The sequence below is a fragment of the Puia dinghuensis genome, assembly GCF_014642875.1.
GTDB classification, from domain to species: Bacteria; Bacteroidota; Bacteroidia; order Chitinophagales; family Chitinophagaceae; genus Puia; species Puia dinghuensis.
In genome coordinates, this window is the sequence record NZ_BMJC01000007.1 from 57,672 (window position 1) to 115,342 (window position 57,671).

General features: G+C 53.0%; 44 protein-coding genes (2 of these 44 cut by a window edge). 21 read left to right on the top strand and 23 right to left on the bottom strand.

What is annotated here, in order from left to right; all coding sequences use genetic code 11:
• Both IEY39_RS27385 and IEY39_RS27390 read right to left on the bottom strand, forming a co-directional pair.
• Positions 1-63 carry the start of a hypothetical protein gene (locus IEY39_RS27385; RefSeq protein WP_188937679.1) on the bottom strand. It extends 714 nt beyond the left edge of the window, so the window shows 63 of its 777 coding nt (coding positions 1-63); the start codon lies at positions 61-63; its stop codon lies beyond the left edge, outside the window.
• Complete coding sequence (locus IEY39_RS27390) at positions 50-1,057, bottom strand: polymorphic toxin type 23 domain-containing protein (RefSeq protein ID WP_188937680.1); 1,008 nt, start codon at positions 1,055-1,057, stop codon at positions 50-52. The genes IEY39_RS27385 and IEY39_RS27390 overlap by 14 nt, the downstream gene beginning before the upstream one ends.
• Positions 1,058-1,207: 150 nt before the next feature.
• On the opposite strand from IEY39_RS27390, the gene IEY39_RS27395 reads away from it, so the two are divergent.
• Positions 1,208-2,182 (top strand): TRADD-N-associated membrane domain-containing protein, encoded by a 975-nt coding sequence (locus tag IEY39_RS27395; RefSeq protein WP_188937682.1) that lies wholly within the window; start codon positions 1,208-1,210, stop codon positions 2,180-2,182.
• 119 nt (positions 2,183-2,301) lie between these two features.
• On the opposite strand, the gene IEY39_RS27400 is transcribed toward IEY39_RS27395, so the two are convergent.
• Positions 2,302-5,286 carry a sensor histidine kinase gene (locus IEY39_RS27400; RefSeq protein ID WP_188937683.1) on the bottom strand — a complete coding sequence of 995 codons (2,985 nt, stop codon included), beginning with the start codon at positions 5,284-5,286 and terminating at the stop codon, positions 2,302-2,304.
• Between the two features lie 40 nt (positions 5,287-5,326).
• Between IEY39_RS27400 and IEY39_RS27405 the strand changes: the two genes are divergently transcribed.
• Positions 5,327-6,796, top strand: coding sequence for a clostripain-related cysteine peptidase (locus IEY39_RS27405; RefSeq protein WP_188937685.1), 1,470 nt, complete (start codon positions 5,327-5,329; stop codon positions 6,794-6,796).
• A 53-nt stretch (positions 6,797-6,849) separates the two neighbouring features.
• On the opposite strand, the gene IEY39_RS27410 is transcribed toward IEY39_RS27405, so the two are convergent.
• The 5 genes from IEY39_RS27410 to IEY39_RS27430 all read right to left on the bottom strand — a co-directional run bounded on the left by IEY39_RS27410 (position 6,850) and on the right by IEY39_RS27430 (position 13,045).
• Complete coding sequence (locus IEY39_RS27410; RefSeq protein ID WP_188937687.1) at positions 6,850-7,224, bottom strand: hypothetical protein; 375 nt, start codon at positions 7,222-7,224, stop codon at positions 6,850-6,852.
• Between the two features lie 28 nt (positions 7,225-7,252).
• Positions 7,253-7,897, bottom strand: a complete 645-nt coding sequence (locus IEY39_RS27415) for a response regulator transcription factor (RefSeq protein ID WP_188937688.1) — start codon at positions 7,895-7,897, stop codon at positions 7,253-7,255.
• 160 nt (positions 7,898-8,057) lie between these two features.
• Positions 8,058-9,632, bottom strand: coding sequence for a S53 family peptidase (locus tag IEY39_RS27420; protein WP_188937691.1), 1,575 nt, complete (start codon positions 9,630-9,632; stop codon positions 8,058-8,060).
• 160 nt (positions 9,633-9,792) lie between these two features.
• Positions 9,793-10,632 carry an SMODS-associated NUDIX domain-containing protein gene (locus tag IEY39_RS27425; protein WP_188937692.1) on the bottom strand — a complete coding sequence of 280 codons (840 nt, stop codon included), beginning with the start codon at positions 10,630-10,632 and terminating at the stop codon, positions 9,793-9,795.
• Between the two features lie 4 nt (positions 10,633-10,636).
• A complete protein-coding gene (locus IEY39_RS27430; protein WP_188937694.1) occupies positions 10,637-13,045 on the bottom strand; it encodes a hypothetical protein in 2,409 nt (802 codons plus the stop codon).
• Positions 13,046-13,269: 224 nt separating this feature from the next.
• Between IEY39_RS27430 and IEY39_RS27435 the strand changes: the two genes are divergently transcribed.
• Positions 13,270-14,559, top strand: coding sequence for a caspase family protein (locus IEY39_RS27435; protein ID WP_188937696.1), 1,290 nt, complete (start codon positions 13,270-13,272; stop codon positions 14,557-14,559).
• Positions 14,560-14,569: 10 nt separating this feature from the next.
• Here IEY39_RS27435 and IEY39_RS27440 read toward each other — a convergent pair whose 3' ends face one another.
• Positions 14,570-15,946, bottom strand: coding sequence for a hypothetical protein (locus tag IEY39_RS27440; protein WP_188937697.1), 1,377 nt, complete (start codon positions 15,944-15,946; stop codon positions 14,570-14,572).
• A 71-nt stretch (positions 15,947-16,017) separates the two neighbouring features.
• On the opposite strand from IEY39_RS27440, the gene IEY39_RS27445 reads away from it, so the two are divergent.
• Positions 16,018-16,968, top strand: coding sequence for a P-loop NTPase family protein (locus IEY39_RS27445; protein WP_188937699.1), 951 nt, complete (start codon positions 16,018-16,020; stop codon positions 16,966-16,968).
• The gene (locus IEY39_RS27450) at positions 16,965-17,321 is read left to right on the top strand and encodes a hypothetical protein (protein ID WP_188937701.1); all 357 of its coding nucleotides are present in this window, start codon (positions 16,965-16,967) and stop codon (positions 17,319-17,321) included. Before IEY39_RS27445 ends, IEY39_RS27450 begins: the two co-directional genes overlap by 4 nt.
• Before the next feature lie 89 nt (positions 17,322-17,410).
• Here IEY39_RS27450 and IEY39_RS27455 read toward each other — a convergent pair whose 3' ends face one another.
• From IEY39_RS27455 to IEY39_RS27470, 4 genes are all read right to left on the bottom strand, one after another.
• A complete protein-coding gene (locus IEY39_RS27455; protein ID WP_188937703.1) occupies positions 17,411-17,797 on the bottom strand; it encodes a response regulator in 387 nt (128 codons plus the stop codon).
• Positions 17,794-20,004 (bottom strand): sensor histidine kinase, encoded by a 2,211-nt coding sequence (locus tag IEY39_RS27460; protein WP_188937704.1) that lies wholly within the window; start codon positions 20,002-20,004, stop codon positions 17,794-17,796. The genes IEY39_RS27455 and IEY39_RS27460 overlap by 4 nt, the downstream gene beginning before the upstream one ends.
• 11 nt (positions 20,005-20,015) lie before the next feature.
• Positions 20,016-21,239: a hypothetical protein gene (locus tag IEY39_RS27465; RefSeq protein WP_188937706.1), complete on the bottom strand. Its 1,224-nt coding sequence runs from the start codon at positions 21,237-21,239 to the stop codon at positions 20,016-20,018.
• Between the two features lie 133 nt (positions 21,240-21,372).
• The gene (locus tag IEY39_RS27470) at positions 21,373-22,497 is read right to left on the bottom strand and encodes a hypothetical protein (RefSeq protein ID WP_188937708.1); all 1,125 of its coding nucleotides are present in this window, start codon (positions 22,495-22,497) and stop codon (positions 21,373-21,375) included.
• A 41-nt stretch (positions 22,498-22,538) separates the two neighbouring features.
• On the opposite strand from IEY39_RS27470, the gene IEY39_RS27475 reads away from it, so the two are divergent.
• On the top strand, positions 22,539-23,207 hold the full coding sequence (locus IEY39_RS27475; protein WP_188937709.1) for a response regulator transcription factor: 669 nt from the start codon (positions 22,539-22,541) through the stop codon (positions 23,205-23,207).
• 260 nt (positions 23,208-23,467) lie between these two features.
• Here IEY39_RS27475 and IEY39_RS27480 read toward each other — a convergent pair whose 3' ends face one another.
• Complete coding sequence (locus IEY39_RS27480) at positions 23,468-27,163, bottom strand: hypothetical protein (RefSeq protein ID WP_188937711.1); 3,696 nt, start codon at positions 27,161-27,163, stop codon at positions 23,468-23,470.
• Between the two features lie 160 nt (positions 27,164-27,323).
• Here IEY39_RS27480 and IEY39_RS27485 point away from each other — a divergent pair, with 160 nt between their 5' ends.
• The 3 genes from IEY39_RS27485 to IEY39_RS27495 are packed head-to-tail and all read left to right on the top strand — an operon-like array spanning position 27,324 to position 30,964.
• Positions 27,324-28,052, top strand: a complete 729-nt coding sequence (locus IEY39_RS27485) for a hypothetical protein (protein WP_188937713.1) — start codon at positions 27,324-27,326, stop codon at positions 28,050-28,052.
• Entirely contained in the window at positions 28,049-28,549 is a 501-nt protein-coding gene (locus IEY39_RS27490) for a papain-like cysteine protease family protein (protein WP_188937714.1), read from the top strand. Before IEY39_RS27485 ends, IEY39_RS27490 begins: the two co-directional genes overlap by 4 nt.
• Before the next feature lie 33 nt (positions 28,550-28,582).
• Positions 28,583-30,964 carry a hypothetical protein gene (locus IEY39_RS27495; protein WP_188937716.1) on the top strand — a complete coding sequence of 794 codons (2,382 nt, stop codon included), beginning with the start codon at positions 28,583-28,585 and terminating at the stop codon, positions 30,962-30,964.
• Between the two features lie 40 nt (positions 30,965-31,004).
• Here IEY39_RS27495 and IEY39_RS27500 read toward each other — a convergent pair whose 3' ends face one another.
• The 4 genes from IEY39_RS27500 to IEY39_RS27515 form a co-directional block, all read right to left on the bottom strand.
• A complete protein-coding gene (locus tag IEY39_RS27500) occupies positions 31,005-31,793 on the bottom strand; it encodes a sensor histidine kinase (RefSeq protein ID WP_188937717.1) in 789 nt (262 codons plus the stop codon).
• On the bottom strand, positions 31,769-32,425 hold the full coding sequence (locus IEY39_RS27505; protein ID WP_188937719.1) for a hypothetical protein: 657 nt from the start codon (positions 32,423-32,425) through the stop codon (positions 31,769-31,771). Before IEY39_RS27505 ends, IEY39_RS27500 begins: the two co-directional genes overlap by 25 nt.
• 75 nt (positions 32,426-32,500) lie before the next feature.
• Positions 32,501-33,037, bottom strand: coding sequence for a hypothetical protein (locus tag IEY39_RS27510; RefSeq protein ID WP_188937721.1), 537 nt, complete (start codon positions 33,035-33,037; stop codon positions 32,501-32,503).
• A 148-nt stretch (positions 33,038-33,185) separates the two neighbouring features.
• Positions 33,186-34,025, bottom strand: a complete 840-nt coding sequence (locus tag IEY39_RS27515) for a copper resistance protein NlpE N-terminal domain-containing protein (RefSeq protein ID WP_188937725.1) — start codon at positions 34,023-34,025, stop codon at positions 33,186-33,188.
• A 77-nt stretch (positions 34,026-34,102) separates the two neighbouring features.
• Between IEY39_RS27515 and IEY39_RS27520 the strand changes: the two genes are divergently transcribed.
• Positions 34,103-35,272 (top strand): DUF3179 domain-containing (seleno)protein, encoded by a 1,170-nt coding sequence (locus IEY39_RS27520; protein ID WP_188937726.1) that lies wholly within the window; start codon positions 34,103-34,105, stop codon positions 35,270-35,272.
• An 8-nt stretch (positions 35,273-35,280) separates the two neighbouring features.
• Here IEY39_RS27520 and IEY39_RS27525 read toward each other — a convergent pair whose 3' ends face one another.
• Together IEY39_RS27525 and IEY39_RS27530 are read right to left on the bottom strand one after the other, a co-directional pair.
• Positions 35,281-35,763 (bottom strand): nucleotidyltransferase, encoded by a 483-nt coding sequence (locus IEY39_RS27525; RefSeq protein WP_188937727.1) that lies wholly within the window; start codon positions 35,761-35,763, stop codon positions 35,281-35,283.
• 6 nt (positions 35,764-35,769) lie between these two features.
• On the bottom strand, positions 35,770-35,943 hold the full coding sequence (locus IEY39_RS27530; protein WP_188937728.1) for a hypothetical protein: 174 nt from the start codon (positions 35,941-35,943) through the stop codon (positions 35,770-35,772).
• 223 nt (positions 35,944-36,166) lie between these two features.
• Here IEY39_RS27530 and IEY39_RS27535 point away from each other — a divergent pair, with 223 nt between their 5' ends.
• From IEY39_RS27535 to IEY39_RS27545, 3 genes are read left to right on the top strand one after another with little or no spacing between them, the layout of a single operon-like run.
• A complete protein-coding gene (locus IEY39_RS27535; protein WP_188937730.1) occupies positions 36,167-39,268 on the top strand; it encodes a sensor histidine kinase in 3,102 nt (1,033 codons plus the stop codon).
• A gap of 12 nt (positions 39,269-39,280) precedes the next feature.
• Entirely contained in the window at positions 39,281-40,678 is a 1,398-nt protein-coding gene (locus tag IEY39_RS27540) for a hypothetical protein (protein ID WP_188937731.1), read from the top strand.
• A 4-nt stretch (positions 40,679-40,682) separates the two neighbouring features.
• Complete coding sequence (locus IEY39_RS27545; protein WP_188937733.1) at positions 40,683-41,861, top strand: ComEC/Rec2 family competence protein; 1,179 nt, start codon at positions 40,683-40,685, stop codon at positions 41,859-41,861.
• Here the strand turns inward: IEY39_RS27545 and IEY39_RS27550 are convergent.
• Together IEY39_RS27550 and IEY39_RS27555 are read right to left on the bottom strand one after the other, a co-directional pair.
• A complete protein-coding gene (locus IEY39_RS27550; protein WP_188937735.1) occupies positions 41,848-43,170 on the bottom strand; it encodes a FecR family protein in 1,323 nt (440 codons plus the stop codon). The two genes, IEY39_RS27545 and IEY39_RS27550, sit on opposite strands and share 14 nt — an antisense overlap.
• A gap of 53 nt (positions 43,171-43,223) precedes the next feature.
• Complete coding sequence (locus IEY39_RS27555; protein WP_188937737.1) at positions 43,224-43,817, bottom strand: RNA polymerase sigma factor; 594 nt, start codon at positions 43,815-43,817, stop codon at positions 43,224-43,226.
• 395 nt (positions 43,818-44,212) lie between these two features.
• On the opposite strand from IEY39_RS27555, the gene IEY39_RS27560 reads away from it, so the two are divergent.
• From IEY39_RS27560 to IEY39_RS27575, 4 genes are all read left to right on the top strand, one after another.
• Positions 44,213-44,800, top strand: a complete 588-nt coding sequence (locus tag IEY39_RS27560) for an RNA polymerase sigma factor (protein WP_188937738.1) — start codon at positions 44,213-44,215, stop codon at positions 44,798-44,800.
• Positions 44,801-44,875: 75 nt separating this feature from the next.
• On the top strand, positions 44,876-46,105 hold the full coding sequence (locus IEY39_RS27565) for a FecR family protein (protein ID WP_188937740.1): 1,230 nt from the start codon (positions 44,876-44,878) through the stop codon (positions 46,103-46,105).
• 171 nt (positions 46,106-46,276) lie between these two features.
• On the top strand, positions 46,277-49,531 hold the full coding sequence (locus IEY39_RS27570; protein ID WP_188937750.1) for a SusC/RagA family TonB-linked outer membrane protein: 3,255 nt from the start codon (positions 46,277-46,279) through the stop codon (positions 49,529-49,531).
• Positions 49,532-49,540: 9 nt separating this feature from the next.
• A complete protein-coding gene (locus IEY39_RS27575) occupies positions 49,541-50,935 on the top strand; it encodes a RagB/SusD family nutrient uptake outer membrane protein (protein ID WP_188937752.1) in 1,395 nt (464 codons plus the stop codon).
• On the opposite strand, the gene IEY39_RS27580 is transcribed toward IEY39_RS27575, so the two are convergent.
• A complete protein-coding gene (locus IEY39_RS27580) occupies positions 50,932-51,258 on the bottom strand; it encodes a hypothetical protein (RefSeq protein ID WP_188937754.1) in 327 nt (108 codons plus the stop codon). The two genes, IEY39_RS27575 and IEY39_RS27580, sit on opposite strands and share 4 nt — an antisense overlap.
• A 359-nt stretch (positions 51,259-51,617) precedes the next feature.
• Here IEY39_RS27580 and IEY39_RS27585 point away from each other — a divergent pair, with 359 nt between their 5' ends.
• The 4 genes from IEY39_RS27585 to IEY39_RS27600 all read left to right on the top strand — a co-directional run.
• A complete protein-coding gene (locus IEY39_RS27585; protein ID WP_188937755.1) occupies positions 51,618-52,196 on the top strand; it encodes an RNA polymerase sigma factor in 579 nt (192 codons plus the stop codon).
• An 84-nt stretch (positions 52,197-52,280) separates the two neighbouring features.
• Positions 52,281-53,612 carry a FecR family protein gene (locus IEY39_RS27590; RefSeq protein WP_188937757.1) on the top strand — a complete coding sequence of 444 codons (1,332 nt, stop codon included), beginning with the start codon at positions 52,281-52,283 and terminating at the stop codon, positions 53,610-53,612.
• Between the two features lie 124 nt (positions 53,613-53,736).
• Complete coding sequence (locus tag IEY39_RS27595) at positions 53,737-56,988, top strand: SusC/RagA family TonB-linked outer membrane protein (protein WP_188937760.1); 3,252 nt, start codon at positions 53,737-53,739, stop codon at positions 56,986-56,988.
• Between the two features lie 15 nt (positions 56,989-57,003).
• On the top strand, positions 57,004-57,671 hold the beginning of the coding sequence (locus IEY39_RS27600) for a RagB/SusD family nutrient uptake outer membrane protein (protein ID WP_188937762.1). Its footprint extends 697 nt past the window's final position; 668 of the gene's 1,365 nt are visible here — the first part of the coding sequence; the start codon lies at positions 57,004-57,006; its stop codon lies beyond the right edge, outside the window.

Here is a 57,671-nt window from a genome sequence, read left to right on the forward strand (position 1 = left end):
GCATCCTGCCGGCAACAGCCCCCCGAAAAGCAGCAGTGCGAAAAAATGTTTATTCCCTGACATCGATAGGATTGAATTGGTTATAGGTGCCGCCGATATAAAAGCGGTTGGGATCGTTATTGGGATGCAAGGGGAAATGCCCGAGGGTATGGATGATATCCTGGAGGCCAAACACCGCTCCACCCGTAGTGCGCAGGGAGCCGATTACGCCGGCATCAACGGCATAGCCCTTGTCCATGTAGATCTTAAGGTTATAGGCCGAAGTATTGTAAGATGGGGGTAGCCGCTTGTTGGCAGAGGAGTCGCGGGTGAGATCATATACCGGGATATTGATGCCCAGGAGACCCGACAGCTCATACAGCAAGGGTGAATAGCCGGTAAACTGATCGAAGCTGAACTCCACCGTATTATAATTACGCTTGTTGTGGAAATACATGCCGAAGCCGCCGGTCCAATACCGGTCGAAGTTGTCCGCCACAGGCAGGACGGTGAAGGGGAATGCACCGTCGTTGTAGTAGTTGATCGTCACAGAGGGGGAGGAAAAAGTGACGGCGCCCACGACCTGGTTCCGCTTGTGGTTGTTGAGCACGAGGCTGGACGTGGCCAGCGCCGCATAACGTTCGCCGCTGACAAAATTATAGTAGGAGGCGTTGCCGATGGTGCGGAAGAATTTGAGATAGGGAAGGCTGCCGCCCCATGTGCTGCCGATGCTGAAGGAATTGATGAGATCGAGCTGGATATCGCCGACCAGCGGGTTGAGATTGGCGCCCAGCGATTTTGTATAGACGGCAAGAGAAGGGCCGTAGTTGAGCACGAAGGAGTGATGATAGAGGCCGGAAAGCGAGGCCCCGGCGAACACCTTATAACCTGCGTAGCGCTGGCCGGGTCCATAAGTGAAGATGAGGTTGCAGCCGATGTTGACGTTCACCCGGTAGGTCCATGAGGGCTCGGCCTGGACGTGATTGGCGGGTTGGCTGCCCTGGGCGCCCTGGGTTTGGGCGTGGGTCCGGGCCAGGACGGGGAGAAGCAATGCTATCGCCAGAAATAACCGCATCATAGGAAGGTAAACAATTGCAGAGGTGAAAAAAAGAGTGAAAACACCCATAATGTTCTGTTAAGGCGAAAAAGGGTGTTTTCACCGGGGGTGTGAAAGAAAAGGTATTGTACATTCGGTGGGTCCATTACCATGCCAACTCAATCACATCGTATGGCCTTGAAGGATACCAATCCCAGCCCGGATCAGACAGATGAGAAAGGGATATTGAACGGGCTTTTGCGCAATAAGAATACGCGATTCGTTTTCCTATGTATCGTTGTGATAGCTCTTGTCTTCATCAGTCTGATGATCCTCATTACCTACTTTTTCTGGTTGATCGCTATACCCGCTCTGTCAAAATGGGGATTCGGACCGTTTAACGATGGTTCATTTTGGTCGGGACTTTGGTCTGTGGTGAAAGGGATTTTGGGTGTTTTGGGAATAATTTTTGCAGCTTCGATACCAATCATGCCCTTTTCAGTGTTGGGAGGACCGGTTTCCGCCATCCTCGAGCGGTTTTCTTCAGATGCGGAAAGCCAGTTTGTAGGTGGTGCGGAGGACAATAGGAGAAAACGGCAAGAGTATGAGGACATTTTAAAGAAGGAAGAAGCAACCGGGCTGATTACGCTGGTCAATTTCAGCAAATATGAGTTGGAACAGTATTACCAGATTGGGTTGGAACAAGGTAAAAGGAGTTATAAGACCAGCCTGGTGGCCATGTGGATCGGATTTTTTATACTTCTGCTTGCTATTGTCTTGTTTACAATTCCCGCTTCGGGTCTATTTTTCAATCAGGGTGTCCCAAAAACTAACGTGCAAATCCTTACGCTGTCCAGCGGAATTGTTTCGGAATTGATCGCGGGTCTCTTTCTTTGGATCTATAGGAGCTCTAAAAATCAACTGACCTACTTTTATAACCGGCAAATATTTATCCATAATTCCCTGCTGGCCTATAAGATTGCCACAACCATGGATGCCTCGGGTAAAATGGACGCCGCCAAACAAGTCATCATTGATAAAATATTGGCATTCGGGACCGTGTCTTCCGGTATTGTCCCGGAAGGAGAACCGGGTGAAAGCCGGCGCCCGAAAAGTGGAGGCAAATCTCCAAAGAGTACCCCTGCCGCCAATACCGCCCACCCATGAAAACGCCAGGCTAATTTTCGGATTATTCATTGCCTCCCCATAAGCTACGGGGTTTTTCCCTAATGGAAAAACCGTATTTTAACGGTAGAATTCTTATGTAGTGAATACTATCTTTGATGCTATCGGTGTATGACAGTAACCGTTGTACCCTCGCCTTGTGCGGAGATAATATTGGCGATATACCCGATCTGTTCGGCCCGGTAACGGATATTTTTCAGCCCATACCCTTCCGAAAGAGCTGAGGTGTTGAACCCCTTCCCGTTGTCGGCTATAGCCAGGCAAGGTTTGTCATGAACAACAGACAGGGAGATGGTGATAGAAGTACAGGCTGCGTGTTTTAGGGCATTGTTGAAGGCTTCCTTGGCGATGAGAAGAAGATTCTTCTTTTCTTTTTTTGACATCCTGCGGGATGACAATTCTTCGTCGAGGAGCCATTCCATCCGGATATTGTTTTCAAGGGCAAGAGGGTGCGTAAATCGCTTGATCCTTTCCTGCAAATGATAAAAAGTATCACCCGAATCATCGAGTACCCATAGCACATCCCGGAGACCGGCAATGGCGGTGGAGACGGATGCTTCTATTTGCTCCAGCTGTTGCTGACCGGGGATACTCCGCTGAGCGATGTGCGTCAGCAGCTTGATAGAATTCAGCGTGGCGCCAAGGTCGTCATGAAGGTCGCCGGCGATTTCGCGTCGGATTTGTTGCTGCCTTTTAAGCTGGTTAAGCCGCATGAGGAAGAAAGAGTAGAGTATACCGGCTAACAGCAGGCCAATGGCCAGTTTGAACCAGATAGTCTGGTACCATTTGGGAAGATATTTGAGTGTAAGCTCAAGGGTGTTGGCCTCGTTGAAAGGGAATCCTTCATTGGCGGCTTGCAGCTGGAGCGTGTAGCTGCCCGGACTCAGCCCCAGGAGTAATACAGACCGGCGATTGCCATTGGAGATCCATGCTTCATTCAGCTCTTTGATACGATAGCGGAATACAAGCCTTTTGGGACGGAGATAGTTAAGTGCGGAATAACCGATAGACACCTGGAGAACCGAATGCGGCACCACCAACTGTTTTAAGCGGATGTTGAACGTGTCGGCCACCGAATTCTCATATTGCATTTCTACAGACGAAAAGTAGAGCATGGGGTCTTCGGCGGCGGCAAGGAGTGCTTTCCGGTTGATCCTGGTATAGCCCCGGATGCCGCCGAAAAGCAAAAAATCTTTATAGCTGGCGCCGCTGGCTTCTTCGAAATTATCGGATTGCAGGCCGTCCTCACCAAAATAGTTGATGATCCTGTTGCTTCCCGGTTGCAGCAGGCTGAGACCGTTGTTGCTGGACGCCATGACCATACTGTCGTTGACGGGAAATATCTTGTAAAGCCCCAGGTTATTGACCCCTTCACCGAGCCCGTAGATCCTGGCAATGTGATAGCTGCTGTCGAGCCGGACGATGCCGGTGCCGTAGGACGTGATATAATAGGAAGAACCTACCTGACAGATGTCCATGTTGATGGAAAGTGGCCGATGATTCACCGGGTTCAAAAGATCGAGGTGACGAATCGAACCGAAGAAGGGATGGCAGATGGAAATGGAATTGTCGCCGACGATCCAGAGCTGCCGGCGGCTATCGAAATAAAGCCGGTTGATAACGTTGCTTTTCAACCGAAACGGGCCGGACTCGGTATTGGCTGTCTGTACGGTATGTTCGACTGTATTCCAGATATAAATGCCACGCTGATTCTGGCTGGCGAGGAATATGACCGAATCGTTGAGCCTGGCGTCGCCGATGAGCAGATCACCGCGAATGGGGGCCAGTTCGGGAAAGACCTTGAGCAGCGAGCGGGAATGTCCACTAAGATCATAGAGCTGCAGGCCGTTGTGAATGCTGGAAGCAATGAAGTAATTGCCGGGCGCCCGGAAGGCCTCATAAAAGAAGTCAGGTGATGAACCGATGCGGGTAATGAAACCGGATGCTTCGTTGACGCGGTAGATGCCGTCGTCGGCGCAGACGACACTTATGGAATCATCGATCTTGCATAGCGTAGTGCCGTGATTTATCTTCACTCCATTGCCGTCCATGGAAGAATAATAGCCGGTGAAGGCCGTGTGGATATTCCTGATGCAGCCGACGCCATATTGCGAGCCGACCCATATGCTTTCACCGGACTGGTAGAGACAATTGGCGAGGGATACCCAATCCTTGTCTTCTACATTCCGGCTGAGGAGGATGCGATGGGAGGTTTGGGTATCCGGGTCCATCAGGACAAATGACTGCCGGCCACAGATGAGCAGCCGGTTGCCGCCGGCGGAGAGGGCGCGGATCTCCCCTGTAATAAGATCGGGCGGCAGGGCACGAACCGTCTTCGTTATGACGGAAAGATCATTGGGGGAGACGATTGCTAATCCCGAAGTAGAGCCGATGAACAGTTGATCCTTTAGTAAGGTATAACCTGTGAACTGAAATCCATCTGAAGAAGGCAGACCCAGCGCCTGTAAGGACAGGAATGCCCTCTCACGGAAGCCAACAGTATCGATGACGCTGATGCCCGCACCCGAAATAAAGAGCCAGAGCTGCCCTTTACTGTCCAGCCAGATCTTGTCGATGGGGCCCTTTCTTCCCGGACGGGTTGAGAGATTCAGCAGCATCTTCGCGTGGGCCGTACGCTTATCAAAATCAAGCAACAGACCCTCGTCAGTACCCACGAATACCCTATTTCCGGTGACCTGCATGCACTTGGACCAAAGGTTTGCCTTGCCGGGGATGCCGGGGCTCAAGGGATATCTGCCAAGGACAGTGCAGGTTTCCAGGCAAATGCGGTTGAGTCCGCCGTACGCCGTCAGGGCCCAAATGCATTGTCCGCTGCTGTCAGGCGAGAGGTCGAAGACGTCGCTGCCTTCGATGATCCGCCTGCTATCCTGGGCGCCCGGGTTGAAATGCAGGAAGCTTGTCCCATCGAACCGGTCGAGCCCTTCCTGTGTGGCGAACCACATAAAACCGTACCTGTCCTGTATGATGCTGCGTACGTTGCTGCTGGACAATCCGCTGGAAGGATCGAGTTTGGTGATATCCAGGAATTTTATTTCCTGGCCGAAAGCCATTGCAGTAGTAAGCAAAGCGATGAGCAATAACCTGCCACCTAAACCATTTAAACATATGCCTTCAAAAATCAATTGGAAAGTCGCGATCGTCGTACAGCAGGATGGGGACCACTGCTTCGAGTATTCTGACCTGGTTTTATCCATTTTGGCCCAGCCGGGGTTTGAGAATATAAAGTACAAAATATTTTATTACGATGAGCCATCCGAAATGGTATCGATAAAAGAATTGTGGTCCGATGGAAAGGCACCCGTTATCCAAACGGTTTCCCCTGCGGAGCGAACGAATATCTATGATGGCAAGGCGCTTACCGAATTTTTCACGGACTCCTTTTCCATCGAGCAGGATGTGGAAAGCCGCTATATGGCCATCCTCTGGTCTCACGGCGCCGGCCTGGGATATGTCGGGAACCTCAAATCGGACGGCACGGGACCGGATTATCTTCAGGGAATTACCCCGACAGGACAAGGGACAGGGTCGCAAAATAATACAGCGGCACAAAACAACATAACCGAGTACAACGATTTGATGAGGCAGATGACCTTCCTCAAGTCTCATCTGTCGATAAAGGGTGAACCGATACGCGTGATGAACGAGGTGTTTCAGGGGGATAAGGTAAAGCTCAAACCCTCGGACACCAGTCTTCTGGATGAAAGACTACAACTGATAACCGCGGTTCAGATGAATACGATCTTCCAAAATGCCTTGCCCAAGGATAAGAAGATCGACGTTTTGATAACGAACACGTGTTACACGCAATTGCTGGAAACCGGCTACGCGCTGAAAGATACCGTGTCCGTCCTTATTTCCCCGCAGACGACGATACCTTTCACGGGGTTTAATTACAACGCGCTTTTCCGGCAGATGGAAAGACAGCCGGACCTGACCGCGGCGGATATCGCTGTCAATGTCAGGAGTAATTTCAACAAAAAATACGACGATCCTCACTTTAAGAAACATTTTCGCATCCTGACTCCGAGTGCCTTTGCGCTAATGGGAGAGGTGTCTTTTTCGGCCAACGATCTGAGTCATTATGGGGAATTCGTGGAAGATTTTTTCTCGGGAATGGCGGAAAGGTTCTGGCAGGCCGCAAAGCCGGGGCATCAGGATGCAAAGCTGCTGAAAGTAATAAATGCTGCCAGGGCAAAATGCCTGGATATCTCCCCTTCCGCTCCCTTTAATTCCTCGAACTATGGGATCATCGATCTGACCCATTTTTTCCGGACTTTTACCGACCTATGCAGGAAGAATGGCATTCCGGGCTGGGATGATCCCCGCGAACAGTTTGAACACCTGATGAAGAAGATACGAATTGTGTGGCACAAAGCATCCGGCCCCGGCCAATACTCGGAACATCGGGCTTCGAGAAGTCCGTACTTTCTTTCGTTTTTTTTCCCTTCCAAAAACGTCAATGCAGATATGGTGGAGCTGCTGATAAAGGTATATCTCCGGTTATTCAATACGCGCAGCCTTCCAAAAGATCTTTCGAAATGGCCGGATTTTATTATTCGCTGGATGAAGCCATAAAAAATAATGGGGCCACTTAAACAGTGGCCCCGGTTTTTTAAGGCAGATGAGGATCAGGCGCCCAAGCCTGCGCCGCCGATCTTTCCGCCGGTGGAGTCCAGGGCGATGCTAACCGTTAGCGGTTTGCCAGGCGGTTGCGAGGTGGCAGGGCGCAGGTTGTCCACCGATACCTGCCCGTTGACTGCTTTGAAAGGGATATACGCTTTGCCTTTGAACTGGGCATCCGTCAGCGTAAATGCGCTGTTGTGAATGGTAGCGCCGGAGAGGGCCAGTTGGACCGTCAACGTTACCGCACCTCCGGTTTGACTGGCGGTAACCGCATGCGCGCCCACGAAATTCTGTTCGGGGAAGATGATACCGGGTGCGAAATTGTGATTGACCGGCGCGCCCGTCCCGGGGGAAAGTTCAGTGTGGATAGTTTGTTCCATGATTATTGTTTTGAGGTTGAGAAATCGGTCAGCTTAGCTTTATGATCTTGCGGCGGATGCCTTCCAGTACCATCCCGACCCGGCTCTGTACATTCAGTTTTTCGAAAAGGGATTCCCGGTAGCCGTCGATGGTGCGTTCGGAAAGATTCATCAGGGAGGCGACCTGCTTATAAGTCATATCGCTGCAGGCCAGTTGAAGGAATTTCATTTCATTGGGTGTGATGGAAGGTTCGGAATTCTTGCGGGCCTGGGTCAACAACCGCCTGTAATTGATATTACAGCTATCGGCATTGTAGTAGCCTTTTGTCATCACTTCCTGCAGGGCACGCTCCAGCTCAGTGGGATGGATATCCTTCAACAAATAGGCGCAACAGCCGGCCATGATCATCTGGATGATAGTGGCATCGTCGTCCTTCATGGAAAGCGCCACGAGCCGGATGAGCGGATATTTTGCCGTCACCTGTTTGACCGTCTCACTGCCGTCCATCAACGGCATTTCGACATCTATCAGCAGGATATCGGGCATCGTATCCCGTAAAGCCAGCTTTTTGAGCAGGTCTTCCCCGTTGAGTGCATCCAGCACCACCTCACAAGTAGGGAAGGAATTGATCAAAGAGGCAAGCGACTTCAAAAACAGTTGTTGGTCATCAGCCAATCCGATAGTGGTTTTCATGTGCGTGAAATTAAAAAGGTCTTTCTTATTAAATGTAAGCAAATACGCGCACGAAAATCAGGCTATCCGCGGCATTGCCGTTAAAATGGGCAGGGTACTCTCCGAAGCCGGAGGCCGCGAAGGCCCCGCCCCCTGTGATCAACATGAACCTGGGTTTAGGTTATTGGTTTGCGGTTGCGCCTCCGATGGTGCCGCCATTGCCGGCAGGCGGCGCCGCCTGCCCCAACAAGCCGAGGATGCTAAGGCCTTTAGGTGAACCCAGCCCCGTGCACGCATCCCAGCCAGTCAAAGCGGGGTATTTTCCGGCCGCGCCGCCTGTGTCGTTATTCCCGACGGTGATATCGTGGAATGCGGTGGGATGAGTATAGAGGATGGGGTGGAGGAAGGGTACACGGCGTCCGAGATGCTGCGCCATCCGCGCGATGAGGCCTGCCCATAGGGGTGCTACTGCGCTTGTTCCGCCGATGACCGTATCTGTGCCGTCGACCCTGACCTTGTACCCTGTTTCGGGCGCGGCGCAGCCGCATACATCAGGCGATTGCCTTCCGCCGGCATGCGTTGGCGGCGGAATCACGTTGATATTATGTTGCCAGGCAGGCTTGGGGAAAAAGCGGCTGACGCCACCCCCTGTCGCTCCCCCTTGCGAATTCCAAACCACCTCTTTTGTGATGGAGGTACTTCCTTCCAGGTGAGTGCCACCGCAGGCCAGGGCATGAGGTGCGGAGGATGGGAAGTCCACGTCAAGATGTCCGGAGCCGTCGGTAGAGCCGTTGTCGCCTGAGGCCACGGCCACCGGGATGCTCAGGGCCGCGGCGTTTTGAAATGCCTTCTCAAAGGCATTCCGCGACTGACTTGTCCATTTGTCTTCGGGGCCGCCCCAACTGATCGAAATGACCGCCGGGGTTTCAGGGTCACTTATAGCCTCGTTTATCGCATCCAGGAAACCCTTGTCGGTGTTGGGGGCAAAATAGACCTTGATCTTCGCTTTAGGAGCGATGGCGCCGGCTACTTCGATATCCAACATTACCTCCCCGTCGGGCCCCTGGGTATCACCGGTAGGATGGTTGGTGCCACCGGATACCGGGACGGCGACGACCGTGGGCCGGCTCACGCCAATACTGGAGAAATATTGGGTAAGATCGGCATTGTTGAAACCACCGTCCAGTTCGATGATCGCGATCACCTGACCTGTTCCATCACCGGGAGGGAAATTATAGAGAGCGGCTACCTGCAGCGGGGTGAAGGCGGCGGCCGTGTGTGCCGAGGGCCTGAATCTCGGCCGGGCGGCGGGCCGGTCGTCCAGCCCGAAGACCCCTTCCACGATGCCTTCCAGCTGGGACGGGATGGTCAATGACCCCTCCCGCTGCCTGAAAACATTGTTCTCCAGGCGCACATTCTGAAGCTTTGTTCCAAAGGCTTTCTCCATGTCCTCCAGCCTGCCTGCCAGCTTAATCGTATGCACCAGAGAACGGTGTTCGGTGACTTTAAGATGGTATTCCCCGGCAAAGGCTTCGACGGCGGCCAGATCGGCATCCGCGATGCCATGGTCCTGCTCCAGCTGCTCGTGGCTCATTGCGCTGTTGGGCGTGGCCGAATCCGGCAATTCTTTCTTTCGCCTGATGCTGAGGGTTACCTCGATATATTTGTCTGGATTGGGGGCGTCGCCCTTTCCGGTGAGGGCTTCCGCATGGGGGATCGCGTTCTTCTCGCTGCCCTTTAAAGATACACGGCTCATATGATGAAATTTTGGGTTTAACGATTGCGGTGACGGGTATGGGTTCGAACGATCGGCGACATGAAGATAGTTGCGGCGAAGGGGCACTGTACGGTTATAATTGCGGGGCGACGGGATGAGTTTTACGGGTCTGAGACCGGGAAAAATACCCTTGGAGAGCTTACCTCCGTGCGGGACACAAAACCCATTTGGTATGTTCACCTATATGCATGACTATTGTTGCCGGCAATGGGTTGAAGCTGTACCCTCCATTCTTTATCAACTCTTCGGAGGCCCATCGTATATCTTCGTGCCCGCGTAAACGCAGTTGCGACAGTGCCTGTTTCTGCTCTTCGTTTGGAAGAAGATCGAAAACGTCAAAGATCTGAATCTGCTTATATTTCCTGCCATTGCTTTCCCGGGACTGAATAGGGGTAGTGAAAGTGCATCTTTTCTTAAAACTCAAATATAGAAAGGGTTGCTGCGCCAGTATACCTGGCCGGATCAGCTCTTCATAGAATTCCCGGCAGGGAGAAGTTTCCCTGTCCTTTTCCGATTTGAACCAACGTACGAACCGGATGGCATTGCTCATGGGCAGGAATAGACGCAAATCGTCTTTTCTGATGTCGTCATTACCAGTCAGGTCGTCCGGTTTCGCTTCCAGCTTTTCCAACCTGACGTTGGCTTCGGGGAATTTTTTGTATACCCCTCCCACGGGCTGAAAATGCTGACGGCGTGGGTTGTAGATCAGCAGGTATTCATTGTCCATTCGTATATTGAATAGATAGGCGACTGAAAACCTGACCTCATACCCGCGGTAAAGGGTCTGGGATAAGAGATAAGTTTTGAAGATGGCTGCATTTTCCAATAATTTTGCGATCGCTTCGATGACGAATGGGATCACAATGCCAACCGCAATTTCCGGCTGGTAGTCTTTTGTGGGGAGGCGCGCTATCCAAATGATGAGCAGATAAATAATGGCGGCAATGCAGACAAGGAATTTGGCCTGATTTTTTTTCATGCAGTTATGCTGTTTTGTCTCCCGTTTTATTGTTAGCACCGGCCGGATGGTTATTGAAAACGTCCAAACCTGCCCGACGGAATTCACTGAATTTCTGTATGTCTTCTTCCATTCCTTTTTTAAAGCGTTTGTTGAAATTCTTCAATAATTCGAACAACAGCCTGTTCTTTTTGGCCCTATCCGGAAAGAAGAAGCCGGGGACTTGCATCATGCAGGCGTATTTCTCTTTATCCGACACTCCTTTCCGGTTGTAGGAGTTCAGGATGTCCAGGTATCCCGTGTTGCCGAGTATCTTTTTGGCGTCTGAAAAATCATATAGATAGATTTGTGCGATCAATTCCTTGTAATTGTCTTCGCTGATGCCTGCCGGAAAGATCTTATCGATAAGGGAATTGATGACCGACTCGTTTCGTCCTTCACTAAGCGGGTCGGAAAAGTCGAGCAGATAATTAGCGGCATCTTTGAGTTTCAGCGCTTTCGATTTCACGACGGAAGAAAAGCAATCGTCGGTCGGGTCGATGACGCGACTGTTAAGGAACACGTTGTTCATGTTGTAGTCGATGTAGACCCCTCTTTGGATTTTTAGATCTTGCCGGAGCAATCCGTCGAACAGCTTGTTCAGTCGGGTATAGTATTCATCCAGCATACCGGTGTTGCCGGCCTCGGTGTACAGCAATGCATTCAGGCTTCTGGAATCTTCGAGCTTTCTTTTAATGCCGGTGTATATATCCAAAGAGGAAGGCACTTTGTCTTTGAGTATGATCTTCTTGTTTGAAGCGAGCGCCGCCTGATAGATGCCATCGATTTTTTCTGTAAAGTCCAGGTATTTATCCACAAATGCCTTTTTTACCTCCGCACTAAGGTGTTTTTGCTCGAGGAATTGTTTGTAGGTGATGGATTCGATCTTTTCCTGTAAGAGTATGTGTCGATTTTCGGAAAGCTTTTCATAAAGATAATAGTCGGGGTAGAGCCGGGGGATACCGGCTTCCCGGGCGGCATCGTTGAGGGCCTGTACGTTTTCTTTCTCTGTAATGGCTACGTCCTTATCGGTATATTGCTTGAGAATAGCGGATTCGCCAAGATCAGGATACCTTACCTCATATACGCTTTCCCCACTGCTTCCTTGTGTCAGTTGAGTATAGATCGTTTTCTTTGGATCGGCTTTTTTTATCTTATCCAGGAAATTAATTTCTTCACTGAGCATGGCGGCATTCGCTTTATCCCAGGGAAGTGTGTTTATATACTTTATGAATTCGTCTTTTAATTCGGGATAGATGATAGGATTGAGGCAGGAAGGGGGCATGGTGGCATGACCTGTTAAAAAGGATGTTCCTCCCAGAAGTCTTTGAAGATAGAGATCAAAGTTGGTGTGGTTGGAGGCATGTTCATAGTAGATGTAAGACACTTTGTTCTTTCTAAACAGGTTGGTTATCCCTTGTTTGTGCATGCTGCCGATGAAGACCACTGCCGTGGGGGCCGAATGATCCATTACTTTCAGCGTATTGGCAACCATAACGCTATCCCTGAGCTCTGCAATCGCGGTGAGGGAGTCATATTTTTTTATATCCTCCAGCAGGCTTACGCTGTCGGGGAAGGCGTCTTTAATTATGGGATAGAAGCGTGTACCCGTACTCTGCTCTGCGAAAGTCCTTTTCACATGGTTCAATTTCCAAATGTTGGACAAGGCCGTTTCTATGTAAGGACGGTTTTGGGCAGTATATAAAGGTCCGAGAAAACGATCGTATTTGGCCTTGAATTCGGCTTGCCCGGAGAAGCTGTTTTGGAAGATATCGACCTCAGCACCATGGATAATTGCAGTAACGGCCTTGTCGTCGATTTGTGACAGCAGGCTCCTGGTGTTAAGTATGTTATCGTTGATGATCTTAATGTAGCATTGGGACAATCGTCGATTGATGTCCTTGTAATAATCTCCGAAAGCGGCGATTTGTTGCCGGTAGATGACCGGATCTTCAATCCCAATGGTCTTAATCTTCGTATTTTTCATTAACTCTATTTCCCATCCGGAAATGTATCCCTGGGATAAGGCATAGTCGAACTTGTCCGGATAGTCGTGATACAGCTTGCGCTGATCTTTGACATCAAAGCGGCCTTCCGCCCCTTCCACACAATAGAGATTGAAAGCTTCGTTGCGGTCATAATGATGGAGGGAATCTAGAAAGTACAGGAGCTTTCGTTGGGAAAAGGCGTCCACGTGCGGCTCGGAGATGAGCAGAACCGCCTTTTCCGGTTGCTGGTTATAGTATTCCTCGCTGATATAATAGCTGTCAGAAGGCAGATAGGCATCTTTTAGTAAAGCGTTCAGCTGTACGCTTTTAGGTGTTTCCCGCTCCTGGCAGGAGGAGCCGGAGGCCAGAACGGCCATTATCATCAGAAACGGGAGATAGCGCTTCATAACATAAAATGGCTTTAAGAGGTGAATGCGGAGGTGGGCTCAATAAAGATAGAAAGGTGCAGAAGAAAGAACAACGGGAAAAACACCCATTTTCGGCAGTGTGGAAGGCGTTTCCTTTCAAATTGGATGAATTGGTCTACGCGGGCGCATCCTATTAAAATCTGTCCTAACTTAGTAGTATCTGGGCGGTACATACTATCTACAACAACTAAACCCTCAACGATATGAAAAGAAGATCGGTGTTCTTTCTCATATTCTTCTCCCTTACCGCAATGGCGGCACGATCACAAAGCTTTTATGATGTCAGATGGACAGGAGGCTCGATCAGTTATTATGGGTTCCTTATTTTCTATAGTGACAATGACGCCATCATGCGGATCAGGTACCTCGATCGGAATGGAAAGTATAAGGTGGCGGAATATAAATGCACGGGCAAACAGGGGGAAACGGAAGATCATATCAGATATTATTTTCTTGGCGGACAGGATGCAAGGGTCGTCTACGGTCCCACCGATTATGGGTATTCAGCCGATAATTTCCTGTTCTATAACGTGAATTCGGAGGGGCATTTCGATAAATTATACACCTATGACGGCAACGACCTGAAAAGCGATGACCTGGCCAGCCATCTCAAGGAAGCAACCTGGCGAAAGATGGACCCATCCGAACTTACGGCGGACTACGTGTACAATTATTTCGACAAAACGGAAAGATACTATACCATTCTCACCACGCTGGGCAATCCACATTATGTAAGTCCGCGTACTGATGTCACCCTCCACCTGATCATTATGGCCAATACCCGCGATAACAGCATCGGAAGGGGATGTGAGGTCGATCGCAGGGCTTTAAAGATCGAGTTTGAGAATATAGCATCGGCGCTGAATATACCGATAGATGAAAAGATCTACTCCGAACAGGACTTTACGAAGACCAACCTGCTGAATGCGATCAATGACCTGCATCCCGGCAGCAATGACATCGTCGTCTTTTATTACCGCGGGCATGGGTTCAGGTGGAACGATCAGCAAAGCAGCTGGCCCCAGATGTCCCTGAATTATTCGGAATTCCAAGCCAAAGAAAGTTTCCCCATCGAAAACGTCTACACGAGTATCGTTCAAAAGGGGGCCAGGTTGAATCTGATCTTCGGCGATCTGTGTAATAGTAATATTGGCCTCAACTATCGCGAGGTGAGCGATCAAAGCGCCACAGCCTTTCAATCCGCTTTCTATCCGGACATGCAAAAGCTGCACAAATTATTCATCGATTCGAAAGGAAACCTCTTGTCTACGGCGGCACGACCCACGGAAGTGTCCTGGGTGAATCCTTATGATGGGGGCTTTTATACCAGCAGTTTCCTGGAATCCCTACACAAAGAGGTGAGTGCCATGTCGGGCAACGGAGATTGGGACGAGCTGGTCAATTCCACGATAGACAAAGCTTTCTACAAATCCACGACCGGTTGCGGCACTTGCAGCGCACAACATGGGATCAAGTATGTCAGCATCAACTAGAGCGCCCCCTTTAGCTCCGGACCCGGATCTCCTCCGGCTTGAGGTAGGGTGTGTAGTTCAACTGCGTATTGGCGAAGACGATCTCGCCGTCGGGGGAGAAGACGAGGCAATTCAGTTCGGTGCCGGCGCTGTGGCGGATGACGGCGCTGGACCAGAGGCGCTGGCTGACTTTGTTGCTGCCTTTGGATATGGCGGAGAGTTTTACGATGTAGGTATGCCCGCTCTTTAGCAGCGCGATGAGGCGTTCGGCCCGCAGCAGCGTCGTCAGGGGTGTTGCCTGGGTGGCGGTATCCACGGTGGCCAGCATTGCTTGCAGTTGGACGAAGGCGCTGTTCAGTGCATTCAAGGCGTTGAGGCAGGCGGAGAGCTGGTCCAGCTGCCGCTGTAGTGCTACCTTTTTGGTTGCGTCGGTTTCCGTGGCAAGCGCAATAGAGAGTTGGCTGATCTTATCATTCACCTTTATTAACAGCCCGGCGGCCGTGTTGTACTGCACCAGCACTTTTTCCAGCAGGGACATAAACGCGGATGCGAGGCTCTCGGTTTGCCCGATGGCGTTTGCGGGAAACATGGCGGGATGCCAGAGCTTCCAGCCGATGGGGATAGCTTTTTTGAATTCGGCCGCCAACGCGACGTCTTCGACGGGGAGATCGAAATTGTTATAGCTGGTGTTGACGCGAAACAGGGAGGCGAGGCTCATCACCGTTTGTATAATGGCTTGCCCTGCGTAGGCGATCGTTATGGGGTTTGCACCCAGTGCACCCAGGCCCGCTGCCGGCGCCAAAGAGGGTGTGAAGGGGATGGCAGGAAGGCTCTCGAGATCGAACTTTTTTGCCATGTCGGGGGCTTCCGGCGCCACAGTCGTCGCGGTGGCTGCTGCCGCTACCAGGGCGTCGAGCAATTGATTGATGTTGGTATTGGCGGCTTCAAACTGTTTGTCAAGGGTGAATAGCTGGCTACTCAGCCCTACATATAACTCGATGACGGGAAGATCGGTGGCGTTGTAGAGTGCGAGGCGGATATCGGTCTTATTTTGAAAGAAAGGGTCGTTCTTCAGCGCCTCACCCAGAGCAGCAACCGCAGTGCCGAGGGATTTGCGGGCGAGGATGCGGCTTTCGATAAATGTTCCATCGCTGGTGATATTGCCGGCCAATGTGGTAACGTTCGGTGGTTGCAGCAGGTCGCGCTGCGCCTCGGCCGTGGCCTTGCTTGCTTCTGCGATGGCTTTTTGCGAATCCGCCTGTCCTTTGGTGATGTCCGTCCGCAACCTGGCCATGGCGGCCTGTTTTTCCAGTTCGAGCTCTTCGGGACCCTTTGTGCGACCGGTGTCGTTGGTGCCAGTGTTACCGGAAACAGTGTTGGCGGCGTTGTTGGAAACGTTATCGGGCATAAGAAAGGTTGTCCATAAAGGTAAGCTGATTTATGCTAATTTTGGAGCCAACCTAAACCTCTATTCCTGATATGCTCCCCTTTATCAGATCTGGCCTGTGGTGCCTGTCCCTATGTCTGGTGCTTAGCGGCTGCGCCGTGCTGACGGACAGCCAGGTGAAGAACATCAACGCTTTCGCCACCACGACAAAGGCCTACTCCGCTTTTCCATCCGCCGTCGTGAAGCAATATGCCGACCTGCACCGAAGGGTCGAGCTGCTGGATGCTACCGGCCAGCCCGATACCGCGCTGGTGTTCTCTCAATTAGAGCGGGCCCGGGCGACGTATAACAGCAATATCGACATGGCCGGGAAATTCGATCTGTCCCTTCAGCTGTTGCAGCAGTATGGGTCGCTGCTGGCGCAATTGAGCAGCCCGGACTTTGTGTCGGATCTCAGCGGACCCACCACCGACCTGGGCGGGAATCTCGATCATGTCATTGCACTGTACAATAAGAAAGTACATCCGGCCCTGCCTGTCAGCCTGGGCAGCGACCTCTCCAAACTGATCCTGCTTGCCGGTGAGAAGCTGACGAAAAGAAAACAGACGAAGGCGTTGAAGCAATTTGTGCTGGCAGCGGATACCCTCGTTCAGGCGACGGCGAAGAACCTGGCCGATGCGCTGGATGTGGGTATGCAGCAGCTGCTGAGTATCGATCGCGACCGGTGGACGCGGGATGCCCGGAGTATGATCGCTTCGGAGATGAATGGCGCCCCCAGGGGGATGACGTTGCGCAAATACCAGGGCCTCCAATTCTATTATGACGGCGTCAGCGACTGGCAGAGTGCAGAAGACCTGCGCAGCCAGGTGATGAAGGCGGCGGCGAGCCTCGCGCAGGCGCATGCGGCGTTGGTAAAGGCTGTTCGCGAGAAGAAAGATCTTGCGGGGGTGATCGACGAGACGAAGCAGCTGATAACCGATGTACAGCCGTTGGGCCCCATTTTATCAAAATATATTCCACTCCCTAAAACCTTCTCTTTATGAACACGGAAACCTTGAACGCCCTCAAGCAGGTGAACCTCCAGATACAACAATTACAGGGTGTGCTCGAAAACGGCACGCTCACTCCGCCGCTTACTCCTCAGGAGGCTGATGCGATCGGGCAGGCCATCGACGACCTTTCAGCGCTGCAGGACACCCTGATCCATCAGACGCTGCAGGCAATGGTCGATCAGGTAAATGCGACCAACAGTCAGCTACAGACGTTGCTCGCCACCATGCAGACGACGAGCGCGCGGCTGGGAAAGCTTGCGACGGGAATCCGGCAGGTGTCGGATGTGGTGGGTGCGCTGGCGCAGATCACGACACATGCGATGTCGGTAGGGTTGATTGGGTAGGGGGCTGCGTCAGGGATCGCAGCGGCAGCCCGGAGCTTTGCGTATGCGAAGCGAGGACTTAAGCGGAGAGCCCGGCCCGAAGGGAGACGCTATTGTTCCGCCACATCCAGCAACGCGGCGCGGATCTCGACGGGCTCGACGTCTTTGAGGACGAAGCCGCGGGCGCCGAGATCGAGCATGCGGGTAATGGTCTTTTGGCTGTCATACATCGACAAAGCCAGCACCTTTACGCCGGGATAGTTGGTGCGGAGCCAGGCGGCGGTTTCGTAGCCGTCCATTTCGGGCATGTTGACATCCAGCAGAACGATGTCGGGGGCGGGGGTTTGTGTGAGGCGTTCGACGAGCTGCCTGCCGTTGTCGGCCTGCCAGGGCACGACGAATTCGGCGAAGCTGCCGATGAGGGTGGCGAGTTCGTTGCGGAAGTGGATATGGTCGTCGACTAATACCACGGATATTGCTTTCTTATCTATAGTCATAGCGTAAGGCCTTTTGTCGTTGTAGGAGGTATGTTTTCGGCTGTTGAAGGATAGGGTAAATGTATCGCGGCTGTAGTGCCCGCCCCGACGGTGCTGGTGAGCTGGAAGCCGGCACCGATGAGCCTGGCGCGATGGTACATGCTTTTGATGCCGAGTCCGTGACCTTCGCCCGGATCACCATGGCCGTTGCCGTTGCCCGGATCGCCCTTGCTACCCTGACCGTTGCCGTTGGTTCCCGGCGTGTCGAGGGAGTCGAGCGTGCTGTTGCCGTTGGCGCCGCGGGAGTCGAGGGCGCCGCGATCGAAGCCCTGGCCGTCGTCCTGTATCATCACCAGTAAGGCCGCGGGATCATAGCTGAGGCTCACGGAGATGGTCTTCGCGTGGGCATGCCGGAGGATGTTGTTGAGCAGCTCCTGAACGATGCGGAAAAGGATCAGCTCTTTCTGCTGATCGAACCGATAGGGCTTCCCTTCGACCGAGAATTTTGTTTCATAGGCCTCCGATCGCGCAATGGCGTCGATCTCCCGTTTGACGGCAACGTCGAAGCCCACCTCCGTGATATAGTCGGTGTTGAGACGGTGAGAGAGATGGCGGAGATCGTGGATGGCTTTCGAGACGAGGGTCTTGGAATCCCTGATCTTGTTCGCCAGCACCGTGTTGCCGGCGTCATCCATGGTGGCGATGTGCAGCCTGGCCAGGCTGAGAATTTGACCAATGTTGTCATGGATCTCCTGGCTTATTTCCTGAAAAGTTTGCTCCTGTATCTCCAGCTTGGAGCTGAGGATCTCATGTTGAAACTCCCGGTGCATTCGGTTGATCCGATCCTGCATCTCGGACTCGCGGCGGTGGTCTTCCTGTTGCTCCCACCGGAATCGCTGGACCAGCAGCCAGGCCAGCAGAAAAGCTTCGATGAAGATGGCCAGTGATACATAGCTGATCTCCCCGATGTGGGGCAGCACGCCGGTGTGGATATACACCAGCTCGAGGTTGATCAGCACAAACCAGATGAAATAAGCAGTGACGAAATAATATCCCAGGCGGTTACCCCGCCGCCCCGTTCGGATGCCGATGGTGATCGCCAGGACGAAGATGGCCACCGCCAGCACCTGGTTGGCGATGTAAACAGGCATCAGGGGAAGGCTGGGAAGAAGGGCTGCGTACAATAACAATAAGCCGCAGGCGGTGAGGGAGAAGGTGTACAGGGGCCGATCGTAGCGCTTCACCTCCAGAAATGAAAGACAGTAGATGATCAGCGCGGGCATGTCCAGCACCGGGATGAGGCGATACCAAAACATGAGATCGATGTCCGGGAAGAAATAGACGGCAAAACCTTCCATCACCAGCGCCGAGCTGAGGATATAAAAGAAGACGAGGATGGAATAGTAGAGATAATACCATCGCCGGAACAAAAAGAAGAGGAAGATATTGATGGCAATCGCAAACAGCAGCAGCCCTGTATAGATGCCGTAGATGAGTTTCTGGCGGCTGGCCTTCAGGAAGAAGCTGCTTTTCTCCCATAGGGATACCGGGATGGCGTGGGCATAGGGTTGCATGCGGAGGTAGTAGTCGTGCCGGCCGCTGAGGATGGGGAAGACCTGGGAGGCGTTGATGACGAGCTTGTGGTCGAGGGGTACGTGGAAGCCTGAGTGGTAGACGGTCCACCCTCCGGCCCCGGCCGCCGGGGGGCCTGCCTGCCGGGTGGGGTCGCCTGCCTGCCGGTTGGTGTCGCCGGTGTTGGTGTCGCCGGTGTTGGAGCCGCCGGTGGTGGTGTCGCCGGTGGTGGAGCCGCGGCCCGGGGGGATGACGGCCCCTGGGGGGGGTATGCTTTTGGCGGAATCCATGTTTTGTATATACAAATCGGCCTCCGGGATGAAAGCATGGTTCAGTTCGAGCAGGAGACTGTCGGCGGTGGGGTTGTCGATGGTGAAGCGGAGCCAGATGATGGAATTGGTGAAGCCGAAATGAAGGACGGATTGCTGCGAGGGGGTGAAGCTTTTTTGGAAGGCCGGGGTACTTACTTGCATGTAAGTAAGGGCGCCCGTCTTATCCTCGAGGATCGAGACCTGTCTGCCTATATTCGCGTGTTGGGAGCCCGGAGTCCAGGAAATGACTTGGGCGGGAGTGGCGTCCGTGGTCGGGTTGCCGGGCTGGCCGGTGGCCGGGCAAGCATAGGTGGCAATCAGGAGTAGTAAGAGAGTTTTCTTCATGTTCGTAGCAGCTACTTATATTCTTCCGACAGGCTGAAGGTAGTAGGGATATCCATGAGAAATGCCATGGCGATGAACCATATCCAGCAATATACACTAAAAGGGATGTACCCCAAATACCCCAGAAGTGGCATTTCGAAGATATGCATCTGGTTGACGTAAGGTATGCAATAGTGCCAGTATGCGGGGTTGAACCCGCTGGCTTCGCCGTTGGCCAGGTGCTTCACGCTGAGCCAGTTGGCGCCCTCGAGGACAAACCCCTGGAAGAGGAAGGTAGGTGCGAACACCAGCAGGAAGGACCAGTCGCCCCGTTGTTTTATCGAGATGAAAGGAGTCCAGATGCCCAGCATTCCAAGCCCGATAGCCAGGATAATCAGGGGGGAAAGCCAGACGATGAAGAACAGATCGTTGGGATAGAAGGCGCTTGCCACCAGGCCGGCCAATGCGACGATCAATATCGTCATACGCACCCACAAGGGCCAAACCACCTTGGGACCGAATTTGTATTTCACCGCCAGCCCGGGAAAGGTGCAGAGCAGCTGGTACCATTCGAAAGCCATCGGGATAAAGGCGGAAGAGCCCAGCACGGCATAGATGAGGAATTTGTCATGATGGAGGAGTCCCGAGAATGGATAGTACCAGTTGAGCCGGATGAAGAAATTGAAATATTCGAAGAGGAGCCAGCCTGAGACGGAGAGGACGCCCATGGCGATGAGTTCGGTGGTGGCCGTCGCGGCAAGCGACCGGCCGGCGTTGCGGTAGTAGACGATGCCATCCAAAACCAAAACAAATCCCCACCAGAGGGGGAGCAGGGACCAGTCGTTGAGCCAGACGGGCCTTTGCAGGTGGAGAGTGGTGAAGACGACGGTACCGGCGAAAGCGATGCCTCCGATGTAGAACCAGGAGGGCAGGGTGGCGCGGGCCTTTCTTTTTGCCGCCCTGGCGATGGGGGGCGGTTTTTTGAAACCAAAGAGCCGGGGAACGATCAACAACAGCATCGTTGCGATGAAGAGCACGGAGATACCAACGGTCATGATCAGGGTAGGAGCGGGTTTCACATCGCCAGGGGTAGTGGCGGGGAAGTTGAAGAATTTATCCGGGATACCACCGTCTTTGAAGTAGACGGCGATATAGGGACCGAACAACAGGGCCAGCAGCAGGCCAATAAGGCAGAGGACCCGCTGCTGGAGGGTTAGTTTGTGGGCGCCAACGTAAGAGAGGGTGGTTGTAGACATGGTTCAGGTGATTGGGTGTTCAGGTTGTTGGATCGATTCGGGTGATCGGATCGATTCGGGTGATCGGATGTTCGGGTGTTTTGGTGCTTGTGTGTTCAGATGAGGGTGTCCGGCGGCCCTGTTAGGGGCCCTGTCAGATGAGCGCCTGGAGGGCCTTGAGGAAGAGGCGTAGCAGCAGCTCGCATTTTGCCACGTCTTTGTACGCGCCGCACCAGACCTCAAAAGGCAGGGCGATGCTTTTTACATCTTCTTCGGTGAGGCTGAAGATCATAAAGGTGGTGGCGTCGCGCAGCTGTGGGTAGTATTTTTTGATCCAGGCTTCTTCGTTGGCGAATTTCCTGCCGTCCCATTGAAGCCCGACGGCCTCGCTGAAGAGGGTGTAACGACGTTGAGCGTAGTAAGGACGGCCCGGTCCGGTATAATAATCTTCGAGGATATCCGTCAGGCGTTTACCGCTGGCCCCCGACAGATCGTAGCTCTTGGCGATGGCGTAGGAGTCGATGTCACCCAGCATGTCCGAGCCCGGGGCATTGACATAGACATAATGTTGTTCGGTGTGTTCCGACAGGGGATGCTTGTTGTTGCGCAGATAGGCAAAGACAAAATCTTCGGCCGAGGTGGCGATATCGCCCAACCAGGTGACGAGGTCCATATTCGAGTCGCAGTGCGGAACCAGTGCATGGAGGAAACTTAGCCATTGAGGCAGCGGTGATACGAGTTGCGGATTATTCCAGGCGTCGAGCCCCGCCAGGACATGGGCGATGTCGCAGTATGTTCCGTCGGGCAGCAGCACTTCCTGGTGGTCGTGCTGGTAGATGAAGGGAACCTGTCCTACGCGGGTGTTCCCATAGACGCGGTCGTCGGCACGGTAGGTGACGAGGCGGTATTTCTCTACTTCGTTGTTCTTTTTATAATGTCTTGTCCGGCGGATGCGGCTTTGACCCGTTTCATCGTTGGGTGGGGTCCCGGTGATGGTCACCTGGTAACGGCATTCGATGGGGGCGGCCCGGCAGATGAGTTCTTTGTTCCAGCCCCATTTGTCATAGAAGATCTTGCGGAGCCGGGTGATCATTTTTGGCAGCTGCGTTTGTTCGCCCGGCCAATAGTCTTCTTCTTCCCTCAGCAGGGCGAGGAATTGGCTAAGGGGCAGCACATCTTTTTGGGGATGGCCGCCTTCGGGGCTGCGGGCCAGGATAGGTTGGAATAGTTGCATCATGGTGTTCTTAGGAGCAGGTTCGGCGAGATCAAGGTTTGACATACTTTCAATTTTTATATTTAACTTTCGGGATAACCTTTCATATGGATAACATCAAGCCCTCCGTAGCGCTGGTTGATGATCATGTGATGCTTCGGGCCGGATTGGCGAACATCATCCGGAGCTTTGAACATGATGTCCTCTTCGAAGCCGACAACGGCAAGCAGTGTATGGATCAACTGGAGGCCGGACTTATTCCCTCTATTGTTCTTCTCGACATCAACATGCCCCAGATGGATGGTTATGCCACCGCGCTTTGTATCAAGCAGCGATTCCCGCAGGTGAAGGTGCTTGCCCTGTCGATGTACGATTCGGAGAATTCCATCATCCGGATGCTGCGCAATGGGGCAAGGGGTTATATCCTCAAAGACAGCGATCCGGCCGAATTGCATGCGGCCTTGCTTGACATCCAGGAGAAGGGCTATTATTATTCGGAGATGATCAACGCCCGGCTGATCCGCCTTGTCAACGATCTCGACAATCCCGAGGGGACACTTAATCAAATGATCTCGATCACTCTCAGCGAGAGGGAGATCGAATTTCTCCGACTGACGTGTACCGAACTTAGTTATAAAGAGATCGCGGATAAGATGGGGGTAAGCCCGCGGACGGTGGACGGATATCGGGACATCCTTTTCGAGAAGCTTTCGCTCAAAACCAGGGTAGGATTGGTATTGTATGCAATCCGTACCGGGTTGGTTATGGTGGGTTGAAGTCAATTATGGACATGACGCTCATAGACATAAGGGCAGAGTTTAGGAGTCAAAAAAGGTTTAATGGTAAATGGTACTGATCGAGGTGCAGCCCTTTCGCGATCGTGGCGCAGCCCTTTCGCGGTGCTAAGTAAGGATAAATTGGCGGGTGGACGCACCGTGTTTTCACCCGGAAAGAGCAGTTTTTTAACGGGGTGGGGTGCCCACGAGTTTCCGGCCCGGGAGGCGGCGGGTGATACGCAGGAGGGATAAATGGGGCCTCAGGCGGTGCCTTTACTGCCGAATTTTTTGGTGAGCTCCAGCACCACAGGGATGATGGCGCCCACGGAGGTGAGGGCGACGGTGATGCGGTGAGAGATGCTTTCCTGGGTCATGACGAGCATTACTGCGCAGGCCGCGATGATGATAAGGGCGGGGATACGGATAGTCGCCCAGACACCGGGGACGGCATATTTTTCTTTCAGTCCTTTGATAGCCGGCGAGCCTCTTTTCTGCAGGATGAATTCGCGGAAACTGATGGCAAAGAGCATGCATTCATTATTTTGATATTTCAGGATCCCTTTTCTGAGGAGCCGGAGCAGCAACCCGGCATCCCTGTAATTGGTGTAGCGGTCGCCGGCGAAATCGAAGAGGAAATACCGTTCCTCGCCGGACAACTTTTTCCAAATAGACTTGAAGGTGGATTGGTGATCGAGCATCGTATGGAGGATATGCTCTTCCTGGTCGGGAACCGGCAGCCGCTGCCCTGAAGGGCCATGGAGAAAATTCGGCACCGGGAATACGCCATTGGGGAAGAAATCATCCAGGATATTGTCACCTGCGGGAATGGGCAGCCGGAGAAAATCCAGCAGGAAGATGCGGTTGGCCGTGAGGGCGATGAGCCTGGGGATACCCATCAGGAACAAGACGATAGCCAGTAACAGCAGGGACCAATGAAAGAGGCCGAGATCGCGGAAAGAAAAGAGCGATTTATTCCGGGGCGAGCAGACCTGGAAATCCCGCAGCAGGGAATCTGCGGTGAAGCCCAGGCCGGTGGCGGAGTCCCTTTGCACTTTCTGCAACAGGCAAATGTTATTGGATGAAGGGGCCTTGAAGATCCAGGTGGAGTCTGCCGCCCGCTGGTCGATCGAATAACTCTTGTATTCCCCCGCGGTGACGAGGAAGAGTTCGTCCAACAGAATAATATAGGGTTGGTCGGGGTCATGCACGGAAGGCGCCGCCAGCATGGTACGCCAGCCATCGGGGATGCCGGTGATCGTCTCACCGTCGAGGTAGCGGCTATCGTACAGCAGCCGGTTGGTGAAATCCGCCTTTTGTTCCAGCTGACCCAGGACGGTCTTTTTCAGGTTGATCCGAATGTCGCGGGCGATGCTTTTCTGATGCACGGTATTGCGGCCGGCGATGTACAATTCATCGCTGCGGATGAATTGCGATTTCTCTACCGTCCATGCGTACCAGAGGATGCCGAGCACCGGCAGGACGATCAATACCAGCAAGGAATAATAGGCAGAGCAGACATACAGGCGGGAAAAGGATCTTCCGGGAGCTTCCCCCGGCAGATAGCGTTTGCTGATGAAGACCTGCCAATACCGGTAGACCATCAGTGCCAGCGCCAGTCCCTGGAAGAAGATGACCATCATGGCGACGGATCGGCCGTGATCCCAGTCCGGCCGGGCGATGAGCCGGAAAATGAGCCAGTTGAGCAGGACGATGGTGATGACCACGGCTGGTGAACAGCTGATCAGCTGCACCGACCAGTGTCTGAGGCCCCAATTGCGGTTGGGCCGCATGCGTTGCGGCAGCCAATTGCTGCTGCACTGCCATTCGGTGAATACCGGATCATCGGGCGTGAACAGAGGAACTACTTTTCGCCGGCTGGCCAGGAATCCCCACAGCGCATAGAAGGGCAGCAGGAGGCTGATGTAAAAGGCGATGCGAATATCCAGGCCGAAGACGGGCAGCAGCAGGGAATAAACAAGGCCAACGGCCAGCAACCCCCGAAAATACCATTGGGTAAAATCGTAAGAGGGCTGGTTTTGGTGCACGGGGCGTACCCATTCCACGGGATTGATCTCGAAGCTGAGCTTGGAGGGACGATTGGCGAGGGCCGTAGAGAGCAGCAGGCAAAGACAGAAGAGCAGGAAGAGATATAACAGCGACTCGCCGCCGAAGTGGATCATCCGGAAGATATTCCCGAAGTGGCTGCTCTTGTCGTAAAATACGACCAGGGTCACCTCCTGTCCCGCGAGCGGGTGCACATAGAACGTGTAAGCCGAGCCGTAGAGGCGCACATCATCGACAAAAGCGCCAGCCCTGAGGTCTATGGCATACTTTACCCTTTCGTTGTTGTCCGTCTCGGCGTAGAGGTTTTCGGACAGATTGCGCCGGGCATCGGAATGCATCAATATCCCCTTTGTGCGAGTGTCGACCAGGCAAAACCCATATCCCCTGGGCAATACCGGGTGGAGCCCGCTGTGGAGGTTGAAGGCCACCACGATACCAAAGCTGCGCAACGGCAAAGCGTTGATATTCGTGTCTGCCGCCGTGTCTATCTCCTCCTGCAGCCGCCGGGCGAGGTAGAGCTGGAATTCGCTGGTGATATTGGATTTCCCGGCGGTGAGCACGAGGCTGGTATCGTCCGGGTCCTTCTGGCACAGCTGGCGGAAAAAAGAATAATCCTTCACCGGGGAGAAGGGAGAAATAAAGGTATAGGGATTCCATTTCGCCATCGTCATCCCTGTCGAGTCGAACCAGGCGACCCTTGTCACCAGCGGATAGATGGTAGGGGTAAAGAGGCGGTCGACCGCGTCTTTTTTGATGTGATCCGTGTCCTTATAAGACAAAACCTTTTGCAGGTGAAGCGGGCCGTCGAGGCGCCTGTAGGCGGCGATATACGATTCGAGCTGCCGGCCGGCGAGGCGCAGGTCCTGCCGGATATCGTTGTCGAGCTGTATGGAAATTTTGTGCAGACGACTTTCGACCAGGCTTTCGGCTGAGAAGTCTGCGAGGAAATAATCACCTGCAAGGATGCAAACGGCGCAACCCAGGTAGATGGCCAGGACGAGGGAGAGGAGATCCCATTTCCGGAGACGTTCGCGCGGGCTGAGGAAGAATACTTTCAGGAAGGGCAGGATGGTGAGGCCCAGCAGGATCACCAGGATCATCCCGACGACGAAGGACGTGGGCAGGCTCTTTACCTGACGGTCGTATTCCGCCTTGCTGATGAGGCCGCCCAGCACCAGTGTCGAACCGGCCAGCTGGAAGGGCTGGTAAAAGAGCAGATAGCTTTCGCCGCCGATGAGGATCGTGCTGGTGGTGGACAGATCGGTATTCTTTTGCAGTGAAAGCGCGGAGTCGACGTTGATGGCGAAGGAGGCGCTGATCTTGTCCTTGAGGTAGACGACCCTCAGCTGATGGGCGCTGTCCTGCCGGGACGAGTCTTTGTGCAGCACCACATAGGTGTCGAACAGATCGTCCCGGGCCGCCAGGACGGGTTCGAGGAAGTCCGCTATTTTGATGATGGCGCGATCGGTCGAATCGATACCATAGGATAGACGGGGAGGTTCAGTCGGTGGAAATTGTAATTGGGGGCCGTCGGGGAGCGAGTCCTGACGCCGTAGATGCAGCGAGTCCTGGCGCCGCTGATGGCGCCTGCCGGATGTATCGGTGTGGAAATGGATATACTCATCGATCTGCTGGTCAAGGCGCTTTTGCTCGGATGGCATGCAGTGGCAGTTGGCAATATTGGAAAAGGCATCGGCGAGATTGGCGTTGCGGGCCGTCATATTGTTCGCCAGCTGGTTGAGGATACGAAACCCGCGGCTGTTGAGCTCGGCCTGGTTGCCCGGAATATACCGGTAGTAGAATATGCCGAAGAATATCGAGAAGATACCCAGGAAGAGGTAGAGGATCGACAACCGCCGCGCGAATAATATGCTTTTGGTGAAGAGGTTCATACGTTGCGCCGAATCGCCTATGGCCTGGAGAAAGGTAGTGCAGACTTTATTGTCACGGCACCGTGTTTTTCCCGTATTTGGGGTTGATAAAGATAAAGGGGTGTTTTTCCCGTTGTCAGGCGAACCGCCGAATGTTAGCTTGTGCTGAAAATCGTCATCCATGTCACGACAATTCTACTTTGTCTCACCCAACCGGCAGATGAGTATCCTCCAGATCACCGGTGTAGTACTGTTGTTTATAGGATTGGTGAGCATGTTGGGTGTTGGATGCAATACCCTGCAAAACGGCGTCCCCACGCCCGTTGCCCTGCAGCTGCCCGCCGGGCAAAAGGCTGCGGTTGGAATAGGGCCAGTCAAGCCAACGAACGAGGCTACCGTCATGGCCCTTTCAGTGCTGCTGATAACGATATCCTGGCCGCTTATTTTCCCGAGCATGTTGCGGTCTTCTTCCAAAGGCGAGGTCTCGAGCACCAGGGCGGCGGTGTTTATGATCGTCGCCGCTTTTATTGCGCTTGCCGTGCGGACGGGATGGACCGACGCGGGTATGCAGGGTCTTGTCCTCAACGCCGGGTGGATCAGCGTGCTGGGCATTGCGTTTGGCGCAAAGACCCTGCAATACTGGGCGGAGAATAATCCTTTCGCGCGAAACCCTTGGCCATCGACCTTTCCCCAGGCGCCCGGCGTAAGAACCCCCACTATTATGCTGCCAGGGGGGCCCAATGCGGCCCCTGTATCCCCGAATCCGGGGCCGGTTGCTCAGGGTTCATTCCAGGCTTCCACGACCCTGAAGGCGATGCAGCTGCCGATACACTATCACAACGAGATCGCTACCCAGCCGCCGGCCGGGCTTCCGCCCGCGATTGAGAAAGCCCTAAATTCCAAGTCATGATATTAACCGGAGTTCAAATGCAAAAACAGCTGATGGACCAGTGGTGCTGGGCAGCCGTAGCTTCTACCGTCTCCTTCTATTATTACAATAACCTGAATGGTCTGCGGCAGGCCGATGTTGCTTCTATGGCGGTGAACCCGGTATGTTCCATCGTCACTGCAGATAACGCGGCCGATTATTCGCAATGCGATGAGCCGCAGGATCTGGGTTATGTGTTGAAAAGCGTGACCCATAACGGCGCCTGGGATATTCCGCAGGCGTTGAATCCAAACCAAATCATTCATCAACTCAATGGCGGATATCCTATTTGCTGCCAGATCAACTGGAACGGTATTACGGTGGCCCATTACGTGCTGCTGTACGGCATCGATGGCGACAATGTGCTGATCGGCGACCCTGCTGCTAACAATTACTGGGCCCCTTACGACTATCTGACGTCCAATTTTGCCAACAACGGCGGCTTCTGGAGCCGGTCGATAGGAACACAAGCCGTATAAATCCACACATAAATACCATAAATACCATTTACCATGAAACGGAAAGCCTTCTTCCCGCTAGGGCTATTATTTCTTATCCTTACGATGATTTGCCTCCGGTCGAACGGTCAAACCCCTTCGAAACAGGGCGGCAAACAAACTACTGATCAAAAGAGCGACACGGCAACGGACAAGCCGGCGCCTAAACCGCGTAAACCCGTCGAAGAGATGGTGCAGTCCCCTTATTACGACGCGGTCGAGCTGCTGTATGCCCTAAACGGTTACAAGGCTTACCCGTTGATCGCAGGAAAGGTCATTCCGGCCGACAGCGCGGGCAGGGGCGGCAGTGCCGGAGGCGCGCCTACCGGGAAGAACTCGGGCCCATCTGCGGCGGATGACGATGACCTTCCTGATGAAATGGCGCCGCAACAATATGCTTATATTCTTATTGAAGCGGAGACGGGCAAAATACTATACGGTCCTTCCACTAATAAAGATTCTTTGACGACGATTTTGAAAGCAAATAAGTTTGGTTCCGACACAAGAGAACAAAGATCTGTGTTGACGAAAATCCTAAGAAGAAATACCTGGGGTAGTGAAGGCCTGTCTGACGATGCCGTTTGGAACCTGGCGTTGCAGAACCCCTATTTCTTTAAGCCAAATGCAGCGGGCCCCAGCATAGCCGGCAATCGCTCTCCGGCGCTAACGCTAAACATACCTGACATGTTCAGCACCGGGTCGCAGGCTATCAGCGTTGGCAGCATTGGAGGGGCGAACCCCTGGGATGCCACCAGCATTGCAGAAGGGGTGGCCAAATTACTCATCAACAGGGTAAACAAGGAGTTTCAGAACAATTTCATCGATCTACTGGTCGATTATCTGCAAAAGAAGCATCCAGAGGTGGGCATTCTTTTCCCGCAAACGCTGAAAGCCCTGCAGCAATTTCAACTGGCCCAGTACAAATCTTCCTATACGGCCATACAAAATGCCTGTCAGACGGATATTTCCGGGTTGCTGGGCAATGTTAGCACCCTTACCACCCTGCAGTGGTGCAAAGACATGATCAAAAATCATCCGCCGCTGGTGCTGCTTTTTGCCTCCTGCGACATGATAGACATGCTTCGCCAGAACGTTGCCCTGCCGGAAGTACTCTACCGGCTGGGGAATGAGCCCTATTTGAACGATGCCGCCAGCATCAGCTCTTATTCTTCTTTTATTCGCCTGGTCACCCTGGTCTCCAACAGTCTCCGGGATATCCAGGTTCGCACAGGCAACAAAGCGAAGCAGGGCTGGGTTAGTCAGGACAAGCTCTTCCTTTTATTGCAAAACAAAGCCTATTACCAGACGTTTCTGGGAATGGTGACGCAAAACGCCATCGGCATCCGGTTTACCATCAACGGCAGGGTTTACGACTTTCATGATATCCTGGTAGCCGACACGGCCAGGCTCATTAATGATTGGGGACCGATTTACAATCTCGCCCAGGAGATAAGCAATGAGCCGGCGGTGGCAGCCGCTTTGAGCACTGCGCTGCAGGCGAAGCCGACGCCTCAGCTGATCAACTATATAACTGCCTTTGGGAGTGTGGCCGATTATATATTCGATCTGACGCAGACCGGTGTAGACCTGGTGTATGGAGACACCGCCAATGCCTTGCAAGCCCATATAAAAGAGATCAAAGCTATTTGCATGCCGATGATCGGCAACCTTGATTCGATTGTCTATGCCATTGCGCAGCAGCGGTATGCCACCGCGCTGGGCGGAGGGGTGCAATTGATGAATTCTATTCTTGCCGCGGCAGCGGATAAGAAAGCTTCGGACAGCGTCGGGAATTTTATTCGCTTCCTGAATACGTCCGGTCAATTCATCGGCGCCGTGGCGGAGGCGCAGAATTCACAGGATGTTGCCAATGCCCTGGATGCCTTTGCGCTGCCGCCGGGCAGTTCGCGGGCGCAAAAGGAAAATACGATCACACTGGGCCTCAACGCTTACGTAAATGTCTATCATAGCTGGAACAAGCAATATAGCGGCACCTCCATTCCTACGACCGAGACGGGAATATCGGCGCCACTAGGCCTGGCGTTTAGCGTTGGTCTTTGCCATGGCAAGGGTGGGGCTTTTACGGCTTTTGCCGGCCTGCTGGACGTCGGCGCCATTTTCAGCTATGAGCTTACCGATACCAACTCCATCAAATCGACCATCCAGTGGGGACAGCTTTTTGCGCCATCTTTTTCCATCATCTACGACGCTCCGCTGTTTGCCCATAAGAAGTTCAACCTGCCGATGGAGATCGGCGCCGGATTGCAATGGGGTCCCCGGCTCAAGCGAGTGACCGAGAAGGCCAATTCGACCCTGCCTTTCCTGACCGAGCGGTTCAATATCTTCATTGGATTCGATATCCCGATCTTGCATCTGTATAGTTACAAAAAGTCGTAAGCCCGGCAGGATGCAATGGCCTGCCCGTGAGAGCTGCGATTTATTCATACGGTATCTGCACCGTGACAGTCGTCCCTTCCCCGGGACGGCTGTAGATCACGCTCGAGCCGCCGGTGAGTCGCGCGCGGTTGCGGATGTTCTCGAGGCCGAGACCACCGGTGTGTAGCTGGAGGACACGGTCGGCGTCGAAGCCCTGGCCGTCGTCGCGGACCCGGACGCGGAGCTGCTCGGCATACCAGGTGAAGCCGATGTTGATGCTAGTGGCGGAAGCGTGCTTCAGACAGTTTTGAAGACATTCCTGGATAATGCGGAAGAGGATGAGCTGCTTGTCATCCTTTATTTTTTTCTCGGCGCCTTCGGAGGTGACGGAGACGGTGAGGCCACCGGCTTTGCGGATGCGCTGTACTTCTTCGTCGACGGCTTCGCGGATGCTGAAATGGCGGATGTGACCGGCATGGAGACCCTTGGCCAGACTGCGGAGATCTTGCAGTGCGCGCGCGACGTTGGCGCCGGCGTCCTTCAGGAGGGGGAAATCGATGGGTTCTTCTTCCCTGAAGCTGCTGAGCTGAATTTTAGCAAGGCTTAGCAGCTGCCCGACGTGGTCGTGAATCTCTTCGCTGAGATAGCGGAAGGTCTGCTCCTGGATCTCGAGGCGGGTCTGCATCAGCTGCTGATCGAACTGGTCTTGCATCGCCTTTTTCTCGCGGGCCGTCTGGCGGCGGCGATAGTTGTAGTACCAGAGCATCACGATGAACAATACGCCGAAGAACAGCAATACTAGGATAACTGCTAGGATGGTTGTGGTTATTTGCTCCTTTGCGTCTGGCATAGTAGAAAGGCGCCGCTATAGCCGGTATAGAGAGCGGCGTTGGCCGCTTCCATGAGTGCAAAATACAAACTTTTGCGTCCGAATTGGATATGGTTGAGGGATATATATTTTAGCATGCCGAGGACGATGATGGAGACGAGGCTGAAAAGGAGGATCATGGCGTTGATCCAGAAAATAGGGTCAAGCACCAAATTAGATCCGTCGTCTTTGCGGATGGCCAGCCGGGTGAGGACGAGGCAGGAGAGGACGATGTTCGCTACGCCGACGAGCAGCGCGGTGAAGGTGTTGAATTCGGCGCGGCCCTGGATGAAGAAATAGTTGACGAGGATAAACGTCTCGATGGCTACGCCGGTGAAGAAGAGACGGCGTTGTTCGCGGCGATCGCCTTTTAGCATCGAGGCATAGAGATAAAGGTAAAGCGGTGTGGAGAGGACATAGTATACGTTATATACAAAATAATTGTCAAGCGAGTGGAAGATGCGGGTGTAGTTGACGCCCACGGTTTCCGTAACATTGTCCAAAAGGAGAATAGGGATGAGGATGCCGAGGGAAAAACTGTTCAGCCCTTTGCGACACACGATGGCGATCAAAAGGCTGAACAGCTGGAAATATTGAAAATACAGAAATTGCATGGGTCAATGGGCAGGGATAGGGGTTATGGTTAGTAGGCCCGGAATCGGGCGGCCGTGGCGGGGCCGGTGATGCGGTTAGGGTTGGATGCCGCCTACTTCATAACCGGAGCCGGGGTCACCCGTCAGAGCGCTGGTCTTGCCGGTGCGGGTGCGGGCGATGATGAAGTAGCTGATGCGGCCGGTGGCATTGGTGTCCGGGGCATTGACGGCGCTCAGCATTGCGCGGGTACAGATGCCCGGCATAATGACAAAGTTGAGGTTGGCGCCTTTACCGGCGGAATCATATTCGTTGATCTGGCTTTGGAGCCAGGCGACGAGGCTGTCGGCGTGCAGGGACTCGCTAAGCGTGATGAGGAAGGTGGAGTCGGGGCATTTGGTGATGGGTACGCGGGGATTGTCCGTCGTAATACCGTATTGGGCCATCACTGCCTGATAGGCATCGAGGCAGGGCTTGATCTGCCCCCAGGGAACGGGCTGGCCGCCGCCGTGAGTGCCGCCTGTGGGCGCCAGGGCCTGAGCGGGGGCCGGGGTCTTTTCGGTGCTTGGTTGGTTACAGGAGAAAAAACAGATAGTCGTGAGCGCGAGTGCGCCAAGGAGGATGGTTCGTTTCATTGGAAATGTAGTTTAGGTGTTAAAGTATTGGACCGCAAGATAAGGCACAGGTGCGGTTTGGCCTAAGGGTGAAAACACGGTTTATTATTGTAAGAAGGGACGACTGTTTTTTATTGTATGAGGCTGTCGTTGAAGCCGTGAGGGGGGCTTATTTCCCCCCGATGGTCTCCTTATCTAACGAAACCGCACAACCCTTATACATCTGCCCCTTATAAGTGACGGACATGCGGTATTCGTAGATATGATCACTGAGTCCATCGGTGCAGAAACCTGGCGCAATGGATACTTTGAGCAGATTGCCGCCGTCGGTATTGATGGAATAGACAAGGCTGTCTTTTGTCGGCTGAGGTTTTTCGATGGGCACGATAACCGGTCGTTGGATAGCCGGCGCCTTGAAGAGGATGTATTTATCCTTGTCGATCTCCACGCTCCAGTAGGGATCACCGCCGGTACCAAGGATCTCCACACCTTCGGACCGCCGCTTTTTCCAGGAGGCGTTTTCCGGCGCCGTATTCTTACGGAACAGGGCATATTGATGCGAGAGAGAGTCCGGTATCTGCGCCCCATAACTCTCCGTATTGATCAGGCTGTCTTTCGAAAGGCGGTATTCTGCGATCGGCTTGTCATTTTCGTACAATCTGAAATGCCCCTTTTCCTTCTCTTTTTCCCAGGTTCCTTCGACGGCCTTGGCCGGAGTTCCCTTGCCCCAGTTGAGCTCTTCCATTTTGTAATGGCCATTATCAGTAAACAGGATCGTCCGCTGGATGCCGTCACAGTTCTTACAAGGAAGCATACCCTGGTAGAACCCGGAGGGGATCGAATCGTAGACTCCTGCATTGATGATCGAGTCCCGTACAATGACCATGGTATCCGTGGTTTTTGTGTTGACCACCACCGGTTTGGAATTGGAAGATTGGTAGTAGTTGAAAATATACCAGCCGAGGACAGCAGCTATGAGCAGGGCGACAATGATAATGAAGGGTTTCATCAGGACAGGACCGTTTGTTGTGGTGCAATAACGTAAGATACAACAGTTTATTGCCGGAAAAACAGTAAATTCCACGTATGAATAAGTCATTTCTGCTGTGGACGGGGCTGATCTTTCTTTTCGCTCTCGAGATACTGCGTGTTTACTTTATCATGCCCTTCCCTGGCAGCCAACAGCATGATACTGTTGGCTTCGCCTATTTCCTGGACAGGAATATCATCTGGTTGCGGATCATCGCGCTGGCCCTGGTGATTTGGCCGCTATTATTCTATCTCCGCAGCGGAAGAGTCTGGCAGAAGATGACGCTTATCCTGGTACTGCTGGTTTATGGTGGAGTTTTCTATTTGTTCAACTTTAGGTTCCTCGCCGATAAAATGTTCTATCAACCCAGGGTAAAGCAATTCGCCACGGACAGTACCAACAAAGACCAATTGGTCATCGGCGTTGCCTTACATGGAGCAGCCAAAGCCTATCCCATCGAAATTATTGGTTATCATCACCAGGTACGCGATACGGTAGGCGGACAGCCGATACTGGTCACCTATTGCACCGTCTGCCGCACCGGGCGGGTATACAGCCCCTTTGTACAAGGCAAGTATGCTGCTTTCCGGCTGGTGGGCATGGACCATTTCAACGCTATGTTTGAAGATGCAGACACCCGCAGCTGGTGGCAGCAGGCCACAGGAAAAGCAATTACCGGCCCCCTGAAAGGGCAACAACTGCCAGAGATCGCTTCCGCCCAGATGACGCTGGGTGATTGGCAGACATTACATCCCAACAATCAAACCTTGCAACCAGATCCGTACTTCAAAAGCAAATATGACAGTCTGAAAGGCTATGATGAAGGCACGATCAAAAATAACCTGGAGAAAAGAGATCCCGGTTCGTGGCAATTCAAATCCTGGGTGGTCGGCATCGAATCAGGAGGGAGAAGCAAGGCGTATGATTGGAATAGCCTGATAAGGGACAGGGTTATACCTGACACTATCGGCAAGCTGCACCTGTTGCTGACCATCGATTCCAACAACAAGACCTTTTATGCTTTATCCTATAACGATAGTCTGAGCTTCCAGTATGACAGTGCCTCGAAGACGCTTCGGGATATCACTACCCGGAGCACCTGGCAGCCGAGCGGCAGTTGTACTGACGGGCCGCTGAAGGGCGCGCAGTTACAGCCGGTGCAGGCCTACCAGGAATTCTGGCATTCCTGGCGGACCTTTCATCCTGGTACTGTGATGGTGAAGTAAATTCCCTGCTAATTGCTTTCTTCTCTGATTTTTCGGATCTTTTCCAATTCAATAACGTCAACCTGATCTTTAGGCCGGTTAACGATCTTTTTATTCGCTATAAGGTGGTTGATATGTAAGAAAGGAACTTTGATACCCTCCATGTCAGCAATAGAGGCCATTTCAAGACATTCACTAAAGGGAATATGCTCCAGGCCCTTCATATTTGTCATTATGTCCAATTCGATGCCGCCACCGATATAAAAATTCGTCCATCCCGGAACGAATTGCATTGTCTCTAAAGAGGCAAAGTCTCCATATCCTAATTCTGTAAATGCTTTTCTTAAATGCCTCCGGTTTGGAACAGTATCTTCCAGCCACATATCCAGGTCGTCGGTACTTCTGTTAAATCCATGAAACCGTGTGGCAAACCCACCCACCATTATGTATCGAACGCTGTTTTCGTTGAGTGATTTCCAAAACCTGATCAGTTGGTCATCCAACATATCCATAATGACTTATTTATGGATGACTTTGGCCTTCTTAAATAAAGCATTCTGTCTTAACATGCGGGTGAAAAGCTTCAATTTTTCCATATCAGACCGATGCATATCGCGCATGATCCGTTGCCTTTCAGCATCATCGATGGGCGATGTGCTATTTTCGACTGATTCCTTCTTTTTCTCAGACATAAGACCGGGATTTAAAGTCGTTGCAACAGTGCAATTTAAACAAATTTAGGCAATCCCGCCATCCGGCGCATTTATTCAGCGGGCAAGAGCGCGATCCCTGGTGGTGGTCCGCAGCTGGTGTTACTGGGTAGCGTAGGGGCTTTTTTAGCCAAAAAAGGTGTTTTCACGGGGGTTCGTTGCAGGGTATTTCCGTACATTTAAACAAGCTGAATTTACCCTGCGCTTGGCTGAATTGAACATTACCGATAAAATGCCGGCCGGTTCCGCCGCCGGAAAGCACGATCAGGACGCAACCATCCTCAAAAAGTTGAACACCCTGTTCGCAGGGATCAATATTATTTCCAGAGAAAAGACCCTCGATGACATCTGCCGGCTGGCCTGCGAGCATATTGTCAAGATCTTCGATTTCGACTATGCCGTCATTTCCTTATTCGATTTCCAGTCGAGGCGCATCGTTTCTTCCTTGAAAAGGACCTATGTCGACGAGAACAAGGACCTCGGCGAGTGCAGTCCCAGGAAATGGGTGAAAGATTCGGAATTTCCGGAGACCGCCGATGACATCCTGGTAAAGGTGATGCAGAAAATGCGGAACGTAAAAGTCATCGGAGTTCACGTCTTCGATGATCATTGCCCGGAGGGTGATAGCGGGAAAATCACTTTTGCCAGTATCAATAAATACATTTTCGATAATTACGAACACCGGCGGCTGGCCCGTTTTTATATTCCGATAATCTACCGGGGGGGCATCAAGAACGGCAATAAGGCTGTGGACCTTTGTCTTGGCGTTATCGAAATCGGCTTAAAGGAGCATGCTGCGGAGGAATTTTCCAACCCCGAAAAGGACATAGCGCTGGATAGTCTGATGCAGCGGATGCAGCCGAACTATCCAAATCTCCTGGACCTCGAACAGCTGCTGCAACTTTATACCGATAGTTTTGCGCAACCCTGCTATACGGCAATTGTGGAAGAGCAATCGAAACACCTGTTGGAGCAGCTCACGGCATTGAAGGAAAAGAAGGATGATAGCAACAGCTATTCAGGGCTTTCATACGAAGCCTATGCCACGGACGTAATCCGGGAGATCACAGCGGGCCTTGGGGCGGACCATGGCATCATCGCCCTCAAGACATTCAATCACTATCATATCAACTATTTCGACAAGGGAACCTATTTTTCCGCCCGTGCGATGCGCGAAATCCTCAATGAGCCTGTCTTTAGCAACCAAGGAAATATTTATACAGACAAAAGCATTTTGATGTATGTCTGCGAGAAGATCTTTGCGCCGTACTATACGGATGATGTTACCCATCCGGATTCGAAATTTGTGGAAGGGCTTAAATTCCAGCCGCCGATAACCTCGGAGATGATCGTCCCCATCTACGACGATCGGGAGATTGTGGGGGTCGTCGACCTGTATTCTGAAAAACCGGCTTTTTTCAATCCGATAGCCGTTGCGCTGACGGTGAAGTCGATGGAGCTTTTTATGTCGGTATATCTGTCCAAGAAAAGACAGCACGTGTACAACAATCTGGTGAAACCGGCCGAGACCTGGAACCATCCCCGGCAGATGTATCAACAATTGGTGGGGCTGTTGGCGGATTACTATTATACGGAGGCCATCGGATTGTGGGAGCGGAATATCGAAGACGGGAAACCCAATGAATATAAATTGGAAACGGACCTCGGGCTCAAGGACAACGATGCCTTTGTTCAAAAGCTGGCGGAAACCCTTCCTACGCTGGGCGATGGACCTTTGCGGCGGCCCGCCGCAGATATCGACCTGCATTATGATCTCAACAAAGACACGCCTATAGGCCAATTTTGTCTGCAACAGGGTTTTACTTTCTATTTGTCGCTAAGCATCAGGATACACGACAAATACGAGGTGTTTATCTACATCTTTTCGAAATTCGACATTTTCCTGGAAAAACCCGACAAGGAAAAGGTGAAGGCGGGATTTCTCAGCCGCGAATACGAATTTCTCAGCCAGGTGTATACGAAGGTTGCTTTTTCCCTGCAAAACCTCAGGATAACAAAGGCCCTGAAAGACATGGCCACCGCCGTTGAGTCCAAGGACCAGTCGGCAAAACCGCTGCAACAAATCGTTCATAGCGCGCAGATAGCCACCGGAGCGGATATCGTCGTCCTCTTCCCCTGTTATCCGCAAAGAAAGGAGATTCTCAAGAATGAGGCGATCTTCAGCAACGATCACCAGAATAAGAGTAATAAAAAGGCCGTTTTTGCGGACGTCATTTTTCACAATAAAGAGGAGGACGAACTATACAATTTCGACAGCGATGAGGAATGCGTGGATTTCCTGGTTCGCAACAAGCTGGGGATCGATCTGGCCGCATTTGTGGCGAATGGGTTCAGAACCACCCATAAAATTAAATCCACGTCGGCCGCATTGCTGAAACTCGGGGCCTTGCGGGTGGGGGTGATGTTCTTTAATTACAAACAACAACAAAACTTAAAAAAGAACACCAACCTTCGCCAAATCATTCTTTTCTTTTCCGCCTTTGCCGCTTATCAGATCTGGGTCAACGGCAACCTGGCCGACATCCAAAAGCAGAATAAAGATCTGGATGAAAAATACAGGCTCAAGGAGGGTGAATTAGAACGAATGATCCCGATGATCACCCGGACTTCCTTTTACAACATCGTGGAAGGCAGCAGCCATATTATCAAGAACGCCCTGTTCGGCATAGCCGAGCATATCGAGTTTGTCAAGGCCTTTGCCACGCATTCCAAATTCGATCTCGAGCTGAAAGAGGCGGCTGTCCGAAAAGCCATCAATCTGGTGATGAACGTACTCACCGTCTTTACCTTCCGTGACGAGGTTCGAAAGGAATTTGTCGATATTCAAGAGATAATCGTGGCCACTACTGAATTTTTCCAAATAAGGCACGCTGAGATAAGCTATTGGTACGATGTGGCTCCGGACCTCGAGCTTTTCAAGTGCATCAGGTCGGAATTCGCCATGATCATCTACAATCTTGTATTCAATGCCATCACGGCTATAGAAAGCCGGGAGAAGGGTAGTGATGAAGGACGCATCATCATCAAAGCATCCCTTTCCGAGGACGAAAAGGATTATATCATCACCGTATGGGACAATGGGACGGGCATTCCGCATGAATTGGACGAGAAGATATACCAGGCGAAATTCACGACCAAAACCGATGGGAAGGGCACTGGTCTTGGGTTGTACTATATCCGGAAGACGCTGGATGACTACAATGGCCGCATTGTGCATGAGTCGGTGGTGGGCGATCATACCGAATTTACGGTGACCATACCTCTGGCTAATAACTATATAAATTAAACCTTATCGATTATGTTGAAAACGACGTTGACGGAACCTGTTAAGATAGAAGTGATCATTGTGGAAGACGATGTAGCCAACGCAAATTTATACAAGAGAAAGCTTGAGATATACGATCGGGTCGAACAGTATATTTCAAGAATACAGACCTACAAGGATGCGCCTGCCTTCATAGCGGCCGATAGCGAGATGAGACCCAACAGGGTCTATATTGCCGACCTTAGCCTGGGCAATGACACGAAGCGAGGGATAGAATGGGGCCTGAAAGCGATGAATCATCTGGTGACTGGCCGCGACAATCCGATAGTTGTCTGTTCAGCCTTCAGGACACATCCCGAATTCCAGGAGATATTTGCCCGGTACCCAGAAATCATCGTGGAAGATAAAGACCCAAAGAGAGTAGAGGAGGTTTGCACGAAAGTGTACAAGAAAGTGATTGCGCGCTATGAGGCTTTGAATGAGACTTCCGGGCTGCAACTTTCCGTCGGAAACCTGTTGGATGAGGAAGGTAACCCCCTACCCGGGCAAAAGGCCATCTATAAACGATTCAACGAGCTTTATCCGGCTGAAGAGAGAGACCAGCGTGATGCTTTGTTCCTGGCAAAATGCTTCCTGACGGTGCCTGCACGGCCGGCATTTACGGTGACTGATCCCTGGCGAACAAAGAGGGCCACCTGGGTCGTCAACCTTACGGAAATACCTGAAAAACCTGAAACGCCCGATCATCCCGAACAGGGTCATAAGCCCTTGCTAAAGCTCGTTTATACCAAAAAGACCCGGGAATTGGTGTCCGTCGAACTGGAAATAAAAAATGAATGGTATGAAATAAGCATGGATAGCATGGCAGATTTCGGAGATATCCTTCCCTATCTGCAACGAAATGACGCTTATGACCTTCAGAAGTGGATCATCCGGTATTTTGTCATTTGCCGCTGCGTCGACCTTTTCACCGACCGGCAATTGCAGCCCGACGACTTGCAGGATCTGTTTATCGTGCCCGAGCTGTTCGGTGAAAGAGCCGTTTTGTGGCAATGGGCATTTATCACCTTACTATGGGAGAAGCTGATGTTCCGGTGCCGGGGCAATAAAAAATTGGTGTACGGCCGTTTGAAGGACCTTTATGAGGTGGGTTTTCCGGAGGTGAAGGATATCTTTTATGGCAAGATCAGTACGCCGGGCGACGAAGAAAGAAATTATTTCGGCGCGGAAATGAAATCAGTGGACGTGCCAAACGAGGTTTTTCTCATGGAGTATGATAAGAGTAATTTTCCCGAACTCGAGCCGTGGCCGCGGTCAAAACCATTTAAGCTAAGTTACCTCCGGTTGCAGGACCCACCGGGGATCCTTTGTTGGGTTCAGAACGTCCTGCAGGAAGAATTTAAATACCTGAGCGCTAAAACCTATACCTGAAGATATGAATGAATGTTTTGAAGCCTATGTATTCAACGTAGGGCATGGGGACAATATTCTTATCCGGTTTTCGACGGGAACCTGGGGTCTCATCGATTTTCATTATACGGATGATCAGAACGAGCCTCCGTCGATCACCTACCTCAGGGGTGTCAAGGGGCCCATCGTCATCGAATTCGTGCATATCACCCACTATCACAAGGATCATACGAAAGGCCTGGACCAATTCTTCGATTGGCTGAATGATCCCAGGACAAATGCGACGTTGAACCAGATCTGGCTACCGGGCACATCCCCGCCGGATAAATTGCCGCGACTCATCAATACCCTTATCGGAGAACAGAAGATCATTCAGGCTGCTATTAAAAACAAGGTAGTCGATGAGGTGCAGGATTTCCAGTATCATTTTACTTTTTTCGACGAAAAGATCGTGGAATACCGGAAGAAGGGCAACTTAACCCCGCTGATCGGCGGCGTACCTTTTCTGGTGACGGACAACTATTGGAGTTTTTGCATGTCTCCGTCTACGAAGGTCGTCAACGAGATGCGTGATAATCAAATCGAATTTTTCAGACAGACCATCCAACGAACGGCGGAGAAGGCGCCTTACTTCGACGGCAATACGCTGTCGACTATCCTGCTGTTTTACCGGCGGGCTGAAGAATACAAGGGGATCAGGTTTGCATTTGGCGGCGACGCGACGCAAAAGGACTGGCATTCGGCGCTGACGGATTACGAGAAGGAAAAGGATGGCCTGGCGTCAGACTTGCAGGAGATTTACAGCGCGTTTATAAAAGCGAGTCATCACGGGTCGAAACATTCCTCTTCCGAATACATCTGGACCTCGCTGATAGATGCCGGCAACCCGAAGTGTGTCCACGCCTTCTTTTCCAGCGGAGACCTGAGCTATCCAAATAAGGAGACCCTAGAGCATATCCAGTGCGTTGTCCGCAACGGTGCATTCGTACAAACCCATGCCACCAATAAAGACCTCACCGACTATAATTATTATAAGCAAGATTATCCTGCCACGTCCGACCAGCGGTCGCTCGATGCTCAGGAAAGGGCGGCACAGTATGGGCGGCACCGAAAGAAGCTGCCGATGAGCGGCCTTGTCGCCTATAAGTATAACTATGACTTCAGTACGCTGACAGCCACCGTCACCAGGCTCATTCGACCGTAACAATGATCGTTCTCCCCTCCAGTCTGCAGTGTACCCCGTACTTTTCCAATCCTTTGAATATCTCATCCAATGTATTGCTGCGGCTTATGCCGCCGCCAAATTCATAGCCATGAGGCTTTCCCCTGATATCAACCTTCACGTCATACCAGCGGGCTATCTGCCACATGGTGCTCTCCAGGGAAGAATGATTGAAATTGAACAGACCATTTTTCCAGGCGATCGTACTGGCCGTGTCGGCCTTATGGCGGATCTCAACGGTGTCTTTGGAAAGCACCAGCTGATCGCCTGCTGAGAGAAGCGAAGTCTTCCGTCGATCGTAAAAGCGTATCCGTCCTTTTGTAAGGGTTGCATAGATGCTGTCTTCCCCCTCATATGCCTTGATGTTAAAGCGTGTGCCCAGCACTTTTACGGTGGCGGTATCCGTATTGCTCCCTGCACCCTTTAGGATATGAACTATAAAAGGATGGGCTTTGTCCCTGGCGACCTCGAAATAGGCCTCACCTCTTAACTCGACCTCCCGGGTATTGCCTGTGAAGTTGACAGGAAAGCGGAGGGTAGAAACATTATTCAACCACACGCGGCTATTGTCGGGTAAGACGAGCGAGAACTGTCCGGCCCGGGGTGTACTGATGGTATTGAACAGGGTAGGGTACGATGATACGGATGAGGGTAAGCGCACGTACCTAAGCCGCCCGTCAGCTACTTTCGAGACCTTTATATTATCCTGGCGGGCCAGTAGACCATTGCCGACGGAATGGAGGTAGATCTGCCGGCCATTGGCCAGGGTCAGGACAGCCTTATTGCTGCCCGGCGGGATCTTCGCCGCGGAGCCGGCGCGACCTGCGGAGTCGGTGCGACCTGCGGAGCCGGCATGCCCTGGGGAGCCGGTGCGCGCAACAGTACGCCGGACGGTGACTATCGCCTTCTGAGCCGGGTGGGAATAGTTGATGATCCCCTTTATCCCAAGGCCGATGAGAAAGAGCGTGCAGGCGGCGATGCTCACCTTAAGCACCAGCGACCTCGATGGTCGCGGCAGGGGAGTAGCCGGGGCGTCAGCGGGAAAGGGGCCGAATCCCTCTGCTTCCAGCCTGGCCTTGACTTTCTGCCAGATGTCCGAGGTATCGAGCTGCGCCGTTTTGCGCAGGCCTTGGGTTACCCATGTTGCACTTGTCTCAAAGTCTTTGAGCAATTGATCCTTTTCCGGTGACTGGCTTCGCCAATCCCTTACGATCTCCTCTTCTTCGGGGGAAAGCAATTCTCCGCGAATATGCTTTAAGACCGCAGGATCCATTTCAGGCAAAAATTCCATTAGTGGAAAATTGTTGGTTGGTAAATATAGGTACGACATTTAACTATCTAGATTCATAGACCTTCCAGCAGCCAGATGAGCCAGGCGACGGGGAGGGCGAGGGGTATCAGGTCGGTGATATCAAAGGGCAGCATTTCCCGCAGGTTTGCCAGCGCTTTCGTCTTATGGTTGAGCACGGACTGGTTCTCTATCTTCAGTTGCGCGGCGATCTCGGCGGTGGTCTTTTGCTCGAAGAAATAGAGTTTGATAATGGTCTGCTGCCGGTTGGCAAGAGAGTCGATCTTTTTCTTCAGCAGCTGCGACCGTTCGTCCATCCAAATGCCTTTATCGCCGTCGAGCTCCGCCTGCTGTTCGATCTTTGAATGAAGATAGGTTTGTTCATTTACGTATTTTGCTGCGGCATTTTGTTTCTTTAGAAAATCGTAGGCTTCGTTACGAGCGATGTAGTACAGCCACCTCCTGATATGATCGGTCGTTACCATCTTCTCCCGGTTTTGCCACAGTTTTACCATGGCGCTGCCCATGATGTCTTTTGCCTCCTGCTCATTTTTAACGATCTCATCTACAAACCAGGTGAGCGACTTACTGTGTTGCTCGAATATCTTGCGGAACGTTTCTTCGTCCCCCTGGCGAAATTTTTCTAACATTTCATCTTTGGCTGGATTTACCATGGCGCTCGTTTACAGTGATAAAAATGGATCACAGCGTGGTCACATTGATTGAAAAGTTTCAGAGCCTTCCCCCATTTGATCGGCACCATGCGTATCCGTCCACAACGCAAAAGAGGGATTGATAAAATAGGAACGAAGTGGATAAACGTCTAACTCCTATGCGCTAAAAATAATCTTTGATAAAAGTATAAGTACAACTATATAAAAGTAGAAGTACAGGTAGATATACCTAAACGTGAAAACACGGACTAAATTACCGTGTTTACACGGGGTGAGAGTAGTTAAGGTCGGATGCATGTCGTAACTATCTTTGAAAGCGGGTGCGGGAAAGGTGCGACCGCGGGTGACGTATTAAGATAAACAGCCATTGGGTGGACAGCCGTTTCAAAGAATTTAAAAGAGGGAACGAAAAAGCATTCAGACATTATTTTGATCTGTATTCCCGCGCCATATGTGACTTTGCGTTTGCTTATTGCAAGAGTGAAATGGAAGCACAAGATATTGCTCAGGAATGTTTTGTGATCTTGTTTACAAACCGGCAGCAGATAAACGATGAAGAGCATCTAAAACTTTTCCTGTTCAAGACAGCCCGGTACCGGCTGATCGATCATCAGCGGTCGATGAAGAATAGAAAGAACCGGGAGTTTATCTGGATGGAGGCACAGCAGGCATGGGATCAGCAGCAGGATGAGTTTGAACTTGTAAAGGCCTTGGTTCTTAGCGAGATATATAAGTTGTCAAAAAGAATGCCTGCCAGACGGCGGGAGATATTCGGGCTCTATTTTTATGAGCACATGGATGTCAGGGCCATCGCCAGATGCATTGGATTAAAAGAGAGCACCGTCTACAGCCACTTGCAGCATGCCTATTCTTTCCTGATAAAAGAGATGCCGGACCCCACATTATTGATCTGGGTGATCCTCTTGTTTTTCGGCGTCATCGCTGAACGTTTTTTGTAAAAAAGCTGGTTGCGGCTTACTAAAAGGCAGCGGTCATTCCGTGGTAACAGGAGATAACCGTAAAACCATCGCGCCATGACTGAGAACCATGCCTTGATAGAAGCATTGATATTGAAGCATGCCCGGGGCAAAAAATTGAACAAAAGAGAGCAGAAGCTTTGGGACGAATGGACCAACCAGTCCGACCAACACCGCCAACTCTCGGCCCTGTTCAAGGACCCTCAATGGTTGCGGGAGAACCTTCGCCGGATAGAGAAGATCTCAACCGACGATATATGGCAAAATGTACAAAAGCAGATAAGAGAAGGACAAGACCCGCCAATAGTCGTACCAATGCGTCCCTGGTGGCGACGGCCTGTCGGAATTGCCGCGGCGGTGTTGATCGTATTATTGGTTACTTCTGCTGTCCGTGGATTATATCTATGGGTGAATGGGAAAGGTAATGTCAACGGGGAGGGGCAGGCAAGCGAATCCGTCATCGTAGCGCGGCCGGGACATTTCCAGGTGCTGCTGACGCTGGGGGACGGGAATACGGAAGTACTGGACAGTGTGACGGTTGGCGAAGCGATAGTCGTGGAAGGCCATTCGATGGTGACGAAACAGGATGCTCATACGCTTGTCTATACTCCGGGACCGGTGAAAGCGGCGCACCCCATCTATCATTCGCTTGCGACAGGGCGAACGGAACCCTTTACCGTACAACTTGCCGACGGCAGCAGGGTACATCTCAGCTATGCCAGCCGGCTGCGGTACCCCACTACCTTTAGCGGCCCTGCGCGGGAGGTTTTCCTGGAAGGCGAAGCCTATTTCGATATTGCGAAAGATGCATCGAGACCCTTTGTCGTGCAGACGGCGCAATCCGGCATCCGGGTGCTGGGCACCGAATTCAACGTCATGGCCTATGGCAATGAGCCGCGAAGCGAGGTTTCCTTGTTCGACGGGAGCCTGGAAGTACTACGTGGCAGGGACACCGTTCGGTTAAAGCCCAGGCAGCAGGCGGTGGTGAGCGATGAAGGTCTCTCCATAAGGAATATAACAAACCCGGCGCAGGTGCTTGCGTGGAGGGACTCTTGCTGGCGGTTTGACAATACCGATCTGCTAACGGCGGTGCGGCAGATAGCCCGCTGGCATCAGATGGCTGTCGCCAATCCCAAGGGCATAAAGGGGATCGTCGTCAGCGGCCAGTATCATCATCGCGAGTCGTTAGATGCGATACTACAGAACATGCAGCTGGTGGAAAGTGGAAATGCGCGGCTGCAAAAAAGAAGGGATACTATTTATATCAATAGTGGGTCGTCTCGTTGATCATATACTACATCATTAACCATAGCCATTAGCCTACCTATGTTTCTCTTCCGGCATACCGGTGGTCATTCCTGGTATTGATCACCGGTATTGTCTTCCTTTAACCTGCTTTCCTATTACTCCGGAGTCCGCCTTATCCTCCCTTTTAATAATCTCTAGCGCGGAAAACTCATGCGAGTAATTAAGGCTCTTGTGTTCGTAGTAGCAGCTGTTCTATCCGTATTTCCCTGCCGGGCGCAGCGGCTCACCATTCAGGGAAAAGGGCTTACTATTACCCAGGTGCTGGAGATGATCCAGGACCAGGCGCCCTATGTGGTGAACTGTAGCCCCGAGATCTTTCAGGATGCGCCTGCCGTCAACCTGGATTGCCACAACTGCCTGGTGAAAGAAGTGCTGCAAAGCTGTTTTGCAGGCCTTAAGCTGGGGTTCTCCATCGAAAACAGAAGGATCACCATTTACCGGACAACGCCATTAGTAGATGCCTCGATCTATTGTCCCATTGAAGGCAAGATCACCAATGTGGATGGGGAACCCCTCAACGGGGCTTCCATCGAAGCAAGCGGAAAAGGAGTGGGAACCACAAGACCGGATGGGCGATTCAGTGTGCAGACCTGGTCTTTCCAGGATTCGCTTACCTTCACTTTCACGGGCTACCTGACAAAAAAGGTACTGCTGAACAACACCGAATTTCATTCTATCCAGCTGACCCGCTCGACCTCGACGCTGGACGATATCATGGTCATCGCTTACGGCAAGACGACAGAAAAGAAGAGCACCGGCTCCGTCACTCCCGTGAGCGGCAACCTTATATCCATGGAGCCCGTCGGCAACGTGGATGCCGCCCTGGAAGGAAGGGTGCCCGGCCTGGACATTCAGCTAGTCAACGGAGTGCCCGGCAGCAATTATAGCGTGCTCATCAGAGGCCGGCATTCCATCGCGCAGGGAACAACTCCCCTTGTGGTCATCGACGGAGTGCCGCTGCCGGGAAATAATGGTTCGATCAGCACCATCGGCACCTCGTCAGCACAGGGGATGAGGGGCGCCAGCCCGCTCAACGGCATCCCGCCGGCCATCATCTCCAGCGTGGAAGTGCTGAAAGACGCATCCGCGACTGCTATCTATGGCAGCCATAGCGCCAATGGCATCATCCTGTATACGCTGAACCAGGGCGCCGCCGGACCGTTGAAATGTACGGTGGATGCCTGGACGGGGGTTACCCAACCGGTGAACACGAGCCCCCTGCTTTCCACACAACAATACTTCAACTTACGTAAAGAGGCGGTGGTGAATGCGGGGGAACCCGTCAATCAGAATACCCTCCCCGAACTATTCCTTTGGGACAGCACCCGCCATACCGACTTTAAGAAAAAAGTGACAGGCAATCCCGGCACCGCCCGGAATGCCCGTATCGAGGTCACCGGCGGCGACACCAATACGGTGTATCTGTTATCCGGCAATTATCATGGCGAGTCGGCCGTCTATCCTACTGCTACCGGTGACGACCGGTTCTCTGTCTTCGGCCACCTCCACCACCAGTCCGGCAACAAGCGACTGAAAGTCGATGTGTCCGAACTGTATAGCTGGGAGAGTACCTCGCTGCCGGTGATGGATCTTACGTTTGCGGAATACCTGGCGCCCAATACACCGGCCCTCCGGCAACCGGGCGGCCAATTGGTTTGGAGCAGTAATGGTCTATCCTTTGACAATGTCTATGGACTGGCTAACAACACCTATCAGGCGACTATCGCCAATCAATTCAATCATCTGCAGTTGGGCTACGACCTGCTGCCAGGGCTTTCGCTGAAGGCAAGCTTCGGCTATAGTCTTATCCATGCGGAAGAGAACAACCGGTTGACCATTGCCGGCCAGGACCCGGCGGTCTCGCCCACCGGCAGCAAGTATTACACGGGCAATGCGGCACACAGTACGCTGGTAGAAGGCATCGCCGAATACTGCCGGCACATGGGCGCCGGCAAATTGTCGGGGCTGCTGGGCATGTCCCTGCAGGAGCAAGGAGCCTCCTGGTCCAACGTCTACCAATTGGGTTTCACCAGCGACCTCCAGCTCGGCAGCGGGACGGGGGCGTCGAACGTTACCGTTATTTCCAACGAGAATGGCATCGCCTACCGGTATCAAGCCTTTTTTGCCCGGGTGAACTACGATCTCCGGGAAGAATATTTATTTACGCTTGCCAGCAGGCTGGATGGTTCGAGCCGGCTTGGCCCGCATCAACCGTTCGGGCATTTCTGGTCGGCCAGCGGAGCCTGGATCTTTACTGCAAGATCGTTCTTCCGGCGTTGGCCATGGCTCAGTCTGGGCAAGCTGCGAGCCAGCATCGGGACGACGGGTAATGACGATATTGCCGACAACCTGTTTGCGCAGGTGTATACTACCACGGGGGGACGGGGATACCAGGGACAACAGGGGGTTTTTCCCATCTCCTTCGCCAACAACAAGCTGGGCTGGGAATTGAACTACAACTCCGAACTGGCCCTCGATCTTGGTTTTCTCAGGAACAAGCTGCGGCTTTCGGTGTCCGCCTACCGGGACTGGACCACCAACCAATTGCTTTATCAGCATTTGCCCTATCAGTCGGGATTACGCGGTGTCTTTACCAATATGCCGGCAAAGGTGATCAATACCGGAATCGAGCTCTCGTTGCAGGGGCATTATGCTTTCTCGAAAAATTTCCGGGCAGCATCCTTTTTCACCTTGACGGCGCCTGTCAACCGGCTTGCCGATCTTCCGGGGCTTGCTTCGTCTATTTATGCCCGTAGCTATATGCCGGGGCAATCACTGAGTGAAAAGCGCGGCTATCATTATACGGGTGTCGACCCCAAGACGGGGTTGTTCACTTTCCGGACTGTCAACGCAAATGGCGTGTTGGATGCAACGGATGTGGTTCCGGCGGGTAATACCGATCCGCGCATCTATGGCGGCCTGCAGCAAACCTTCCACTACAAAAATTTCCAGCTCGATATCATGCTCATCTATCGGGTGCAGAAAGGGATCAATCCTTTATTCACCTTCTATCAGCAGAGTCTGCCAGGGATGCAGGCGCCTGCGATGTTGAGCAATGGCCCTGTCGAGTGGCTGAACCGCTGGCGCCAGCCGGGCGACCATGCACAGCTGCAGCGGATGTCGGCCCAACCCGATTCGATGGAGCGGGCGGCTGCCAACAACTATCTCTCGTCGGATGCTATTCTCGTAAAGGCAAATTTTATCCGGCTCAAGAGTGTTTCACTGCGCTACCGGCTGCCCGAGAATTGGTTGAAACGCTATCTCCTCCGGGAAGGTCAGCTCTATCTGCGGGGAGAGAACCTGCTGACCCTGACACCCTACCCCGTGGCGGATCCCGAGACCCAGGATCCGCTGGTCCTGCCGCCGGTGAGGACGATAGCCTGCGGGGTCCAGTTAACCTTTTAAACCACGATCATGTCTATGCCTTTTGTTATACGAGGCGGCCTGTTCTTTCTGCTTTTTAGCCTTTGTTGCGCTTCCTGTCACAAGTGGCTGCAAGTGTCGCCGCCTGAGAATCAGCTAGGGACGGCAACGGTATTCGCCAATGACGCCAATGCAGAGAATGCCCTGTTGGGAATGTATATCCAGATGATGAACAATTCCCGGGCGCTGCTCAATGGCGGCATGAGCCTGTATGGCGGGCTGAGCAGTGACGACCTGGGCTGCAACGGGCATAACCTGCAGGAATATGGTTTCTTCCGGGACACCCTGTCGGCGGGCAATTCCCTTTGCGCCGGGCTTTATGACACCGGGTATCACCTCATTTATATTGCCAATTCGCTTTTGCAGGGGGTACAACAAGCCACACAGGTGACGGCTGCTACCCGGGCGCAATTAAGCGGGGAGGCCAAATTTGCGCGGGCATTCCTTTATTTCTATCTCGTCAACCTGTATGGCGCTGTGCCGCTGGTGCTCTCAACGGATTATACCCACACGGCCACGTTACCCCGGAGTCCGGTGGCGGCAGTATATGCGCAGATAGTCGCCGACCTGCAGGATGCACAGCAGCTGTTGTCGGTGGATTATCCGCAGACTGGGGCATCACCTGCTGACCGGACACGCCCCAACCGGGCCGCCGCTACGGCGCTGCTGGCAAGGGTACGCTTGTATACCGGAGATTGGATCAAGGCGGATTCGGCCGCAACGGCGGTGATCAGCAATCCCGCCTACCGGCTGGAGATGAGTCTGGACAGCGTCTTCCGTGGCACGAGCCATGAGGCTATCTGGCAGCTACAGCCCGTACATGGGAATAACGCCACAGCCGAGGGCAGCTTCTTTATCCCGGCGGCGATGAATGCTCCGCCCACCTATCCACTGACCCCATCCCTGCTCAACAGCTTTGAAGCCGGCGACCAGCGGCGGACGCACTGGACGGCCCGCAGCGCCAACGGACAAACCTTTCCGTATAAATATAAACAACGTGTCAGTGACCCGGCCAATCCCGAATACAATATGGTGATCCGGCTGAGCGAATGCTATCTTATCCGCGCGGAGGCAAGGGCTATGCAGGGGGATACTGCCGGGGCGCTTGCCGATGTCAACAGTATCCGGCAGCGGGCCGGTCTATCTCCGTTTGGGCCGCTAACGACCGATGATAATCTGGCAGCGATCATCCTTCATGAACGGCAGACCGAACTCTTTGCCGAATGGGGGCACCGGTGGCTTGACCTCAAGCGTACCGGGCAGGCCGATGGTATTCTCGGCGCGGACGCGCAGAAGCCGCTGTGGCGGTCTACCGACGTGCTGTATCCCTTGCCGGCCGGTGAGTTGTCGGCCAATCCCAGCCTATGGCAAAACCCAGGCTATTAGAAGTGGCCATAAAGCAATACCGAGGCCGGCTGGTTGTGCGGGTAGGTATTGAAGAGGTACCCTTTCATCAGCAGGGTTCCGCCGCTGGGAGACTGATCGATCAAAACCCCGTACTGGTAGAACAACTCACTTTCCTCGTTGGCGATGGTGGTGAAGTCGTTGTACGTGTCGTCAGGATAGGTGTACCAATAATAAACCTGCTGTTTTGCCGCATGGGGGGATGGAGAAGACGCCGGGCTGGCGATGAGCGGTTTGCGGAAAGCGGCGCCGGCGATCACCAGCACCAGGACAAAAGTGACGATGCCCATGGAGAGACGTTTCATGGCTTTGTGCCGCCTTTATGTAGCAAAAGACGGCGAAAACTTAAGGTTTAATAATTAATGATGATACCGGTTTCCCAGGGCAGGAAGTGGGGGAGGCTGCAGGGATAAGTGAAAATAGTTAGATAAGATAGGATTTCGTACTATAAGCGTACTAATGTAAAAGTACTATGCGGAAATGCAGGGATAGCGCAGGGACGAAATGTGCCTTTTTGCAGCCTTGATTGTCTACTATGGGTAAAAAAAGTGAAATAGGTTTTACTACCATGTTTATCCTGGTGGTTACATGAGGATAGTGAGCGTATTAACTAACAGTTGTTCGCTTCCAAAAATTGGAAAATGCTGTTACCAAACGAACTTTTATGAAAATAATGAAAGCAGACTTTCGTCCTTTCGAGTCCTTTAAACGGGGCGAGGAAGAAGGCTTCCGGTACTACCACGAACTCCACTATCCCCGCATCTACCTGTATATGTTGGGGATGACGTTGGATAAAGATGACGCCGATGAATTTACGCATGAGGCCTTCATTGCCCTCTCCCTGAATTATCAGCGAATTAAGGATGAGCAGCACTTGCTGAAGTTTCTATACCTGGTGGCGAGGAATATCTTTTTTCGTTCGCTGCGTGGGGAAAAGTTACATCAATTCGTATTGCTTGATGAGGATCACGACGTTGTGGATGAGCCGCGGATGATGGAGGACGCGGAAGCCATCAAGAACGAGGCCCTCGAGCTGCTGGGTGAGGCCATGAAAAAGCTTTCCCCGAAAAGAAAGGCTGTTGTCGAACTCTATTTCTACCAGGATATGAAGGTGAGGGCCATCGCCGCCTGCTTGCGGATAAGCGAGCAGACGGTGCGCAATCATTTATCTGAAAGCATGAAGCTGATGCGTGCCTGTCTTATACAAGAGAAGGGAAAAATAAATTGCCTTTTATATGGTTAGCCCGGCCCCCGGGGGATTATCACTACGGGGAGGCGTCTGAAAGTTGCACGCAGGGAACCTATCTAACTTTTAAACGGACGCTTAATGGCCTCAAATCAATATAATATTGCCGAACTACTAGCCAAATATGCTCGTCGGGAGACCTTGAGTGAGGAAGAGATGAGTGTATTGGAAAGCTGGCGCCAACGGTCGGCCGAAAATGCCAGCATGTTCGACCAATTTGCCGATGAGCAATGGGTGGCGAAGCAATTGGCGCAAAGAAAAAACGTCCCGCGAGCCGGGACGAAATGGGCAGACATCGCTAAACGACTCGCTGAAACCGATGACCCGTCGGCAATGACGGTGCGCGAGATCGGCTGGTACAAACGGCGCCGCCTCCGACGAAGGAGGAACAATATCCGGTTGATGGTCACCACGGCGCTGGTGCTCATCTGTGCCGGCGGCGGCTGGTGGTTTTTTTTTCAACGGCCGTCAGTAAAGGGTGATCTATTATCCCCGACTGCTGCTACGCCGGATGTGACCAAGGTCCCCGTGCCCGCAGACGATGCGGTGCTGCTCATCGCGAGTGATGGAAGTCTGGTGAATATAAATAGCCTTCCGGTGAGAGCGATCGTTGCTCAAACGGACAGAGGTATACTATATAAAAGAGCTGCTGATTACCTGGCTTTTGTTCCCCTGGCAGGCGAACACCTGATGGGGGCGCAGGAAACGACAACGGTGGCCGCTCCGTCGCCGGGCAAGAAGAACCTGGTGTGGCAAGGCCTACTCATCGGGCGGAAGGGGACACCCTATCACCTGCGGCTGCCGGATGGGAGTACGGTGTGGCTAGCCGGCGGATCGCGTTTTCGATATCCGCTCACCGGCCGGGGAATGAATGCTACTTGTTCGCTGGAGGGAAAGGGGTGGTTCAGCGTAGCCAAAGACCCTTCACGCCCGTTTGTCATCTCGTTGCCTAACGACAGAATGGTTCGTGTGACGGGTACGGAATTCAATGTCGAAGCTTACCACGAGCGGCCGGAGGCAAAAGTCGCGCTGTTTACGGGCGCGCTGCAGTTGTTACAGCATGGGAGTGAGGTGGCCCAACTGAAGCCTGCCCAGGAGGCGGTGATGCGTAGTGGCCGGCCGGATGTGCGGCCGATGAAGGATTCCACTGCCGTCAAGGGTTGGCTAAGTCGATCGCTTTTCTTTCATTTTGATAAAACGGAATGCACGGATGCCCTGGCAGCAGTGGCCGCGTGGTATGGCTGTACGGTCTCGAATCCGCAGGGCCTGCGTGGAATGCCGATCACCGGCGACCTGTGGCGCAACGACGACCCCTCACCCGATCGGGTGCTATGGGTTATAGAACAGATAGAGAGTGGCTATATCCATTTGAAGCGAATAGGAAATGTGATCGAAGTCAGCACCGGCCCTTAATTGCATTGACGTATCATCGCCATAACCGTTAAACCGCCTATTGAAATGAATGCCGGCGTCGAACGATCGCCGGTTTTCCTTTGACCTTGCAGCTATTGCTATAGCAAACCAAATGTAACTGGCGATGACGAAAATATTGACACTTTGTGTGTTGCTCTTCTGCTGTGAACTGTGTGCCGGTCAAAAAGGTTCGACCGGAGGCGAGTCTTACTTACAGATGATCGTCAGGAAGATGGATAAGCGAGGGTACAAAGTGGTCTCTCTTTCCCGGCTGTTGGCCGAATTTCCCACTCCAGACGAGCCAATAAACTTCGATGCGCCGTTGGAGCAGTTGTTACCGAAATTGGTGGCTGGAACGAAAATCAACTGCAGTGTCGTTGGTCAAACTATTCTCTTTAATCTTGCGGATACGACCAAGGGTTCTTCCATTTTTAAGGATCTGCTGGGAAAGGTAACAGGCAAAAACAACGAGCCGCTCGTGGGTGTGACCCTGACAATACTCGGGTCGAATGGCTACGCTTATACGAACGCAAGCGGGAGTTTTCGTCTGGCGGTGCGGAGTTTTGTTACCCGTGTCATTGTGAGCCATGTCGGCTATGCTACCGATACGCTGAACCTTTCCAATAAAATAGAACAGTCCATCGAAATGACCCCGGCGCCACAGGGCCTGGATCAGGCGGTGGTGGTGGCCTATGGTCAGACCTCGCCGCGGACGAATACCGGCTCCGTCTATGTCGTCAGTGGCGTCGATGCCGGGCGGGAACCGAGCGGCAATCTGCTGGATGGACTGGAAGCCCGGGTGCCGGGATTATCGATCAGCCAGGTGAATGGCGTGGCGGGCAGCGAGCGAAAAGTCCTGTTGGGTGGCCAGCATTCTATCCAGCAGCTGAACCAACCCCTCTATGTAATCGATGGAGTGCCCTTGGGTGCGAGCGGCATCTGGAACAGCATTGGCACCGGGTCGGCGCAAGGGCCGGGTGGCGTCAATCCCCTCAACTTTCTCTCGCCGGAGAATATCGCCAGCATCACCGTATTAAAGGACGCGGCCGCAACGGCCATCTATGGCAACAGGGCGTCAAACGGCGTCATCCTTATCACGACACGAACGGGTGAGGCGGGTCCCCTGCGACTATCAGCCAACGTCAATGACGGTTTTGGAAAGGTGGTGAAGACCAGTCCGCTGCTGTCGACGGCGCAATTCCTGCAGCTGCGGGAGGAAGCGGTGCGTAACGATGGGCTGACCGTAGACAGCAGCCACGTACCGGAAGCTTTTGGGGTCAACGGATGGAATAGTACCGGCCAAACCAATTTTCAGCATACGACGATAGGGGGCCAGGCGTTTGTCTGGAATGCCGGCCTCCAGGCTAGTGGGGGCAGTACAGGGAATACTTTTTTTTTGTCGGGCCAGCTGCACCGGGAGTCGACCGTATTCCCCGGCGCCTCATTCGACCAGCGGGTGTCGGTGTACAGCCATCTGCGCAGCCAGACGCCTGATGGAAAGTGGCAACTCCATTTCTCCGGGATGTATAGTTCGGAAACCGATCATCTGCCCGTTGCAGACTATACCGCCTACGAACTGCTGGCGCCAAACGCCCCGGCTTTTACCAAGGTTGCGGGCCAGTACCCATGGGGAACACCGCCCTTGTCGTTTGTTAATATCCTGGCCCTGGCCAACAATGATTATACCGGAAGTATCAGCACCCTCTTTGGTCATCTCCAGGTGCAATTCCGGCCGAACAAGCATTTCTCGCTGGAGGAAAGCGTTGGATTCGACGGCGTGCTCACGAATGAGCAGGCCTACCAGCGCATCGCGGGGCAGGATCCGGCGTTTGGCCCTACCGGGCAGCTGACCGTCAATAATAACAAATATTCCCAGCTGCTAACGGAAACCATCGGCCGCTGGAAGGGAAAGCTGGGGCCGGGATGGTTCGAGGGGCTGTTGGGCGGCAGCTGGCAGCAGCGGACAACGGACTATTCCTCCCTGCAGACGAGCGGCTATCCCAATGACCTCTCGCTGAATGCGGGCATCGGTGCGACGCAATTCCTCCAGGCAGACAGCAGCGCGCCCTATCGGTATGCCGAGCTGTTTGGCCGTATCCATTACGATGTGGCGCGGAAGTACTTGCTCGACGCCTCTTTCCGGCGGGTCAACAGCAGCCGGCTTGGGCCGAAGACGCCCATCGGGAATTTCTGGGCCGTGGGCGGCGCCTGGGTCTTTAGTGAGGAGCCCTTCCTCGCCGACAACCGGGTCCTTAGCTTTGGGAAGCTGCGGGGCAGTTTCGGCACGACGGGCAACGAACCGCTTTATGAGAATCAATTTGCCGAAGTATATGGTGCAACGGCGCCATCGCGGGGCTACCAGAGGCAGCAAGGCGTGCAGCCGGTGACAGTAGCGAATCCCTACCTGAACTGGGAGCAGAACTACCGGGAGGAAGTGGCGCTGGAGCTGGGGTTTCTCAACAACCGGCTGTTGTTCTCGGCTGCCGCCGCCCGCAGCTGGACGACCAATCAGCTGATCATTTCCACCGCGGGGCCGGTGGCGGGTCTGCCCGGCTTTCTTGGCAACCAGCCCGGCATCGATGTCGAGAACAAGGCCCTGGAATTCGAGCTGCAGGCAGATCGGATCGCGGTTGGGCCATTGCGATGGTCTTCCTCATTCAACCTCACCGTGCCGCGCAATGTGCTGGTGCGATGGCCGGGGCTTGCCCGTTCGAACTATGCTTCTACTTATGTCGAAGGGCATTCGCTCAGCGTGTCACCGGGTTTTCACTGGACGGGTGTGGATGCCAAGAGCGGACTGTATACCTTCCAAACCAATAATGCCAATGGAATACCCGGGCCAGGCGACCTGAGGCCCGATGCGGGGTTCGACCCGCAATACTATGCCGGTTGGGATCAGAAATTCCGGCTGGGGAATTGGGAGCTCGACCTGCTTTTTGACTGGCGGCGACAGCGGGGGGTGAACCCACTGGTTATACTCGCGCGGCAGAACCCTCCGGGGGCGCAGGGGGGGCAACAGCTAAGCAATGGTCCGGTGGAGTGGCTGAACCATTGGCGGAGTAGCAACGATGTTTCCAAACAGCAGCTGCTGACGTCGGGCGGCTCGCCTGTTGCGCTCGCTCATTTGAAAGCCTGGCTGCAATCGGATGCCTATAGCATCGACGCCTCTTATATCCGGTTGCGTAGCGCCGGCTTCAGCTGGTATTTCCCGGAGAAGCTAAAGACCCGGCTGAGGATACAGGGAGGCCGGGTGTACATCCGAGGGCAGAACCTATGGACGTATACCCGGTTTCCGGTTACCGATCCGGAAACGCAGGACCCAACGGTTCTGCCGCCGCTGAGAATGGTGGTGGCAGGGCTGCATCTTTCTTTTTAAAAAATAAAAATGACTATGCGCGGACTTGTCAAAACGCTACTTTGGGCCATGATGGTCACGCTTCCTTTCCTGGCCTGCAAACGATTGGTCGACACGCCGACACCTCAGAACCGGCAGACGGCCGATCGGGTCTTTTCCAATGACGCGGGTGCGCAGGAGGCGATGACTGGTTGTTACATCGATATGATGAATACGGTTCGTTCGCTGATGAATGGCGGCATCTCGCTGGATGCCGGATTGACCAGTGACGAGCTGAAATGCCTGTCCCCTGCGTTGCCCGAGGACAGTTTTTACCTGGATTCCTTGACACCGGGTAATCTCGTCTGTACAGACCTGTTCTCGACTGCCTATAATCTGATCTATGATTGGAATTCGGTGCTGGCGGGGTTGAGCACTTCGACGGGAGTCTCTGCACCGGTGAAGGCTGCATTGCAGGGTGAGGCGACCTTCAACCGGGCGGTGCTCTACTTCTACCTGGTGAACCTGTATGGGGATGTACCGTTGGCGTTGGGGACGGATTATGCGGTGAATCAAAAATTACCGCGGATGGCGGTGAACAGTGTATACCTGCAGGTGGTGAGCGATCTGGAGGAGGCGATAGCCCGCTTGCCGCCGGACTACCCTGGTGATGGGGAGCGGTCGCGGCCCAACCAGGTAGCCGCGCGGGCATTGTTGGCGCGGGT

What these genes read in the sequence shown, in the direction of transcription:
- IEY39_RS27390 (WP_188937680.1), bottom strand. Translation starts at nt 1,057, where the DNA reads ATGATGCGGTTATTTCTGGCGATAGCATTGCTTCTCCCCGTCCTGGCC.
- IEY39_RS27395 (WP_188937682.1), top strand. Translation starts at nt 1,208, where the DNA reads ATGGCCTTGAAGGATACCAATCCCAGCCCGGATCAGACAGATGAGAAA.
- IEY39_RS27405 (WP_188937685.1), top strand. Translation starts at nt 5,327, where the DNA reads ATGCCTTCAAAAATCAATTGGAAAGTCGCGATCGTCGTACAGCAGGAT.
- IEY39_RS27410 (WP_188937687.1), bottom strand. Translation starts at nt 7,224, where the DNA reads ATGGAACAAACTATCCACACTGAACTTTCCCCCGGGACGGGCGCGCCG.
- IEY39_RS27415 (WP_188937688.1), bottom strand. Translation starts at nt 7,897, where the DNA reads ATGAAAACCACTATCGGATTGGCTGATGACCAACAACTGTTTTTGAAG.
- IEY39_RS27420 (WP_188937691.1), bottom strand. Translation starts at nt 9,632, where the DNA reads ATGAGCCGTGTATCTTTAAAGGGCAGCGAGAAGAACGCGATCCCCCAT.
- IEY39_RS27425 (WP_188937692.1), bottom strand. Translation starts at nt 10,632, where the DNA reads ATGAAAAAAAATCAGGCCAAATTCCTTGTCTGCATTGCCGCCATTATT.
- IEY39_RS27430 (WP_188937694.1), bottom strand. Translation starts at nt 13,045, where the DNA reads ATGAAGCGCTATCTCCCGTTTCTGATGATAATGGCCGTTCTGGCCTCC.
- IEY39_RS27435 (WP_188937696.1), top strand. Translation starts at nt 13,270, where the DNA reads ATGAAAAGAAGATCGGTGTTCTTTCTCATATTCTTCTCCCTTACCGCA.
- IEY39_RS27440 (WP_188937697.1), bottom strand. Translation starts at nt 15,946, where the DNA reads ATGCCCGATAACGTTTCCAACAACGCCGCCAACACTGTTTCCGGTAAC.
- IEY39_RS27445 (WP_188937699.1), top strand. Translation starts at nt 16,018, where the DNA reads ATGCTCCCCTTTATCAGATCTGGCCTGTGGTGCCTGTCCCTATGTCTG.
- IEY39_RS27450 (WP_188937701.1), top strand. Translation starts at nt 16,965, where the DNA reads ATGAACACGGAAACCTTGAACGCCCTCAAGCAGGTGAACCTCCAGATA.
- IEY39_RS27455 (WP_188937703.1), bottom strand. Translation starts at nt 17,797, where the DNA reads ATGACTATAGATAAGAAAGCAATATCCGTGGTATTAGTCGACGACCAT.
- IEY39_RS27460 (WP_188937704.1), bottom strand. Translation starts at nt 20,004, where the DNA reads ATGAAGAAAACTCTCTTACTACTCCTGATTGCCACCTATGCTTGCCCG.
- IEY39_RS27465 (WP_188937706.1), bottom strand. Translation starts at nt 21,239, where the DNA reads ATGTCTACAACCACCCTCTCTTACGTTGGCGCCCACAAACTAACCCTC.
- IEY39_RS27470 (WP_188937708.1), bottom strand. Translation starts at nt 22,497, where the DNA reads ATGTCAAACCTTGATCTCGCCGAACCTGCTCCTAAGAACACCATGATG.
- IEY39_RS27475 (WP_188937709.1), top strand. Translation starts at nt 22,539, where the DNA reads ATGGATAACATCAAGCCCTCCGTAGCGCTGGTTGATGATCATGTGATG.
- IEY39_RS27480 (WP_188937711.1), bottom strand. Translation starts at nt 27,163, where the DNA reads ATGAACCTCTTCACCAAAAGCATATTATTCGCGCGGCGGTTGTCGATC.
- IEY39_RS27485 (WP_188937713.1), top strand. Translation starts at nt 27,324, where the DNA reads ATGTCACGACAATTCTACTTTGTCTCACCCAACCGGCAGATGAGTATC.
- IEY39_RS27490 (WP_188937714.1), top strand. Translation starts at nt 28,049, where the DNA reads ATGATATTAACCGGAGTTCAAATGCAAAAACAGCTGATGGACCAGTGG.
- IEY39_RS27495 (WP_188937716.1), top strand. Translation starts at nt 28,583, where the DNA reads ATGAAACGGAAAGCCTTCTTCCCGCTAGGGCTATTATTTCTTATCCTT.
- IEY39_RS27500 (WP_188937717.1), bottom strand. Translation starts at nt 31,793, where the DNA reads ATGCCAGACGCAAAGGAGCAAATAACCACAACCATCCTAGCAGTTATC.
- IEY39_RS27505 (WP_188937719.1), bottom strand. Translation starts at nt 32,425, where the DNA reads ATGCAATTTCTGTATTTTCAATATTTCCAGCTGTTCAGCCTTTTGATC.
- IEY39_RS27510 (WP_188937721.1), bottom strand. Translation starts at nt 33,037, where the DNA reads ATGAAACGAACCATCCTCCTTGGCGCACTCGCGCTCACGACTATCTGT.
- IEY39_RS27515 (WP_188937725.1), bottom strand. Translation starts at nt 34,025, where the DNA reads ATGAAACCCTTCATTATCATTGTCGCCCTGCTCATAGCTGCTGTCCTC.
- IEY39_RS27520 (WP_188937726.1), top strand. Translation starts at nt 34,103, where the DNA reads ATGAATAAGTCATTTCTGCTGTGGACGGGGCTGATCTTTCTTTTCGCT.
- IEY39_RS27525 (WP_188937727.1), bottom strand. Translation starts at nt 35,763, where the DNA reads ATGGATATGTTGGATGACCAACTGATCAGGTTTTGGAAATCACTCAAC.
- IEY39_RS27530 (WP_188937728.1), bottom strand. Translation starts at nt 35,943, where the DNA reads ATGTCTGAGAAAAAGAAGGAATCAGTCGAAAATAGCACATCGCCCATC.
- IEY39_RS27540 (WP_188937731.1), top strand. Translation starts at nt 39,281, where the DNA reads ATGTTGAAAACGACGTTGACGGAACCTGTTAAGATAGAAGTGATCATT.
- IEY39_RS27545 (WP_188937733.1), top strand. Translation starts at nt 40,683, where the DNA reads ATGAATGAATGTTTTGAAGCCTATGTATTCAACGTAGGGCATGGGGAC.
- IEY39_RS27550 (WP_188937735.1), bottom strand. Translation starts at nt 43,170, where the DNA reads ATGGAATTTTTGCCTGAAATGGATCCTGCGGTCTTAAAGCATATTCGC.
- IEY39_RS27555 (WP_188937737.1), bottom strand. Translation starts at nt 43,817, where the DNA reads ATGTTAGAAAAATTTCGCCAGGGGGACGAAGAAACGTTCCGCAAGATA.
- IEY39_RS27565 (WP_188937740.1), top strand. Translation starts at nt 44,876, where the DNA reads ATGACTGAGAACCATGCCTTGATAGAAGCATTGATATTGAAGCATGCC.
- IEY39_RS27570 (WP_188937750.1), top strand. Translation starts at nt 46,277, where the DNA reads ATGCGAGTAATTAAGGCTCTTGTGTTCGTAGTAGCAGCTGTTCTATCC.
- IEY39_RS27575 (WP_188937752.1), top strand. Translation starts at nt 49,541, where the DNA reads ATGTCTATGCCTTTTGTTATACGAGGCGGCCTGTTCTTTCTGCTTTTT.
- IEY39_RS27580 (WP_188937754.1), bottom strand. Translation starts at nt 51,258, where the DNA reads ATGAAACGTCTCTCCATGGGCATCGTCACTTTTGTCCTGGTGCTGGTG.
- IEY39_RS27585 (WP_188937755.1), top strand. Translation starts at nt 51,618, where the DNA reads ATGAAAATAATGAAAGCAGACTTTCGTCCTTTCGAGTCCTTTAAACGG.
- IEY39_RS27590 (WP_188937757.1), top strand. Translation starts at nt 52,281, where the DNA reads ATGGCCTCAAATCAATATAATATTGCCGAACTACTAGCCAAATATGCT.
- IEY39_RS27595 (WP_188937760.1), top strand. Translation starts at nt 53,737, where the DNA reads ATGACGAAAATATTGACACTTTGTGTGTTGCTCTTCTGCTGTGAACTG.